This is a genomic window from Microbispora sp. NBRC 16548 (assembly GCF_030268985.1).
Taxonomy (GTDB): Bacteria; Actinomycetota; Actinomycetes; order Streptosporangiales; family Streptosporangiaceae; genus Microbispora; species Microbispora catharanthi.
The window spans coordinates 167,605-223,127 of record NZ_BSSF01000004.1 but is presented as its reverse complement, the minus strand read 5'-3'; the positions used below and the strand labels follow the sequence as shown (position 1 = coordinate 223,127).

Annotated in this window: 54 protein-coding genes and 1 pseudogene (1 of these 55 running past the window's edge); 34 read left to right on the top strand and 21 right to left on the bottom strand. The window is 72.1% G+C overall.

Annotated features, from left to right (window positions below):
• The 3 genes from QSK36_RS12220 to QSK36_RS12210 form a co-directional block, all read left to right on the top strand.
• Positions 1–1,037, top strand: the 3' portion of a protein-coding gene (locus tag QSK36_RS12220) for a sensor histidine kinase (protein ID WP_285782465.1). It extends 238 nt beyond the left edge of the window; the window shows 1,037 of its 1,275 coding nt (coding positions 239–1,275); its start codon lies beyond the left edge, outside the window; the stop codon is at positions 1,035–1,037.
• A complete protein-coding gene (locus QSK36_RS12215) occupies positions 1,025–1,684 on the top strand; it encodes a response regulator transcription factor (protein WP_139573813.1) in 660 nt (219 codons plus the stop codon). The genes QSK36_RS12220 and QSK36_RS12215 overlap by 13 nt, the downstream gene beginning before the upstream one ends.
• A gap of 171 nt (positions 1,685–1,855) precedes the next feature.
• Positions 1,856–3,388: an MDR family MFS transporter gene (locus tag QSK36_RS12210; RefSeq protein WP_285782464.1), complete on the top strand. Its 1,533-nt coding sequence runs from the start codon at positions 1,856–1,858 to the stop codon at positions 3,386–3,388.
• Positions 3,389–3,402: 14 nt separating this feature from the next.
• On the opposite strand, the gene QSK36_RS12205 is transcribed toward QSK36_RS12210, so the two are convergent.
• Positions 3,403–5,205, bottom strand: a complete 1,803-nt coding sequence (locus QSK36_RS12205; protein ID WP_285782463.1) for a zinc-binding dehydrogenase — start codon at positions 5,203–5,205, stop codon at positions 3,403–3,405.
• A gap of 93 nt (positions 5,206–5,298) precedes the next feature.
• Here QSK36_RS12205 and QSK36_RS12200 point away from each other — a divergent pair, with 93 nt between their 5' ends.
• Positions 5,299–6,297, top strand: coding sequence for an AraC family transcriptional regulator (locus tag QSK36_RS12200; RefSeq protein ID WP_183537798.1), 999 nt, complete (start codon positions 5,299–5,301; stop codon positions 6,295–6,297).
• Between the two features lie 21 nt (positions 6,298–6,318).
• On the opposite strand, the gene QSK36_RS12195 is transcribed toward QSK36_RS12200, so the two are convergent.
• From QSK36_RS12195 to QSK36_RS12175, 5 genes are all read right to left on the bottom strand, one after another.
• Positions 6,319–7,827 carry an SPFH domain-containing protein gene (locus tag QSK36_RS12195; RefSeq protein ID WP_139573811.1) on the bottom strand — a complete coding sequence of 503 codons (1,509 nt, stop codon included), beginning with the start codon at positions 7,825–7,827 and terminating at the stop codon, positions 6,319–6,321.
• Between the two features lie 41 nt (positions 7,828–7,868).
• On the bottom strand, positions 7,869–8,069 hold the full coding sequence (locus QSK36_RS12190; RefSeq protein ID WP_285782462.1) for an NfeD C-terminal domain-containing protein: 201 nt from the start codon (positions 8,067–8,069) through the stop codon (positions 7,869–7,871).
• A 187-nt stretch (positions 8,070–8,256) separates the two neighbouring features.
• Complete coding sequence (locus QSK36_RS12185) at positions 8,257–9,300, bottom strand: acyltransferase family protein (protein WP_285782461.1); 1,044 nt, start codon at positions 9,298–9,300, stop codon at positions 8,257–8,259.
• Between the two features lie 178 nt (positions 9,301–9,478).
• Complete coding sequence (locus tag QSK36_RS12180; RefSeq protein WP_285782460.1) at positions 9,479–10,258, bottom strand: SDR family NAD(P)-dependent oxidoreductase; 780 nt, start codon at positions 10,256–10,258, stop codon at positions 9,479–9,481.
• 160 nt (positions 10,259–10,418) lie between these two features.
• Positions 10,419–11,231 carry an SDR family NAD(P)-dependent oxidoreductase gene (locus QSK36_RS12175; protein WP_285782459.1) on the bottom strand — a complete coding sequence of 271 codons (813 nt, stop codon included), beginning with the start codon at positions 11,229–11,231 and terminating at the stop codon, positions 10,419–10,421.
• A gap of 186 nt (positions 11,232–11,417) precedes the next feature.
• Here QSK36_RS12175 and QSK36_RS12170 point away from each other — a divergent pair, with 186 nt between their 5' ends.
• The 4 genes from QSK36_RS12170 to QSK36_RS12155 are packed head-to-tail and all read left to right on the top strand — an operon-like array spanning position 11,418 to position 15,393.
• Positions 11,418–14,054: a nitrate- and nitrite sensing domain-containing protein gene (locus QSK36_RS12170; protein ID WP_285782458.1), complete on the top strand. Its 2,637-nt coding sequence runs from the start codon at positions 11,418–11,420 to the stop codon at positions 14,052–14,054.
• On the top strand, positions 14,051–14,458 hold the full coding sequence (locus QSK36_RS12165) for a roadblock/LC7 domain-containing protein (RefSeq protein ID WP_030507694.1): 408 nt from the start codon (positions 14,051–14,053) through the stop codon (positions 14,456–14,458). The genes QSK36_RS12170 and QSK36_RS12165 overlap by 4 nt, the downstream gene beginning before the upstream one ends.
• A gap of 13 nt (positions 14,459–14,471) precedes the next feature.
• Complete coding sequence (locus tag QSK36_RS12160) at positions 14,472–14,837, top strand: DUF742 domain-containing protein (protein WP_183537804.1); 366 nt, start codon at positions 14,472–14,474, stop codon at positions 14,835–14,837.
• A complete protein-coding gene (locus QSK36_RS12155; protein WP_183537805.1) occupies positions 14,818–15,393 on the top strand; it encodes a GTP-binding protein in 576 nt (191 codons plus the stop codon). The genes QSK36_RS12160 and QSK36_RS12155 overlap by 20 nt, the downstream gene beginning before the upstream one ends.
• Positions 15,394–15,504: 111 nt before the next feature.
• Here QSK36_RS12155 and QSK36_RS12150 read toward each other — a convergent pair whose 3' ends face one another.
• The 4 genes from QSK36_RS12150 to xylA all read right to left on the bottom strand — a co-directional run bounded on the left by QSK36_RS12150 (position 15,505) and on the right by xylA (position 19,292).
• The gene (locus tag QSK36_RS12150) at positions 15,505–15,717 is read right to left on the bottom strand and encodes a DUF4287 domain-containing protein (RefSeq protein WP_183537806.1); all 213 of its coding nucleotides are present in this window, start codon (positions 15,715–15,717) and stop codon (positions 15,505–15,507) included.
• Between the two features lie 227 nt (positions 15,718–15,944).
• On the bottom strand, positions 15,945–16,598 hold the full coding sequence (locus QSK36_RS12145) for a DUF998 domain-containing protein (RefSeq protein ID WP_285782457.1): 654 nt from the start codon (positions 16,596–16,598) through the stop codon (positions 15,945–15,947).
• Positions 16,599–16,747: 149 nt separating this feature from the next.
• The gene (gene xylB / locus QSK36_RS12140) at positions 16,748–18,118 is read right to left on the bottom strand and encodes a xylulokinase (protein WP_285782456.1); all 1,371 of its coding nucleotides are present in this window, start codon (positions 18,116–18,118) and stop codon (positions 16,748–16,750) included.
• A 28-nt stretch (positions 18,119–18,146) separates the two neighbouring features.
• The gene (gene xylA / locus QSK36_RS12135; RefSeq protein WP_183537809.1) at positions 18,147–19,292 is read right to left on the bottom strand and encodes a xylose isomerase; all 1,146 of its coding nucleotides are present in this window, start codon (positions 19,290–19,292) and stop codon (positions 18,147–18,149) included.
• A 201-nt stretch (positions 19,293–19,493) separates the two neighbouring features.
• On the opposite strand from xylA, the gene QSK36_RS12130 reads away from it, so the two are divergent.
• Both QSK36_RS12130 and QSK36_RS12125 read left to right on the top strand, forming a co-directional pair.
• On the top strand, positions 19,494–20,846 hold the full coding sequence (locus QSK36_RS12130; protein WP_285782455.1) for an ROK family transcriptional regulator: 1,353 nt from the start codon (positions 19,494–19,496) through the stop codon (positions 20,844–20,846).
• A gap of 166 nt (positions 20,847–21,012) precedes the next feature.
• Positions 21,013–21,426 (top strand): hypothetical protein, encoded by a 414-nt coding sequence (locus tag QSK36_RS12125; protein WP_183537811.1) that lies wholly within the window; start codon positions 21,013–21,015, stop codon positions 21,424–21,426.
• Positions 21,427–21,529: 103 nt separating this feature from the next.
• Here the strand turns inward: QSK36_RS12125 and QSK36_RS12120 are convergent, their stop codons facing one another.
• Positions 21,530–21,742 carry a hypothetical protein gene (locus QSK36_RS12120; RefSeq protein ID WP_142561926.1) on the bottom strand — a complete coding sequence of 71 codons (213 nt, stop codon included), beginning with the start codon at positions 21,740–21,742 and terminating at the stop codon, positions 21,530–21,532.
• A 197-nt stretch (positions 21,743–21,939) separates the two neighbouring features.
• On the opposite strand from QSK36_RS12120, the gene QSK36_RS12115 reads away from it, so the two are divergent.
• The 4 genes from QSK36_RS12115 (at position 21,940) to QSK36_RS12100 (ending at position 28,872) form a co-directional block, all read left to right on the top strand.
• A complete protein-coding gene (locus tag QSK36_RS12115) occupies positions 21,940–22,443 on the top strand; it encodes a VOC family protein (RefSeq protein ID WP_182897961.1) in 504 nt (167 codons plus the stop codon).
• A gap of 163 nt (positions 22,444–22,606) precedes the next feature.
• Positions 22,607–23,464 (top strand): SAM-dependent methyltransferase, encoded by an 858-nt coding sequence (locus tag QSK36_RS12110; protein WP_285782454.1) that lies wholly within the window; start codon positions 22,607–22,609, stop codon positions 23,462–23,464.
• Positions 23,465–23,664: 200 nt separating this feature from the next.
• A complete protein-coding gene (locus QSK36_RS12105) occupies positions 23,665–24,015 on the top strand; it encodes an STAS domain-containing protein (protein WP_183537813.1) in 351 nt (116 codons plus the stop codon).
• 456 nt (positions 24,016–24,471) lie between these two features.
• Entirely contained in the window at positions 24,472–28,872 is a 4,401-nt protein-coding gene (locus QSK36_RS12100; protein ID WP_183537814.1) for an HAD-IC family P-type ATPase, read from the top strand.
• A 39-nt stretch (positions 28,873–28,911) separates the two neighbouring features.
• On the opposite strand, the gene QSK36_RS12095 is transcribed toward QSK36_RS12100, so the two are convergent.
• Entirely contained in the window at positions 28,912–31,011 is a 2,100-nt protein-coding gene (locus tag QSK36_RS12095) for an MMPL family transporter (protein WP_285782453.1), read from the bottom strand.
• Between the two features lie 86 nt (positions 31,012–31,097).
• Here QSK36_RS12095 and QSK36_RS12090 point away from each other — a divergent pair, with 86 nt between their 5' ends.
• Positions 31,098–31,574 carry a MarR family winged helix-turn-helix transcriptional regulator gene (locus tag QSK36_RS12090; protein ID WP_220505094.1) on the top strand — a complete coding sequence of 159 codons (477 nt, stop codon included), beginning with the start codon at positions 31,098–31,100 and terminating at the stop codon, positions 31,572–31,574.
• A gap of 149 nt (positions 31,575–31,723) precedes the next feature.
• Here QSK36_RS12090 and QSK36_RS12085 read toward each other — a convergent pair whose 3' ends face one another.
• Both QSK36_RS12085 and QSK36_RS12080 read right to left on the bottom strand, forming a co-directional pair.
• Positions 31,724–32,257, bottom strand: coding sequence for a hypothetical protein (locus tag QSK36_RS12085; RefSeq protein WP_285782452.1), 534 nt, complete (start codon positions 32,255–32,257; stop codon positions 31,724–31,726).
• A gap of 127 nt (positions 32,258–32,384) precedes the next feature.
• Complete coding sequence (locus tag QSK36_RS12080; RefSeq protein ID WP_221263844.1) at positions 32,385–33,815, bottom strand: aldehyde dehydrogenase family protein; 1,431 nt, start codon at positions 33,813–33,815, stop codon at positions 32,385–32,387.
• Positions 33,816–33,914: 99 nt separating this feature from the next.
• On the opposite strand from QSK36_RS12080, the gene QSK36_RS12075 reads away from it, so the two are divergent.
• Positions 33,915–34,508: a hypothetical protein gene (locus QSK36_RS12075; RefSeq protein WP_285782451.1), complete on the top strand. Its 594-nt coding sequence runs from the start codon at positions 33,915–33,917 to the stop codon at positions 34,506–34,508.
• A gap of 60 nt (positions 34,509–34,568) precedes the next feature.
• Here the strand turns inward: QSK36_RS12075 and QSK36_RS12070 are convergent, their stop codons facing one another.
• Positions 34,569–35,177, bottom strand: coding sequence for a cupin domain-containing protein (locus QSK36_RS12070; RefSeq protein WP_285782726.1), 609 nt, complete (start codon positions 35,175–35,177; stop codon positions 34,569–34,571).
• A 205-nt stretch (positions 35,178–35,382) separates the two neighbouring features.
• Here QSK36_RS12070 and QSK36_RS12065 point away from each other — a divergent pair, with 205 nt between their 5' ends.
• Positions 35,383–36,471, top strand: a complete 1,089-nt coding sequence (locus QSK36_RS12065; RefSeq protein WP_285782450.1) for a L,D-transpeptidase — start codon at positions 35,383–35,385, stop codon at positions 36,469–36,471.
• Between the two features lie 84 nt (positions 36,472–36,555).
• Here QSK36_RS12065 and QSK36_RS12060 read toward each other — a convergent pair whose 3' ends face one another.
• On the bottom strand, positions 36,556–37,044 hold the full coding sequence (locus QSK36_RS12060) for a DUF5946 family protein (protein WP_285782449.1): 489 nt from the start codon (positions 37,042–37,044) through the stop codon (positions 36,556–36,558).
• 129 nt (positions 37,045–37,173) lie between these two features.
• Here QSK36_RS12060 and QSK36_RS12055 point away from each other — a divergent pair, with 129 nt between their 5' ends.
• The 6 genes from QSK36_RS12055 to QSK36_RS12030 all read left to right on the top strand — a co-directional run bounded on the left by QSK36_RS12055 (position 37,174) and on the right by QSK36_RS12030 (position 41,528).
• Entirely contained in the window at positions 37,174–37,665 is a 492-nt protein-coding gene (locus QSK36_RS12055; RefSeq protein ID WP_285782448.1) for an SRPBCC domain-containing protein, read from the top strand.
• 96 nt (positions 37,666–37,761) lie between these two features.
• Entirely contained in the window at positions 37,762–38,385 is a 624-nt protein-coding gene (locus tag QSK36_RS12050; RefSeq protein WP_259404823.1) for an RNA polymerase sigma factor, read from the top strand.
• Positions 38,378–39,769: a CU044_5270 family protein gene (locus QSK36_RS12045; RefSeq protein ID WP_285782447.1), complete on the top strand. Its 1,392-nt coding sequence runs from the start codon at positions 38,378–38,380 to the stop codon at positions 39,767–39,769. The genes QSK36_RS12050 and QSK36_RS12045 overlap by 8 nt, the downstream gene beginning before the upstream one ends.
• Positions 39,770–39,944: 175 nt before the next feature.
• On the top strand, positions 39,945–40,070 hold the full coding sequence (locus QSK36_RS12040) for a hypothetical protein (RefSeq protein ID WP_285782446.1): 126 nt from the start codon (positions 39,945–39,947) through the stop codon (positions 40,068–40,070).
• 113 nt (positions 40,071–40,183) lie between these two features.
• Positions 40,184–41,023: a CDP-alcohol phosphatidyltransferase family protein gene (locus QSK36_RS12035; RefSeq protein WP_352240133.1), complete on the top strand. Its 840-nt coding sequence runs from the start codon at positions 40,184–40,186 to the stop codon at positions 41,021–41,023.
• A gap of 58 nt (positions 41,024–41,081) precedes the next feature.
• Positions 41,082–41,528 (top strand): hypothetical protein, encoded by a 447-nt coding sequence (locus QSK36_RS12030; protein WP_183537823.1) that lies wholly within the window; start codon positions 41,082–41,084, stop codon positions 41,526–41,528.
• Between the two features lie 54 nt (positions 41,529–41,582).
• Here QSK36_RS12030 and QSK36_RS12025 read toward each other — a convergent pair whose 3' ends face one another.
• Entirely contained in the window at positions 41,583–41,924 is a 342-nt protein-coding gene (locus tag QSK36_RS12025; RefSeq protein ID WP_183537824.1) for a winged helix-turn-helix transcriptional regulator, read from the bottom strand.
• A 97-nt stretch (positions 41,925–42,021) separates the two neighbouring features.
• On the opposite strand from QSK36_RS12025, the gene QSK36_RS12020 reads away from it, so the two are divergent.
• The 8 genes and pseudogenes from QSK36_RS12020 (at position 42,022) to QSK36_RS11980 (ending at position 48,728) form a co-directional block, all read left to right on the top strand.
• Positions 42,022–42,900, top strand: a complete 879-nt coding sequence (locus QSK36_RS12020) for an NAD(P)-dependent oxidoreductase (protein ID WP_285782444.1) — start codon at positions 42,022–42,024, stop codon at positions 42,898–42,900.
• Positions 42,901–42,992: 92 nt separating this feature from the next.
• Positions 42,993–43,481, top strand: coding sequence for a DnaJ family domain-containing protein (locus QSK36_RS12015; RefSeq protein ID WP_183537826.1), 489 nt, complete (start codon positions 42,993–42,995; stop codon positions 43,479–43,481).
• Positions 43,482–43,610: 129 nt separating this feature from the next.
• Positions 43,611–44,477, top strand: a pseudogene (locus QSK36_RS43460) (serine hydrolase domain-containing protein); the annotation flags it as partial.
• A gap of 22 nt (positions 44,478–44,499) precedes the next feature.
• Positions 44,500–45,096 (top strand): hypothetical protein, encoded by a 597-nt coding sequence (locus tag QSK36_RS12000; RefSeq protein WP_285782441.1) that lies wholly within the window; start codon positions 44,500–44,502, stop codon positions 45,094–45,096.
• Between the two features lie 29 nt (positions 45,097–45,125).
• Positions 45,126–45,800, top strand: a complete 675-nt coding sequence (locus tag QSK36_RS11995; protein WP_183537828.1) for a response regulator — start codon at positions 45,126–45,128, stop codon at positions 45,798–45,800.
• Positions 45,801–45,804: 4 nt separating this feature from the next.
• Positions 45,805–47,478: a sensor histidine kinase gene (locus QSK36_RS11990; RefSeq protein WP_285782440.1), complete on the top strand. Its 1,674-nt coding sequence runs from the start codon at positions 45,805–45,807 to the stop codon at positions 47,476–47,478.
• Between the two features lie 166 nt (positions 47,479–47,644).
• On the top strand, positions 47,645–48,298 hold the full coding sequence (locus tag QSK36_RS11985; protein WP_285782439.1) for a DUF6461 domain-containing protein: 654 nt from the start codon (positions 47,645–47,647) through the stop codon (positions 48,296–48,298).
• 34 nt (positions 48,299–48,332) lie between these two features.
• Positions 48,333–48,728 (top strand): ACT domain-containing protein, encoded by a 396-nt coding sequence (locus QSK36_RS11980; RefSeq protein ID WP_285782438.1) that lies wholly within the window; start codon positions 48,333–48,335, stop codon positions 48,726–48,728.
• Positions 48,729–48,793: 65 nt separating this feature from the next.
• Here the strand turns inward: QSK36_RS11980 and QSK36_RS11975 are convergent, their stop codons facing one another.
• Together QSK36_RS11975 and QSK36_RS11970 are read right to left on the bottom strand one after the other, a co-directional pair.
• Entirely contained in the window at positions 48,794–50,272 is a 1,479-nt protein-coding gene (locus tag QSK36_RS11975) for a pectinesterase family protein (protein WP_285782437.1), read from the bottom strand.
• Positions 50,273–50,589: 317 nt separating this feature from the next.
• Positions 50,590–51,075: a DUF2000 domain-containing protein gene (locus QSK36_RS11970; RefSeq protein WP_285782436.1), complete on the bottom strand. Its 486-nt coding sequence runs from the start codon at positions 51,073–51,075 to the stop codon at positions 50,590–50,592.
• Positions 51,076–51,185: 110 nt separating this feature from the next.
• On the opposite strand from QSK36_RS11970, the gene QSK36_RS11965 reads away from it, so the two are divergent.
• Complete coding sequence (locus tag QSK36_RS11965; RefSeq protein ID WP_139573774.1) at positions 51,186–51,638, top strand: Lrp/AsnC family transcriptional regulator; 453 nt, start codon at positions 51,186–51,188, stop codon at positions 51,636–51,638.
• 240 nt (positions 51,639–51,878) lie between these two features.
• Complete coding sequence (locus tag QSK36_RS11960; protein ID WP_285782435.1) at positions 51,879–52,616, top strand: helix-turn-helix domain-containing protein; 738 nt, start codon at positions 51,879–51,881, stop codon at positions 52,614–52,616.
• A gap of 18 nt (positions 52,617–52,634) precedes the next feature.
• Here the strand turns inward: QSK36_RS11960 and QSK36_RS11955 are convergent, their stop codons facing one another.
• Together QSK36_RS11955 and QSK36_RS11950 are read right to left on the bottom strand one after the other, a co-directional pair.
• On the bottom strand, positions 52,635–53,138 hold the full coding sequence (locus QSK36_RS11955) for a nucleotidyltransferase domain-containing protein (RefSeq protein WP_221263845.1): 504 nt from the start codon (positions 53,136–53,138) through the stop codon (positions 52,635–52,637).
• A gap of 74 nt (positions 53,139–53,212) precedes the next feature.
• Complete coding sequence (locus tag QSK36_RS11950; RefSeq protein ID WP_285782434.1) at positions 53,213–54,247, bottom strand: zinc-dependent alcohol dehydrogenase family protein; 1,035 nt, start codon at positions 54,245–54,247, stop codon at positions 53,213–53,215.
• A 171-nt stretch (positions 54,248–54,418) separates the two neighbouring features.
• On the opposite strand from QSK36_RS11950, the gene trpD reads away from it, so the two are divergent.
• Positions 54,419–55,471, top strand: a complete 1,053-nt coding sequence (gene trpD / locus QSK36_RS11945; protein ID WP_285782433.1) for an anthranilate phosphoribosyltransferase — start codon at positions 54,419–54,421, stop codon at positions 55,469–55,471.
• Positions 55,472–55,523 lie beyond the last annotated feature (52 nt).

The window sequence follows — 55,523 nt, the reverse complement described above, 5'->3', positions numbered from 1 at the left end:
GGGAGCGCGGCCGGTTGTCCCGCTGGGGGCCGGAGATCGTCGGTCTGGGGCCCGCGCCGGCCGGCGTACGCGCCGCTCTCGCCGATCCGGCCCTCCGGCGGGAGCTGTACTGGCTCCTCGTGCACAGCACGCTGGGCCTGTTCCTCGGCCTGGCGGCGGTGACCCTGGTGGTGGACGCCGTGCAGGACATCACGTACCCGCTGTGGTGGCGGGCGCTGCCCGTGGAGGACCCCGCCCCGACCCTGGTGTTCTGGGACGTGCACGACGACGCCGACGCCTGGGCGGTCGCGCTCCTCGGCGTGGGGCTGGCCGTCTGCTTCCTGGTCCTCGGGACGGGAATGGCCCGGTTGCAGGCGTGGCCGGGACGCCGGCTCCTGGCGCCCACCGCGGACATGGACCTGTCCCTGCGCGTCGCACAGTTGTCGGCCACCCGCGCGGCGGCGCTGGACGCCCACGCCGCGGAGTTGCGGCGGATCGAACGCTCACTGCACGACGGGGCGCAGAACCGGCTGGTCGCCGTCACCGTGCTGCTCGGCGCGGCCCGCCGCGCGCTGACCCAGAACCGGCCGGGCGCGGAGGACATGCTCGAACGCGCCCAGGAGACCGCCGAGCAGGCACTGGCCGAGCTCCGGACGGTCGTCCGCAGCATCCTGCCGCCCGTGCTGGCCGACCGGGGGCTCGCCGACGCGCTCGCCGGGCTCGCGGCGAACTGCGGGGTGCCCTGCCGGGTCGACGTCGACGCGCTCGGCAGGTGCGCCGCCTCCATCGAGGCCACCGCCTACTTCGTGAGCGCCGAGGCGCTCACCAACATCTCCAGGCACAGCCGGGCCAGGAACGCCACGGTGACCGTACGGCGTGAGGGCGGCCTGTTGTCCCTGCGGATCGAGGATGACGGCGTCGGCGGCGCGGACGAACGGCACGGCTCCGGGCTCACCGGCATGCGTAGCCGGATCGAGGCGCACGACGGGCGTCTCACCCTGACCAGCCCACCTGGTGGGCCGACCACTCTCGACGTGGAGTTGCCGTGCGGATCGTGATAGCCGAGGACGACCCGCTGCTGCGTGAAGGGGTCGCGCTGCTGCTGCGCGCGGAGTCCCTGGACGTGGTGGCCACGACCGACTCCCCGGACACCTTCCTGACGGCCGTCGACGCCCATCGGCCCGATGTGGCCATCGTCGACGTCCGGATGCCTCCGACCCACACCACCGAGGGCATCGCCGCGGCCGTGGAGGCCAGGCGCCGTCAGCCCGGTCTGGCGGTGCTCGTGCTGTCCGCCTACGTCGAGCAGGCGTTCGCCACCGAGCTGCTCGCCGCCGGAACCGATCGGCTCGGATATCTGCTCAAGGAGAGAGTCGGCCGCGTCGGCGAGTTCCTCGACGCCCTGCACCGGGTGGCCGCCGGAGGAACGGCCATCGACCCCGAGGTCGTCGCACAGCTGCTCACCCGCACCCGCTCCGACAGCGGGCTGGAGCGGCTGACCGCCCGGGAACGCGACGTGCTCGCCCTGATGGCCGAGGGGCTGGGCAACACCGCCGTCTCCGAGCGGCTGTTCATCAGCGAAGGCGCCGTGCACAAGCACATCCGCAGCATCTTCGCCAAACTCGACCTGGCGCCGACCGACCGGGCGGACCGGAGGGTCACGGCCGTCCTGCGCTACCTGGAGGAGACCCAGCGCCGCGGCTGACGCCGTGGAAGACGGGCGGTCGCGGAGTTCGCCCACCGGTCCGTGATCCTGCCTCCCCACGGCAGGAAAGGAATGCCGGGCGGTTTGCGACGGTTGCCCTGTTCCGGGACCCTCCCGCCTTCGGGCGGGCGGGTCCCGCGTACGTGCATGCCGGACAGGGGAGCCTCTCACGTGACCACGAAGTCGACCACGACGACGGCATCGAAAGGCATCGGGCTACGGTCGGAGCGCGGTCCCGTGCTCGCCGCCATCATGCTCTGCACCGCTCTGGTGGCGCTGGACAGCACGATCATCGCCACCGCGGTGCCGTCCGTCGTCACCGACCTCGGCGGGTTCTCCCAGTTTCCCTGGCTGTTCTCGATCTACCTGCTCACGCAGGCCGTGACCGTGCCCATCTACGGCAAGCTCGCCGACGTGTTCGGGCGCAAGCCGGTGATGTTCTTCGGCATCGGGGCGTTCCTGCTCGGGTCGGTGCTGTGCGGGGTGGCCTGGAGCATGCCCGCGCTGATCGCCTTCCGCGCGATCCAGGGCATCGGGGCCGGGGCGGTGCAGCCGATCAGCATGACGATGGCCGGCGACCTGTACACGGTCGAGGAGCGGGCCCGCGTCCAGGGCTACCTCGCCAGCGTGTGGGGCATCTCCGCGGTGGTCGGCCCGACGCTCGGCGGCGTGTTCTCCGAGTACGTCTCCTGGCGCTGGATCTTCTTCATCAACCTGCCGCTCGGCGCGGTGGCCGCCTGGATGCTGGCCCGGCGCTTCAAGGAGCAGGTGCAGCGGGGCTCCCACCGGATCGACTACACGGGCGCCGTGCTGCTCACCGGCGGCTCGTCGCTGCTCATCCTCGGCCTCCTGGAGGGCGGCGTCGCCTGGGACTGGAACTCGGCGCCCAGCCTGCTGATCTTCGCGGCGGGCCTCCTTCTGATCGCCGCCTTCGTGCTCGTGGAGCGCCGCGCGGCCGAGCCGGTGCTGCCTCTGTGGGTGTTCCGCCGCCGCACGCTGACCGGCGGCAACCTGACCTCCCTCGGCATCGGCGCCCTCACTATCGGGCTCACCTCGTACGTCCCGACGTACGCGCAGGGCGTGCTGGGCACCGGCGCTTTGGTGGCGGGCTTCGCCCTGGCCGCGCTCACCGTCGGCTGGCCCCTCGCCGCGACGTTCTCCGGCCGTTTCTACATGCGCATCGGGTTCCGCGACACCGCGCTGATCGGCATCGTCGTGGTGGTGGCCGGCACCGTGCTGAGCGCGCTGCTCGGGCAGAACGCGATGATCTGGCAGGTCGCGGCCGCCTGTTTCGTCGTCGGCGTCGGCCTCGGGCTGTCGGCCAGCCCCACGATGGTCGCCGTGCAGTCGGTCGTCGGCTGGGAACGCCGCGGCGTGGTCACCGCGACCAACATGTTCTGCCGCTCGATCGGCAGCACCGTCGGTGCCGCGGTGCTCGGCGCCATCTCCAACGCGACGCTGTCGGACCGCTTCGCCCACCCGCCCGCCGACGTCGCGGGACGGCTGCCGGACAGCCTCGACGCCACCAGCCTGGTGCTGAAGGCCCAGGGCGCGGCGGCCCATTCGGCCACCGCGTCCTTCGTCCGGGGCGCGCTGTACGACGCGGTCCACCACATCTTCGTCGCGCTCGTCGTCGTGGCCGTGCTCAGCGTCGCCGCGCTGCTGCTCATGCCCCGCCGTACGACCGAGCTGACCTTCGACTGACCACCCGCTGTGGATCAGAGCACGATGACGATCTTGCCCCGGGTTCGGCCGGCTTCGGCCATCCGGTGTACGGCCGCCAGGTCCGCCAGTGGACGTCGCTCGGCGACGTCCACGACGATCTCCTCCGCGTCCACCAGGGCGGCCATCTCGGCCAGTTGGCCGACGTCGTTGCGGGTGACGAACCGCGTGGCGGTGACGCGCGAGCCCGGGGGCGGCTGCACCGGCGCGGTGATCGAGACGAGGTGGCCGCCTGGGCGTACCAGCCGGGCCAGGTCCGCCCCGGCGCCGGGCGCGAACGGGACGAGGTTGAGCAGCACGTCAAGGTCCCCGGGCAGCGGATCCGTCCGGTAGTCCACCACCTCGTCGGCTCCGCAGGCCCGGACCGCTGCGGCGCTGGACGCGTTCCCGGCTGTGGCGATCACCGTCGCTCCCGCCCTTCTGGCGAACTGCACGGCGAACATCCCCACCCCGCCGCCCGCACCGTTGACCAGCACGCGCCGCCCGGGAGCGATCCGGCCGTGCTCGTACACCGTCTGCCACGCCGTCAGCCCTGCCACGGGGATCGCGGCGGCGTCGGCGAGCGGGACGGCCCTCGGCGCCGGGGCCAGCAGCCGCGCGGGCGCGACGGCGTACTCCGCCGCCGCACCGCCCTCCAGCAGGCCCATGACCCTGTCCCCCGGGCGCGGCCAGGACACCCCGGCTCCGGTCTCCACAACAGTGCCGGAGACGTCCCACCCAAGCGTGTACGGCAGCGGCAGGTCTGCCATCTCCGGCACCACCGTCCGCAACAGCCCCGAGCGCAGCCCAACCTCGGACGGGTTGAACGAGGTGCCCGCCACCTTGATCAGCACCTCGCCCCGGCCCGGGGCGGGGATCGGGATCTCCTCCTGGCGGATCACGGACGCGTCGCCGTACTCGTGAACGCGGGCGGCCCGCATCGTGGCGCGGAAACGGTGCGCATGCTGGTCCGCCCAGCTGCGGAAGTCGCGCGCGCCGGCGCGGGGCGTCACCGGCCGCGGACGGCCCACCAGCTCGGCCCGCGCCCGCAGTATCGCGTCCGCGATCTCCGGCGGCAGTCCTCCGGCGATCATTCGCTTCCGTCCCTCGGAGGGCGGCAGTTCCTCCCAGCGGATCGGGCGGCCGATGGCCTCGCCGATGACACGTGCCTGCTCGGCCTGGGTCAGCGTCTCCGGCCCGGTCAGCTCGTGCGCGACCCCGGCGGGGCTGCGGCCCGTGAGCGCGAGGGCGGCGACCTCGGCGATGTCCCGCTCGTGGATCAGCGGCATGGCCGCACCGCCATAGGGTTCGCTGACCACGCCGTCCGCACGGAACCGGGCGTCGGCGGCCCAGCGCAGCGTGCCGGCCGCGAAGGCGTGGGGGCGGAGGAACACCCATTCCCGGCCGGTGCGCCTGATCAGTTCCTCGGCCTCGCGCTCGCCGGGGCGGCGGGCGGCAGAGGACAGGTACACAATGCGGCGGGCGTGCCGGGCCACCACGTCGAGGACCGCGGCGAGCCCGTCCGCGGTGCCGAACGGCCAGACCAGGAACGCGGCCGTGATCCCCTCGACGGTGTCGGCGAACGAGCCGGGTTCGGTGAGGTCGCCGCGTACAGGCTCGACGCCCGGGGGCAGCACGGCGGCGACCGGGTCACGAACCAGCGCCAGCACCTCGGGAGGGGCGTCGGCGCGGGTGTCGGGGGCGTGGTGGGGAGCCTCGGCGACCGCCCGGGAACGGCCGCGCGGCGGGGCCGTCAGCTCGGCCACGACCGCGCGCCCGACGGTCCCGGTGGCCCCCGTGACCAGGATCTTGTGTGTCATGCGTGCCACCGTAGGGTGGCCTATCCAGGACGCCCAATGTCATGAAGTCCGGATTTAATACGCGATCGTCTGATCCGCCGTAGGGTGATCGGCATGGACGTGCTCAGCGATGTCATCGCCGTCATGCGCACCGGGCGGCCGAACGCGGCACGCGTCCAGTGGCGCGGCGCCTGGGGACAGCGGTTCCCGGCGGTACCGGGGGCGGCGGGTTTCCAGGTGATCCTGCGGGGCTCGTGCTGGCTCATCCCGCAGGAGGACGACGCCGGCGCCGCGCCGGTCCCGCTGTCCGCCGGAGACGTCGTCTTCTTCTCGCAGGGTCACCCGTACGGCCTGGCCGACTCGCCCGCCACACCCCTCGCCGTCACCGCCTGCGACCCGGCGGCCGAGGACCTGGCGTTGTTCGTGAGCGACTCGGTGGGACCGGACACTCCGGACGTCGGCGAGGCGACCACGGTGACCTTGTGCGGCGGATACCGCCTCGACCCTCGGCGTGCGCACCCGCTGCTGCACGACCTGCCCGGCCTCATCCATATCCCGACTCGCGCCACCTCGACGACCGGAGACGGAACGGAGGCCGCCGCGGACGCGAAGGCCGAACTGGGTGCGGTCGTCGCCATCCTCGGCCGTGAGATCGCCGATCCCCGCCAGGGCACGGACGCCGTCGTCCCCGCGCTGCTGGACATGCTCCTGCTCTACATCCTGCGGGCCTGGTTCGACGCGCAACTCGCCCGGGGCGCGGCCACCGGTTGGGCGGCCGCGCTGGCCGATCCGGCGGTCAGCACGGCCCTGCACGCCGTTCACCAGGACCCGGCCCGGCCGTGGACGGTCGAGTCTCTGGGCCGGGAGGCCGGCATGTCCCGTGCCGCCTTCGCCGCCCGCTTCACCGCCTTGGTCGGCCAACCGCCGCTGGCGTACCTGACCTGGTGGCGCATGACCACGGCGGCGCGACTGCTGCGAGATTCCGACGCCGGGCTGGCCGAGATCGCCGCCCGTGTCGGCTACAGCTCGGAGTACGCCTTCGGCGCCGCCTTCAAACGCGTCTACGGCACCGCCCCCGGCCGCTACCGCCGGCGCTCGTCCCCGTCGGGATGACGGGGACGAACGCGCGGGCCGTCAGGAGGCGGCGTCGATGGCGTTCTTCGTGGGGGGCTCGGCGCCGTTGACGCTCGCGCCGTCCTTGGCCGCCGCGGGGGTGCCGCCGGCCAGCAGGGAGCGGGCCAGGCCGAGGCCGGTGCCGCCCAGCGTGAGCGCCTTCGCCAGCATCTCCTCGATGCCCTGGGCGCCGTTGAGCACCACCATGTGGTCGACGTTGCCGAACGCCTTGGAGCCGGCCTCCACGATCTGCGGCCAGTTCTCGGCGAGCTGCTGGGCGATGACGGCCTCCTGGTTCTCCCGCAGCGCCTCGGAACGGGCCCTGATCGCCTCGGCCTCGGCCAGACCCTTGGCCTTGGCCGCCTCAGCCTCGGCCAGACCCTTGGCCTTGGCCGCCTCGGCCTCCGCGAGACCCCGCGCCTTGGCGGCCTCCGCCTCGCCCAGACCCGTCGCCTTGGTCGCCGCCGCGGCGGCCTCGCCGCGCACCCGCACCGACTCGGCGTCGGCCGCGGCCGCCTGCTTGACCTGGGACGCCTGAGCGGTGGCGCGCAGCTCGGTCTCCCTGGCCTCCGCCTCGGCCTGGGCGATGCGCGCGTCACGCTCGGCCTGGGACAGCGTGACGGTCTCATACGCCTTGGCGTCGGCGGGCTTGCGAACCTGCGACTGCAGCCGCTGCTCGGCGAGCTGGGCCTCCAGCTCCGCGGCCCTGGTCTCCTGGACGACGACCTCCTGGCGCGCGGTGGCCTCCGACAGCGGGCCGGCCTGCCGGGCCTTGGCCGCCGCCTGGTCCACCTCCGCCTGGTAGCCGGCCTGCTGGATCTGCGACTCGCGGATGGCGGAGGCCTTCTTGGCGGCCGCGACCTGCTCGGCCTCGGTGGCCTCCTGGTCGCGCTGCGCCTCGGCGATGCGGGCCGCCGCGGCGATCTTCGCGGCGTGCGGCTTGCCCAGGTTCGTGATGTAGCCGGTCTCGTCCTCGATCTCCTGGATCTGCAGCGAGTCGACCACCAGGCCGAGCTTGCTCATCTCGTCGGCCGCGGAGCTGCGAGTCTCACTGGTGAGCCGCTCGCGGTTGAGGATGAGGTCCTCGACGGTCAGGTTGCCGATGATCGAGCGCAGGTGGCCGGTGAACAGCTCGTGGATGGCGCCGTTCATCGAGTCCTGCTGGTCGAGGAAGCGCCGGGCGGCGTTCGCGATGCTGGTGAAGTCGTCGCCCACCTTGTAGATGATCACGCCGCGCACCTGGACCGGGATGCCCTGCTGGGTCACGCAGTTGACCTGCAGGTTCGTGGCCCGGCTGTCGAGCCGCAGCCGCCGGGCGGTCTGGAAGCCGGGCAGCACGGCGGTGCCCTTGCCGGTCACGATCTTGAAGCCGAGGCTGTCGGCCAGCTCGTTCTTCGTGTGGGCGCCGAGACCCGAGATGATCAGCGCCTCGTTGGGCTCGGCCACCCTCCAGATGGCCTTGAACAGGAGGATGAGGACGATGACGGCGACGACGGCCACACCGACCACGACCAGGATCTCCGGTGACATGGGAGCCTCCGCGTAGTGGGGGGAAGGGAGGAGGGAGCGAGTCAGACGACCGCGCGAGCGACGTAGACGGTGCGCGGGGGCGAATACTCAACGACGACGACGATGGACCCCACCAGGATCTCCTCGTCCGGAATGCTCGGATAGGCGTAGAACGCCTCGACACCCCCGCGGATGGGCACCATCACCTCGCCGACAAGGCCCGGGCCGATCCTGCCCGTGACCCTGCCCTGTCTGCCGACCACCCGCGTCACCCCGTCGTTTTCACCGCTCCTGGCTGCACCGCGAATGCGCAGGTTACCCCGTATAACCCTGCCGTGACAGAGCCGTCTTCCGTACCCAGCCCCGTCGACCGCGCGATTCGCCCTACTCTGCACCATCACTGTTCAGAACGGTGGGATCACGCGCGAAGTTCCGGTCACGTCGTTCCGGTCACGTCGCGGCGGGCTCCTTCTTCGCGGGCCGGCGGAGTCTGGTGAAGGCCCAGGAGACGTCGGGCTCCACCGCCCACCGGAACGCCCGGCGCACCGGGGACGTGCAGAGCAGGGCCGCGAGGACGGCTCCGAGGACCACCATGGCGGTCACGCCGAGCGGGTTGACGAGGACGTCGTGGAAGCGCTCGGCGACCTTCACGGCGAACCCGTGCAGCAGGTAGGCGTACATCGTGGCGGCGCCCAGCCCGGTGAACCAGGTGCGGCGGCTCGGAGTGATCGCGAGGAAAGCCGCCACCAGCAGGGCGCCGGCCGCCAGCATGGCGAGCCGGATCAGCGTGCCGGTCAGGTCGTCCACGCCGATCTGGTGGTTGGAGTGGCGCCAGCGGATCCACTCCGTCGGCACGATCGTGTGCACGGCGAACGCCGCGGCGAGCGCCGCCGCCAGGACGGCCCCGCCCGCGATCCTCGCCCGGCGCCCGCGCAGGCGGTCGAGGTGCTCGGGCGTGAGCATGAGGCCGAGCACGTAGAACGGCAGCAGGCCGAACGTGCGGTTCATCGACAACTCGTCCGGCAGGGCGCTGGTGCCCGACAGCAGGCACAGCCCGACGGCGATCACCAGGGGATGGCGCAACTGCTGCCAGACCGGCGTGGACAGCCGCCACAGGAACAGCGACATCAGGAACCAGGTCAGGTAGTACGGGTCGAGCAGGCTGATTTCGAGCTTGCCGTACAGGAAGAAGCGGGGCAGCGAATAGGCCACCTCGAAGATGACGTACGGCACCGCCAGACCACTGATGAGCTTGCGCGCCTTACCCGGAGAAAACGTGAAATTACGGGACAAATAGCCACTGACGACGATGAAGAGCGGCATGTGGAAGAGGTAGACGAAGAAGTAGAGCGCATGTGCCGCGGGGACGTCCCGCAGGTCCTCGACGAGATGCCCGGAAACGACGAGCACGATGGCCAGGAACTTGGCGTTGTCCAGCAGCGGGTCGCGGGCGGCGGCCCTGCCGGACGGGCGGGCGGGAGCGGTCACGGTCATGCGGCCGGACCCTAGTCAGCCGTCCGTGAGCACCGGCGCAACCGCGGGCGAACAGTGCCCGAACTCTTCCCGCCCCCCCGCCCTGCCGTCGCCGTCTGTCCCGCGGCGTACCCGGGCGACCGCCGATGCCCCCGCGCCCCGTTCGCCCACGCCTTTCCGGCCGTGGAGGCCGGGCGGATCAGACGGTCCGATAGCGCGTGGCGAGCTCGGGGCTCTGGCCTCCGAAGGCGGCGAGTTCGGCCCGGAAGACCGCGTCCAGGAGTCCGGCGTCCTCGACGCCCGGGGCGCAGACGGTCTCGCCCAGCTCCAGGCCGCGCAGGCCGGCCGTGACGACGTCGTCGGCGCTCATGCGGGGCACGGCGCTCAGGTCGAGGCCCTGGCGCTCATGGAACTCCGTGGCCACCACACCGGGGCACAGCACCTGCACGGTGACTCCGGTGCCTTCGAGCTCCGCGCTCAGGGTCTGGGACATCGCGACGAGGTGGGCCAGGGTTCCGGCGTAGACGGCCCTGCGGGGCATCTGGGAGTGCAGCGCGGGGCCGCTGAAGGCGATCATCCCGGCCACGTTGACGATCGTGCCCTCGCCTCGCTCCCGCATGCCCGCGACGGCGGCCCGAGTGAGCATCGTCGGGGCGACGACCTTCACGTGCACGAGTTCCCGGGCCTTGCCGGCGGGGAGCTCGGCGAGCGGCATGTAGTGGGACACACCGGCGTTGTTCACGAGCATGGTCAGCGGCTCGGCCGCGCAGATCTCGGCGACCGTGTCGATGCCCTCGTCGGTCGACAGGTCGGCGGCCACGGTCCGCACCCCGACCTCGGGGTGCGAGGCCGCGAACTCCTCCAGGCGCTCCTTCCGCCGGCCCACGATCACCAGGTCGTGACCGCCGGCGGCCAGGCGCTCGGCGAAGGCCCTGCCGATTCCCGAGGTGGCGCCGGTGACGAGTGCGAGCGTGCTCATCGCTGCTGTTCCCTTTCCTCGCCCGGCCTCGGCGGCCGGAGCGCGGCTCTCATCGAGCCGGGTCGTGTTCCGCATCCGTGACTCCAGGGTGCGGAAGCGACCGGGTGAGCAGCCAGACGACCCGTCTTCCTGGGACTGGTGATACCAGGCCGGCGCTCCTTCAGGCGGACAGACCGGTGGCGGTGAGGCTCGCGTCCCACAGGGCGGCGGCGAGGGCGGGGTCCGACATCCTCTCCGGCACCTGCACGGGAGCGTTCTTGACGAAATACCGGCCCGGGTGATCGACGCCGTCCGGGTGGGTGGCGAGGTGGACGATGCGCTCGGCCCCGGCCTCCGGCGGCTCGCCCATGCCGGGGAGGAGCCACACCAGCTTCATGAAGAACGTGCCCTCGGCAAACGAGGTCTTGAGCACCCCGGGATGGAGGCACGTGGCGGCCAGGCCGCGCTCGGCGAGCGACACGGTGAACAGCGCGTTGGCCTGCTTGGAGTCGCCGTACTGCAGCCAGCCGTTCCAGCGCCGCCGCTCCCTGGACAGGTCGGCGGGGTCGAGGCGGCCCGTCTTCCCGGCGCGGGACGAGGTGGTGACGACCCGGGCGGACGACGCCGTGAGCCGGTCGAGGAGCAGGTTCGTCAGCAGGAACGGCGCCAGGTGGTTGACCTGCATCATCGACTCGTTGCCGTCCACGGTGGTCCGGCGGTCGGGCGTCATCACGCCGGCGTTGTTGATCAGCACGTCGATGCGCTCGTACCGCGCCAGCAACTCCGCCGCCAGCCGGCGCACCTGATCGAGGGAGGAGAAGTCGGCGAGGAGCGTGTCCGGACGGCTGCCACCGGCCTGCTCCGCACGGTCCGCGACCGCGCGCAGCTTCTCCGGGGTACGTCCGACGAGCACGATTTGGTGACCTCGCCGGGCGAGATCAAGGGCAGAAGCTGCACCGATTCCGGCACCAGCCCCAGTGATCACTGTAATCATCAGTTCCTCCCACTGCGCCAGAACTGTATCGGTGCTAGCCTTCTGTGCGATCTTCCGGAGGTGCATTTCCCCATAAATGCGTCGCGAGCCTCCAGCAATGCAGGAGTGGCTATGGGTTCAAGAAACCGGTCGATTCGGTTCAAGATCTTCTTGTTGCTGCTCCTACCACTGCTCATGTTGAGCGCTATGTGGGGGTTTGCCCTAAAACTCACGGTCGGAGACGGTCTCGTCCTCCTGCGTTCCAAGACGCTGTACGACACCATCGGAGTGGCCTCCACCGACCTGGGCACCCAGATCCAGGTCGAACGCGCGCTGACCGCCGGCGTCCTCAGCAGCGGGCAGACGACGTCCGCCGGGCTCACCGCCCAGCAGGCCAAGACCACCGCGGCCGCGGACAAGTTCAAGAAGGCCGCCGACGACGAGGCGACCCGCGACGTCATGAGCGACGAACTCGTGGCGCCCCTGGAGTCCCTGCTGTCCTCCCTCGAACGCCTGCCCTCGATCCGGGAGGGCGTCTCGCTCGCCAGGTCCGACAGGCTGACCGCGATCACCGCGTACAACGCGATCATGGACGACCTGTTCGCGCTCTACGAGCGGCTCGTCTCGGTGCCCGACCTGGCCACCTTCCAGCAGGCCAGCGCCATGCAGGGGATGGGCAACGCGCACGAGATGATCACTCGTGAGGACGCCCTCGTGCGCGGGGCGCTCGCCAGCGGCACGATGACGGCCGACGAGCAGAACGCCTTCAGCGAGTGGGTCGCCACCCGGCGGTTCCTGTACGGCAAGAACCGGCCCGTCCTCAGCGGTGAGATGCGGGCGCCGTACGAGCAGGTGCTCACCTCGCCGCTGTTCGACCGGTTCACCGCCCTGGAGAACCAGATCGTCAACCAGGTGCGCTCCGGCGGCCCGCTCCCCGCGGACGCCGAGAAGTGGTCGCCGACCATCGACCAGCTGATCCTCCGGCTCGACTCGGCCCGGGTGAAGGCCTCGGACGCGCTGAGCGTCTCCGCCACATCGGTCGCCACCGGGATCATGCTCCGCATCCTGGTCGCCGGCGGGCTCGGCCTCGTGGTGATCATCGCCACGATCGTCTTCTCCGTCCGGTTCGGCCGCCGTCTCGCCCGCGACCTCGCCGGCCTGCGCGACGCCGCGCTCGAACTCGCCGACGTACGGCTGCCGCAGGTGGTCGAGAAGCTACGGCGGGGCGAGGACGTAAACGTCGAGGCCGAGGCGCCCCCGATCAAGGCGACGGGCTCCAACGAGGTCGAGGACGTCGCGCACGCGTTCAGCTCCGTCCAGCGCACGGCCGTGGAGGCCGCCGTCGGCCAGGCCGCCCTCCGCCGCGGCGTCAGCCAGGTCTTCCTCAACCTGGCCCGCCGCAAGCAGACCCTGCTGCACCGCCAGCTCACGCTGCTCGACACGATGCAGCGCCGCGCCGAGGACCCGGAGGGCCTGGAGGACCTCTTCCGGCTCGACCACCTGACCACCCGCATGCGCCGCCACGCGGAGAGCCTGATCATCCTGTCCGGCTCCGCGCCCGGACGCTCGTGGCGCAAGCCGGTGCCGCTCATCGACGTGGTCCGCGCGGCGATCTCCGAGGTCGAGGACTACACCCGCGTCTCGATGGCCCCGATGCCGAACGCCGCCATCGTCGGCGCGACCGTGGCCGACGTGGTGCACCTGATCGCCGAGCTGCTGGAGAACGCCACGGTCTTCTCGCCTCCGCAGACGAAGGTGGCGGTGCGCGGGGAGGTCGTCGCCAACGGGCTCGCGGTAGAGATCGAGGACCGCGGTCTCGGCCTGACGCCCGAGGAGTACGACGAGATCAACGCGCGGCTGGCCGACCCGCCGGAGTTCGACCTGGCGGACAGCGACAGGCTCGGGCTCTTCGTCGTCGGCCAGCTCGCCGCCCGGCACGAGATCGGGGTTGTCCTGCGGGGCTCGCCGTACGGCGGGACGACCGCGATCGTGCTCATCCCCCGGACCCTGATGATGGAGGAAGGCTCGCCCGCGGCGCTCGCGGGCCCGGCTCCCCGCGGCGCCCACGCGAAGCCCGCGCTGGCCGCCGGCGGCAACGACACCGACATCTCACTCAGCGACACGCTCCAGGCCGATCTCGGACTGGGCGGCCCCGCCCCCGCCGGTGAGCTCCGGGAGGTCCGCACGCTCGCCGGGGAGCTCGCGAGGGACGTGCCCGGCGACGTTCCGGGCGGCGTCCCGGAGGGCGTTCCCGGGGAGTTCCCCTGGGAGACGGAGGACCAGGAGGAGCGTACGGGCGCGTCAGAGCCGTCCCCGTTCTTCACGCCGGCCGCCCAGCGGACCGAGGCCGTGCCCTCCGCCGCGCGCGACGACCTCTCCTCGCGGTCCCTCGGCTCCGGCTTCGAGAACCCGCGCCCGTCCGCCGCACCCTCCGCTTCCCCGTCCGCCGCACCCTCCGCTTCGCCGTCCCTTGCGCCGCCCGTGCCGCCGTCCTCCGAGCCGGCGACCGCCACCGCGGGGGTGTCGCCGAACGGCCTGGCGCAGCGGACGAGCAAACAGCGGGCCAGGGGCCCGGTCGCGAACGGAACCCACGCCGGCCTGCCGCGCAGGGTTCGCCAGGCCAACATCGCCCCGCAGCTTCGCGCCCAGTCCCAGGAGACGGCGCCGCAGACGCCGCCGCTGTCCGCCCCGACCGTGGAGGAGCGGTCGCCGGAGGAGGCCAGGGCGATGTTCAGCGCCTTCCAGCGCGGCGCGCTGCGGGGCCGGGAGGACTCCGATCAGCCGGGTGGGGCCGCACCCGGCGACCACGTACACAACATGCATGGCGAGAAGGGTGACGAATGACCGGCAAAGCGACGTCGACCGGCGAACTGAACTGGCTGCTCGACGATCTCATCAGCAGGGTCGCCGCCGTCCGCCAGGCGGTGATCCTCTCCACCGACGGCCTCGTCGTTGGGGCCTCCCAGGGGCTGAGCCGAGAGGACGCGGAGCACCTGTCCGCGGTCGCGGCCGGGTTCCAGAGCCTGGCGCGGGGCGCGGGGCGGCACTTCGGCGGGGGCGAGGTCAGGCAGACCATCGTGGAGATGGAGGCCGCGTTCCTGTTCGTCACGGCCGCCGGCCAGGGCACCTGCCTCGCCGTCCTGGCCGCCTCCGACGCCGATGTCGGGCACATCGCGTACGAGATGGCGATGCTGGTCAAGCGGGTGGGCCAGCACATCTCCACCAACCCGCGGCGGATCTCCCCATGAGATGGGCGGCCACATGACGGGACCCCAGTGGATGGACGAGGAGGCCGGGCCGTTGGTCCGGCCCTACGCGCTGACGGGGGGCCGGGCGCGGCACTCCGGGGCCAAGCTCGACCTGATCACCATGGTGACGACCACGGGCTCACCGAGGGACGTCCCTGGCATTGGCCCCGAGCAGCGGCGGATCCTCGAGATCGCGCGCCGCGGCGCGTCGGTGGCGGACATCGCGTCCGACATCGACCTGCCGCTGGGCGTGGTCCGCGTCCTGATCGGGGATCTGCACGACCTCGGGCTCGTCGGCGTACGGGCTCCGGGCAAGGTGGCGCCGCTGCCAAGCGAGCGCATTCTCAAGGAAGTGATCAATGGCCTTCGCGCCCTCTGAGGAGCCGGTCGCCCTCAAGATATTGGTGGCCGGCGGCTTCGGCGTCGGCAAGACCACGCTGGTCGGCGCGATCAGCGAGATTCGCCCCCTGCGCACCGAGGAGGTGCTGTCCGATCGCAGCGTCGGCGTCGATGACACCGACGGCGTGGAAGGCAAGACGACCACGACGGTGGCCATGGACTTCGGCCGCATCACCATCAGGGAAGGGCTCGTGGTCTACCTGTTCGGCACCCCCGGACAGGAGCGCTTCTGGTTCATGTGGGACGAGCTGTCCTACGGCGCGCTCGGGGCCGTCGTGCTGGCCGACACCCGCAGGCTGACCGACTGCTTTCCGTCGATCGACTACTTCGAGCAGCGCGGCACGCCGTTCATCGTCGCGGTCAACTGCTTCGAGGGCGCCGACCGGCACGAGCCCGACGACGTGCGGATCGCCCTCGACCTCGACCCGGAGGTCCCCGTCCTGCTCTGCGACGTACGGCGCCGCGCCTCGGCCAAGGTCGTGCTCGTCACGCTCGTGGAGCACGCGCTCAAGATGCTGACGGCCGCCCAGCGCTGACCGGCCCAGCGCTGACCGGCTTGGTTCTGATCGGCTTGTTCTGATCGGTGCAGTTCTGATCGACCGATGTGGCCGGGGCCCGGCTCGGCCCCGGCCACGCGGATGCGTCCGCTACTTGACGCCGTCCTCGGCCAGAGTGTGCGCGACGAGGGCGTTCGCGTGACCGTGTCCCAGCCCGTACTCCGCCTTGAGCCAGGAGACGAGTTCCATGTGCTTGGTCAGCGGCGAGCGGCGGATGAGCTCCTTCCACTCGGCGATCGGCCGGCCGTACTTCTTCTCGATGGAGGGGAAGTAGCTGGCGGGGCCCTTTGCGGCTTCGGTCATATGGTGTCCCGTTCATCCTCGTTCGTTGTCAGTTGTCGCGGGCGACAGTGTGCCTCACAGGAGCACGGAAGGCATACGTCGTCCCCGTGCCCGACGCCGCGAGCGTGGCCGCCTGCCCCCTCGAACTCGGGCGGCCCGGCGGCCGATGACGCACACCCGGGCCGTGCGGCGCCCCCGCGCCCGCACGATCCTGAGTGCCGCCCCGTCCGGCCGGCGGTGAACATGGCTCAGCGGTGGACCAGGAAGTCGCGCGCGGTGCGCCGGCCGCCGATCCGCTCCCTGAGCGACGGCCCCCACGTGAGCTGCGCGAGCCGCACGGCGAGCACTCCGAGGACGGCCACCTCCGCGGTCAGCAGCAGCCGTTCCACCAGGCCGATCATGACGCCGTGGCCGGGCAGCGCGACGTACGTGATGGCCGCCAGGCCGAGACCGGAGGCGAGCGTCAGCCACTCCAGCGGCCGGGCGGTGGCCTTCCACCGCTCGTCCTGTCCCAGGCGGCCCACCAACTGGATGGCGGCGGCGGGCACGCTCACGAAGGCCGCCGCCGACAGGACACCGTGCAGCTCCCCCTGCCAAACCGCGCCCGACGGGACCACGGCCGCGCCGATGAGCGAGACGCTCCAGAGGCCGATCAGGCGGGCGGGCCAGCCGTGCACCGGCGCGTCGAGCGCGCGCATCCCGGCCAGCAGCGCGAGCGAGGCCAGGCCGAGGACGGCCATGGCCGTCTCGATGGCGCCGCCCCCGTCGCGGGCGGCGTACTGGCTGATCGTCATGGAGACGGGGTCCAGGGAGGAATCCCCGCTCACCTGCGCCGCCACCACGGTGACGACCGCGAGCAGGATGCCGCCACCGGCGAGCAGGGGATAGAACCTCTTGACCATATGGTGAGGATCCCGCGTACAGCCCGTTCCTAACATCCGGGACAACGCGTAGATCCCCCCGAGAAGGGGTCAGGGTCGTCTCAGGGTGGGGCCCAGACTTTCCGGGCGCGGTCCTTCGGGGACGCGGCCCGCGGGCCCCACCCGGGACGTCACTCCTGCGCGGCCTCGTGGTAGCGCTCGCGCAGGCCGGGGGTGGGATCGGCCTCGTAGCGCTCGGTGGCGCCCGTGTCCCACAGCGGCGGTTCCGGCTCCCCCGACAGCAGCCAGGCGGCCTGCTTGGCCGCGCCGTCCGCGACGTACTCCCCGGGGGTGGGCACGAGCACCGGGCGCCCGAAGACGGTCGGCGCGATGCGGCGCACCGCCTCCGAGCGCGCGCCGCCGCCGATGAGCAGCACCCGCTGCGGCTCGACCCCGAGAGCGTCCAGCGCGTCGGCGAGGCCGCAGAGCATGCCCTCGACCGCGGCCCTGGCCAGGTGCTCAGGGGTGGACGTGGCGAGCCTGAGGCCGTGCAGCGACCCCGTGGCGTCGGGACGGTTCGGGGTGCGCTCCCCCTCCAGGTAGGGCACCAGCACCAGCCCGTCCGCGCCCGCCGGCGCCCGCAGGGCGAGGTCGCTCAGCCCCTGGGGGCCGACCCCGAGCATCCGGGCGGCGGCGTCGAGCACCCGTGCCGCGTTCAGCGTGGCGACCAGCGGCAGGTAGCACCCGGTGGCGTCGGCGAAGCCGGCGACCGCCCCGGAGGGGTCGGCGGACGGCGCCTCGGAGACGGCGAACGCCGTACCCGAGGTGCCGATGGACACCACCACGTCGCCGGGCCGCATGCCGACGCCGAGCGACGCCGCCATGTTGTCGCCGGTGCCGGGGGCGAGCAGCGCGCCGCCCTGCTCGGCCGTTCCCGCCTGCTCGGCCGGGCCGAGGACGCGGGGCAGGCCCGGCACCCGGCCCATGGCCAGTTCGAGCAGGTCCGTCCGGTAGTCACCGGTGGCGGGCGACCAGTAACCGGTGCCGGAGGCGTCGCCCCGGTCGGTCGTGATCACATCGGGCCGGCCGGCGAGCCGCCAGGTGAGCCAGTCGTGCGGCAGGCACACCGAGCGCGTACGGCGGGCGTTGTCCGGCTCGTTGCGGGCGAGCCAGCGGAGCTTGGTCACCGTGAAGGAGGCCACCGGGACGCTCCCGACGGCCTCGGCCCACGCCTTCGGGCCGCCCAGCTCGGCGACCAGGTCGGCCGCCGCCCCGGCCGAGCGGGTGTCGTTCCACAGCAGGGCGGGCCGGACCACCTCGCCGTCCTCGTCGAGGCAGACCATGCCGTGCTGCTGGGCCGCCACGCTCACCGCCGCGACGTCCGCCAGCCCTCCGGCCTGCTCGATCGCGCTCTGCAGCGCGGTCCACCAGTGCTCGGGATGGACCTCGGTGCCGTCGGGGTGGGAGGCGCGGCCCTCACGCACGAGGGCCCCGCTCTCCGCGTCCCGGATGACGACCTTGCAGCTCTGGGTCGACGAGTCGACCCCCGCGACCAGCGTCACAGTCGTCCCTTCGCTCTCGTCGTACCGGTCAGCCGCGCACGCCGAGGAGGTGCTCCAGCGCGAGCTGGTTGAGCCGGGTGAAGTGGAAGCCGCGGGCGGCCACCTCGTCCACGTCGATCGACTCGGCCAGCACGTCGTCGTAGGTCTCGCCCTCGGCCAGGGTCGGCTGGGCCAGCTCGGTGAGCTTGCTGGCGGCCAGCGCCTCCTGCACCTCGGGGTCGGCGCGGAAGGCCTTCGACTTCTCCTTGAGGATGAGGTAGGTCCGCATGTTGGCGGCCGCCGACTCCCAGACGTCGTCCTTGTCCTCGGTGCGCAGCGGCTTGTAGTCGAAGTGGCGCGGGCCGTCGTAGCCGCCGTTCTCCAGCAGGTCGACGAGGAAGAACGCGCTCTTCACGTCGCCGTGGCCGAAGACGAGGTCCTGGTCGTACTTCGGGCCGTGCTGGCCGTTGAGGTCGAGGTGGAACAGCTTGCCGTGCCACAGCGCCTGGGCGATGCCGTGCACGAAGTTCATCCCGGCCATCTGCTCGTGGCCGACCTCGGGGTTGAGGCCCACCATCTCCGGGTGCTCCAGCGAGTTGATGAAGGCCAGGGCGTGGCCGATCGTCGGCAGCAGGATGTCGCCGCGCGGCTCGTTCGGCTTGGGCTCGACGGCGAACCGGATGTCGTAGCCCTTGTCGATCACGTACTGGCACAGGAGGTCGAAGCCCTCCTTGTAGCGGTCGAGCGCGACCCGCACGTCCTTGGCGGCGTCGGACTCGGCGCCCTCACGGCCGCCCCAGCACACGTACGTCTTGGCCCCGAGCTCGGCGGCGAGGTCGATGTTGCGGATGACCTTGCGCAGGGCGTACCGCCGGACGTCGCGGTCGTTGCTGGTGAAACCGCCGTCCTTGAAGATCGGGTGGGTGAACAGGTTGGTCGTGGCCATCGGCACCTTCATGCCGGTCTCGCTGAGCGCCTTCTTGAAGCTCTCGATGGCCTTGGTGCGGTCCTGCTCCACCGCGAGGAGGTCGTCGTCGTGGAAGGTCACACCGTACGCGCCGAGCTCAGCCAGGCGGTGAACGCTCTCGACCGGGTCCAGCGGGGCCCGGGTGGCGTCGCCGAACGGGTCGCGCGCCTGCCAGCCGACGGTCCACAGCCCGAACGTGAAACGGTCCTCGGGAGTGGGGGTGTACATGAATCGCCTCCGAATTAGTCTACGTTGTGGACTAAATATCCGACGTGATGAGGCGCAGGGTCAAGAGGGCGTGTCCGTATTCTCAACGCCCGGCAGTGGAGGATGTGATGACGCAGCCCGTACGGAGTGACGCGGCTGGCGCGTGGAGGTGCGGATGACGCGGGCCGTTCGGCGTGAGGCGGGACTCGCGCGGAGGGTGCGATGACGCAGGCCCTGCGGCATGACGCGATGCGCGCGCGGAACCTGGCGCTCGTCCTCGGCGCGGTCGGCGCCCGGGGATCGGTGACCCGGGCCGCCCTCGCCGAGATGACCGGCCTGACCAAGACGACCGTGTCCAAGCTCGTCGGCGACCTCATCGAGGGCGGGCTCGTCGTGGAGACCGGCGCGGTCCGGGACGGCGAGCGCGGCAGGCCGGGGGTCGAGATCCGGATCAGCGGGCAGCGCGTCGCCGCCCTCGGGCTGGAGATCAACGTCGACTACCTCGCGGTGTGCGTGGTCGACCTCGCCCGGACGGTGCGGCTGCGCCGTACACAGGCTGTGGACAATCGGGCCGCGCCTCCTGTGGATGTGATCGCGCGACTTGGGGATTTGGCCTCCGCGGTTGTGGACGAAGCTGTGGAGAAGGGCCTGCGGGTGGTCGGCGGCGTGCTGGCCGTGCCCGGCCCTGTCGACATGATCAGCGGGGTCGTCCACAACGCGCCGAACCTCGGCTGGCGCGACGTGCCACTGGCGTCGCTTCTGCGGTTCCCCTTCCCCGTACGTGTGGAGAACGAGGCCAACCTGGCCGCGCTCGGCGAGCTGTGGTTCGGGTCGGGGCTGCCCGACTTCCTGCACGTGTCGGGGGAGATCGGCATCGGTGCGGGCCTCGTGGTCCGCGGCCGGCTCTTCCGGGGCGCGCGCGGCTTCGCCGGGGAGCTCGGGCACGTCGTCGTCTCCCCCGCCGGACCGCCGTGCCGCTGCGGCGGGCGGGGCTGCCTCGAACAGTACGCCGGCCAGGACGCCCTCCTGACCGCCGCCCGCGCCGCCACCTCGGTCCGCGCCGCCACCTCGGTCCGCCCCGCCGCCGATACGCCCCCGGCCGGAGCGTCCAGGAACGTGCCAGCCGGGATTCCGCACGAGGACGCGGCCGAATCGGCCGGAGCGGCACACGAGGGGCCGGCCGAAGCGGCCGGAGCCGCGCGCGAAACGCCCCCACCCGAGATGCTCCTGCCCGCGCAGCAGGGCGTGTCGTGGATGCTGTCCCGGCTCCGGGAGGGCGACGAGAACGCGCGCGCCGCCTGTGAGCGGGCGGCCTGGGCGCTCGGCGTGGCCCTGTCGTCGGCGGTCAACCTCGTCGATCCCGACGCGATCGTCCTTGGCGGGATCTACGCGCCGCTCTTCCCCTGGATCGGCCACATGGTCGCCGACACTCTGAAGGCCCGCCTCGGTCAGATGCGCGGCGCCGTGCCGCCCGTTGTCGTGTCACGGCTCGGTGCCGAGGCGGCCGCCCTCGGCGCGGCCGGCCAGGTGATCGAGCAGGTCATGGCCGACCCCGCCGCCCTCCTGCACACCTGACGCGACGCGAGCGCCCCGGCCGGGCGCCAAGAACCCGTAAGGACCTGCGCCGATCTTGTCCAGCTCAGGTCACGGCCCTGCTCCGGCGGGGTATGAGGCCGCCGTTCCACAGAACCGGGCGGGCGACGCTCACCGTCGGTCGTCCAGCAGGAAGGCGTATACCGGTATGTCCCGCTACTGGACGCGGCCCCCCATCGACACCGTGGTCCTCGCGGCCCGGCGGCTGGCCCTGGCCGCACTCGTGATCCCGGCGACGGGGATCTGCGCCGCGCAGCCGGCGACGGCGCGTGTCACCCCGCCGCCCGTACGAGAGGGGCTCGCGGCCTTCCGTGTCCACGGGCCCGGTGGAAGCGGAGGTCAGGTGATCAGAGGAGGGCGAGCGAGCGGCAGCCAGAGCAGGTCAGGCGAGGGCAGGTTCAATCAGAGCCTCAACGGGGCCGTCTCCCCCACCTTCGTCATGGGACAGTCGCAGCAACCGATCACCAAGACCCGCTCGCTCTACCTGCAGGCCGCCTTCTGCGGATCACAGCCCACCACCTGCGCCATGGGACAGAACATGCCGATCCACTGGAGGAACTGACACTTCCGCCGTCCGCGCCCCACCGTTTCGGCGGGGACCCGCTCCGGGTTCCACCGCGTGCGTCCCGAGAGGCTGGGACGGTCACGCTCAGGCGCTCAGCGGCTCACAGGCCGGAGGGGTCGCGGCCGAGGCTGATCTCCTCGGCTATGCGCCGCAGTTCGTCGGCGGCCAGCCGGGGCGTGCCGGGCAGGCCGGCGGTCAGCGCCGAGATCACCTGGTGGTAGGGCGCGCCGGCATGACGGACCGCGACCTCGTGCACCGCCCGGAACAGGACCAGGTTGTCCTCGTGCTCACGCGTCGCCCTGTCCACGATCATGACGTCCCCCTCTGCCGACCCCGTCGCCGGCACCCCTCGCCGGACCGCCCACTTCCGGCGTCGTGCGGTGCGCCGGTGGGCGGCTGCCGCCACCCCTGGCGGCTGCCCGGTGGCCACGGTACGACCTGCCACCGACAGTTTCCGGGAAACCCACCGAGGTACAATTACTTGAGAGTTCAAGTTTTCAGGAGGGCGCCATGCCGGTCCAGCGACTCAACCACGCCGTGCTGTACGTGCGGGACGTCTCCCGCAGTGTGGCCTTCTACCAGGAGGCCCTCGGGTTCCGCGTCGTGCAGGCGTTCCCCGGGGCGGCGTTCCTGCAGGCCGAGGGCTCCTCGAACGACCACGACCTCGGGCTGTTCCAGATCGGGGCGCAGGCGGGGCCGTCGTCCGCCGGGCGCGCGACGGTCGGCCTCTACCACCTCGCCTGGGAGGTCGACACGCTCGCCGAGCTGCACCGGATCGCGACCAGGCTGACGGAGATGAACGCCCTGATCGGCGCGTCCGATCACTCCACCACCAAGGCCCTCTACGCGAAGGATCCCGATGGGCTGGAGTTCGAGGTCTCCTGGCTGGTGCCCGCCGATCTGCTCACCGACGAGATCCTCGACGGGCGCGCCCAGATCAAGCCGCTCGACCTCGCGAAGGAACTGGAGCGGTACGGCGCGCAGACGCGCGGCGGGGTCGGCGTCAGCGTCTGATCCGGCGCTCGTGGGCGGCCTCTTCCTGCGGCCGCCCACCGCGGCCGGTCTTATCCGTTGACCGACCTGTTCGTGCCACTTATCGCAAACATCCTTCATACGGCGCCCGGCGGCCTTACCATGATCATGATCTGAACCGGTGCAGCGAGGGACAGGACGGGTCATGGCCGACAACGACCAGCACGCGGGCGACGCCCCGGCCGAGCACGACCGGGAGAACACCAGGATCGACACGAGCAAGCCGAGCATCGCCCGTGTCTACGACTTCTTCCTCGGCGGCAAGGACAACTTCGCCATCGACCGGCAGGTGGGCGAGGCGACGCTGCGGATCGCGCCGGACGCCCCCGCGGCGGGCCGGGCGAACCGCGCCTTCCTCCGGCGCGTCGTCCGCCACCTGGCGGCCGAGGCGGGCATCCGGCAGTTCCTCGACATCGGCTCGGGCCTGCCCACGCAGGGCAACGTGCACGAGGTGGCCCAGGAGGTCGCTCCGGGGGCTCGCGTCGTCTACGTCGACAACGACCCCATCGTGCTCGTGCACGGCCGGGCGCTGCTCGCCACCAACGGGAGCACCACGGTCGTCGAGGCCGACATCCGCGACCCGGAGTCGATCCTGACGCACCCCCGGATCCGCGCGCTCATCGACTTCGACCAGCCGGTGGCCCTGCTGCTGTTCGCGATCCTGCATCACGTCAACGACCACGAGGACCCTCAGGGGATCGCCGCACGCTTCCGCGAGGCCCTGCCCTCCGGCAGCTATCTGGCGCTGTCCCACTTCCACAACCCGGGGCCGGGCATGCCCGAGGTGTCGGCGCAGGCGACCTCGGCCGAGAAGCTGTTCAACGAGAACCTGGGCACGGGCCGGTGGCGCACCCGCGACGAGATCCTGGCCTTCTTCGGCGACATGCCGCTCCTCGAACCCGGCCTGGTGCCGCTCGCCGAATGGCGGCCGGAGCCCGACGGGTTCGTCGAGCGCGGCATCACCTACCACACCTTCGTCGGCGGCGTGGCGCGCAAACCCTGAAATGTTCTTCCTGCGATAAACGTGAGTTGCGTCACTGCGCAACCGTACGGCCGGGAGCGCGTCGTCGCAGGCAGCGGGTCATGCGACGACGGAGCTGCGATCGGCCGTACGGCCACCAGGATGGCCGTTCGGTTGACATCGGTGAGCAGCGACGGTGATGCTCGGAGGTGGCTGCCCCTCTACAGGAAGGCGGCACCGACATGATGACCGTCAATGGGTCGTTCGAATCGGCTCTGAACAAGAAGACCTTGCTCTACCTCGACAAGCAACTGGTCGTACGCACCTCAGGGAACGGCTCCGTACGACTGATCGGGCAGATCGACCTCACCAACGGCGACGCCATCGCCGACACCTTGCACAGGGAGTGGACGAGGCCGGGGACAGGATCCGTGGACGTCGCCGAGCTCCAGTTCATCGACCTCTACGGCCTGCGCGCCCTGGCCCTGCTGTCCGACATCCCCCTGGGCCGGCCGATCCGGCTGCACAACGTCAAGCCCGGCCTGCACAAGCTGCTCACCCTGCTCGACTGGCCCGCCTTCACCATCGGGTGACTTCGCGGCCCGGCGCGGACCCCCCACCGCGCCGATCGCGGGCGGCGCCTTTCTCGCACCCCCGCGTCTCTCACACCCCCCTGCGTCTCTTGCACCCCCCTGTGTCTCTCGCACTCCGGCGTTTCTCGCATTCCCGCGTTTCTCGTGCTCCGGATGGAGGAAAGGTATCCGAGGACGGTCGTACGACCGTTCTGACCAGCTCCTGAGTCTTCGTACGGGTTCAGGCGAAATCCATCCGTGAGTTCCCCCCGACTCTCGCGAGGAGGGGTGATGAGTTGTTTCTGGGCACTCCGGCAGCCCGCCGCCGAAGGCGGCCATCCGCCGACGTGGCGCAGCCACCGCCGCGCGTTCGCGCCGCGGTGACGAGGCGACCTGGCCCGACCGGCTGATCCGCCGGTGCGGCCGCCCGCTCCGCCCCGGACCCGGCGTCCGGGCTCCCGTCTGCTGGAGAGCCGAATGTTCCTGAATCAGGTGCTCACGACGTCCGCGGCCCTGCTGCGGGGCGTGCTGCCCGAGCCGTTCCGCGAACTGCTTCCATGCCCTCGCGAGGTGCACGTCTGCCCCGGCGGGCTGCGCATCAACCTGCACGGGATCGGCCGGCCCGGCTCCGAAGCGGCGGCCGACCAGCTGGAAGAGCGGCTGGAGACCGTCCCCGGGGTCGAGCGCGCCGAGGTCAACGGCCGCATCGCCGTCGTCTTCGTCGCCTGCGACCCGGACCTGGTCGACCAGGACAAGCTGCTGGCCGTCGCCGCGGAGCTCGACGAGCAGGAGGAGCACGCCCACGAAAGCCCCGTCCACCTCGTGGAGGAGCACCTTCGGGCGACCGTGCGGCTGACGGCCGGCGTCACCGGAATCGGGCTGATCTTCCTGGGCAAGGCGATCCGGGCCCCTCGGCTCCCGGCGGTCGTGCCCGCGTTCCTGCAACTGGCCAACGCCACGCCCGCGATCCGCGAGCAGCTCGACCACCGGCTGGGACGCCGTCCCACCGACGCCCTGTTCACCACCGCCAACCTCGTCACGCAGACCCTCACGCTCCGCCCCACCGCGCTGTTCGTGCAGGCCGTCGCGAACGTGGGCCGCTACATCGAGACCAGGGCCAGCCGGTACGCCTGGGAGGGACTGGAGGAGCGGCTGGCCACGCGTCCGGGGGCCTACCACCACATCAGGGCCGAGGCCCGGCAGCGCCCGACCCACCTGCCGCACGGGCCGATCGAGCGCTACGCCGACGTGGTCGCCCCGATCAGCGCCGCCGCGTACGCCGTGACCCGGGTGCTCACGCGGGGCGAACGGGCCGCGTCCGTCCTCATCTCCGCCACCCCCCGGGTCGCCGACCTCGGCCGGGAGGCGTTCGCGGGCGCGATCAGCCGCGCGCTCGGCAGGCACGACACGGTCGTCTTCGACGCCGGCTGCCTGCGCAAGATGGACCGTGTCGACACCGTCGTCCTGCACGCCGACGCGCTGACGACCGGCTCGTGGACGATCGACCGGGTCGAGCCGCTGCGTGAGGGGGAGGACACCGACGAGCTGTACTCCCGGCTCTACTCCCTCATCGACTTCTCCGACCCCGGCCACACCAGGACCGTGGAGGGCTGGTCGGTCCGCCCGCTGCCGGACCCCGATCCCCTGCTCTCGGACGCCGGCCTCTGGCGGTCACGCGGGCTGCGTGCGGTGGAGGTGTCCAGGGACGGCGCCCGGGTCGCCGTCGCCGGTCTCGCCCCGGAGATCGACGCCCTGGCCGTACCCCTCGTCGGCGCGGCCAAGGCGGCCGGCACGGTCCTGCTCGCGGGCGGCGACGAGGGCCTGGCGCAGCGCCTCGCGATCGGCCGGACGCTGCCCGGAGGCCCCGAGCTCGCCGAGCACGTGCACGACCTGCAGGCGGCGGGCCACTGCGTGGTCGTCGTGTCCAGGGGTGCCTGTCACTCGCTCGCCCAGGCCGACATCGGCCTCGGGGTGGTCGATCCCGCGGCTGCCGAGCCCGGACGCGTGGTGCCGTGGGACGCCGACATCGCCGGCGAGCTGCACGGCGTCCACCTGTTCCTGCGCTGCCTGCCCCGGGCGCGCCGCAACAGCGGGAACGGCGTGAAGCTCGGCGCGGCGGGCGCGTGCGTCGGCACCCTGCTGGCCGTCGCGGGCCCGGCCGGCACCGCCCTGCGCCGGGCGCAGCTCGCCAGCGCCGCCGTGTCGCTCGCCGCCATCGTGCTGGGCGAGTGGGACGGGCAGAACGCCGGCCGCATCCCCACCCCGGCCCGCGCCGACACCACCCCGTGGCACGCCATGTCCGCGCGTGAGGTGCTCTCCCGGCTCCGTTCCTCCTCGGAGGGCATCGCCGAGCAGGAGGCGGGCAGGCGCCGCGCGGAGGCCGCGCCCGAGGAGGTGGAGGGGCCGCACTCGCTGGCCCGGGCCACGGTGGAGGAGCTGGCCAACCCGCTCACGCCCGCCCTCGCGACCGGCGCGGGCATCTCGGCCCTCGTCGGCTCGGCCCTCGACGCCGTGCTGATCAGCGGCGTCATGGTCATCAACGCCTTCCTCGGCGGCGTGCAGCGGTTCAAGGCCGACAGGGCGCTGCACCGCCTGACCGAGTCCACCGAGGTCCTCGTACGGCTGCGCCGCCCCGAGGGCGTCGTCGAGACGACGAAGGACGAGCTCGCGCCCGGCGACGTCATCGAGCTGCGCGCCGGGGACGCCGTGCCCGCGGACGCCCGCGTCATCAAGGCCGTGGGGCTGGAGGTGGACGAGTCCACGCTCACCGGCGAGTCCCAGCTCGTCGCCAAGACGGCCGCGCCGACCGTGGCGGCGGCCATCGCCGACCGCAGCTCGATGGTCTACCAGGGAACGTCGATCGCGGCGGGCAGCGGCCGGGCGGTGGTCGTCGCGACGGGCGACATGACCGAGTCGGGGCGCAGCGCGAGGCTCGCGGGCGAGCCGAGCCCGCCGACCGGCGTCGAGCTGCGCCTGCGGGAGCTGAGCAGCCGCATCCTGCCGCTGTCGATCGCCTCGGGTGTCGTGCTGCTCCTCACCGACCTCCTGCGCGGACGGCCGCTGGCCGCGGCGCTCACGCCCGCCGTCAGCCTGACGGTCGCCGCCGTGCCCGAGGGGCTCCCGTTCGTCGCCACCGTGGCGGAGCTGGCCGCCGCGCGGCGGCTGTCCAGGCGCGCCGCCCTGGTGCGCAACCCGTCCACCATCGAGGCGCTGGGCCGGGTCAACGTGCTGTGCTTCGACAAGACGGGCACGCTGACCGAGGGCCGCATCAGCCTGCGGCACCTGTCGGACGGGCGGGCGGGCCGTCCGGTCGAGGAGGCGGACACCGGGCTGCGGCGTGTCCTCGCCGCGGCCGTCCGGGCCAGCCCCAAGTCCGGCGGGGGGCGGGTGATCGCCCATCCGACCGACCGCGCCGTGCTGGACGGCGCGCACCGGCTCGACGTCACACCTCAGGAAGGGTTCGAGAGCTGGGAGCGCGTGGACGAGATGCCGTTCGAGCCGGGCCGGGGCTACCACGCCGTGCTCGGCCGCACCGAGCACGGGCACCTGCTCAGCGTGAAGGGCGCCCCCGAGATCGTGCTCACCCACTGCACCACCGTGCACCGCGACACCGGCCCGGTCGCCTGCGACGAGACCGTGCGCATGGAGCTGGAGCGCGAGGTGGAGCGGCTGGCCCGGCAGGGCTACCGCGTGCTCGCCGTCGCGCAGCGGCCCGCCTCCGACCGGCGCGACCTCGACGAGTCGCGCATCGAGGAGCTGTGCTTCCTCGGCTTCCTCGGCCTGGCCGACCCGGTCAGGTCGACGGCCGCGGAGAGCGTCAGGCGCCTCACGCGGGCCGGGGTGCGGATCGTCATGGTCACCGGCGACCATCCCAGCACCGCCGAGGCGATCGCGGTCGAACTCGACGCGCTGAACGGCCAGCGCGTCATGACCGGCCCCGAGCTGGACGAGCTCGACGACGAGACGCTGACCAAGGTGCTGCCCGACGTGGCGGTCTTCGCCCGCACCACGCCCGCGCACAAGGCCAGGATCGTCACGTGCCTGCGCCGCGCGGGTGAGGTCGTCGCCGTCACCGGCGACGGCGCCAACGACGCGCCCGCCATCCGCACCGCCGACGTCGGGATCGCCCTGGGGTCCCGCGCGACGCCCGCCGCGCGGGCCGCCGCCGACCTCGTCGTCACCGACGACCGCATCGAGACGATCGTGGACGCCATCGTCGAGGGCAGGGCGATGTGGACCTCGGTGCGCGACTCGCTGAGCATCCTTCTCGGCGGCAACATCGGCGAGATCGCGTTCACCGTGGGGACCAACCTGCTGGCCGGCGGGAGCGCGCTCAACGCCCGGCAGCTCCTGCTGGTCAACCTCCTCACCGACATGGTGCCGGCCATGGCGGTCGCCGTGCGGCCGCCCGCCTCGACCGATCCGGACAAGCTGCTCGCCGAGGGCCCGGAGGCGTCGCTGGGCGCGTCGCTGACCCGCGACATCTATCTGCGCGCGGCGGTCACGACGGCGGCGGCGACGGCCGCGTGGATCCTGGGACGCATGACCGGCACCCGCGTGCGCGCGAACACCGTCGGTCTGGTGGCGCTCGTGTCCGCGCAGCTCCTGCAGACGCTCGCGGGCGGCGGCCGGGACAGGATCGTCGTGCTCGCGGCGCTGTCGTCGCTGGCCGTCCTGTGGCTCATCGTCACGGTGCCGGGAGTCAGCGCCGTCTTCGGATGCCGGCCGCTCGGCCCGGCGGGCTGGGTCATCGGGCTGGGCAGCGCGGCCGCCGCCACGCTGGTGGGGATGCTCGTGCAGCGCCCGGTCAGGGAGGCGACGACCCGCGCCGAGGCCGAACGCCGCAGGACCACGGCCCACCTGCCCGTCCCGGCCTGACCGCGCCGGCCGCTGCCCGCCGGTGGGCCCGTACGGCGGTCAGGGGCGGGCCGCCTCCGCCGGCCGTATGGACGTGCGCGTGGGCCGTGCGCCTGCGGCGGGGTGGCCGGGCCACCAGAAGCGGTCGCCCAGCAACGTGACCAGCGCGGGGACGAGCACGCTGCGCACGAGGACCGTGTCGAGCAGCACGCCGAACCCGACGATCACCCCGATCTGGGTGAGCGTGATCAGCGGCAGCACGCCGAGCACGGAGAACACGGCGGCGAGCAGGACCCCGGCGCTCGTGATGACTCCGCCCGTCACCGCGAGGGCGGTGACCACCCCCTCGCGGGTGCCCTGTTCCGCCGCCTCCTCCCTGGCCCGGGTGGCGAGGAAGATGTTGTAGTCGATCCCGAGCGCCACGAGGAACAGGAAACTCAGCAGCGGGACGTCGAGGTCGAGCGCGGGGAAGCCGAACAGGTGCCGGAAGGCGAACCAGCCCGCGCCGAAGCTCGCCCCGAAGCTGGCGATCACGGTCACCACCAGTGTCACCGCCGCGACCACCGAGCGGAGCAGGACAAGGAGGACGAGGAGCACCACTCCCAGCACAAGCGGCATGATCAGTCTCTGGTCGTGTGTGGCGGCGTCGCGTTCGTCCAGGTCGGCGGCCGCCTGCCCGCCGACGACGGCCTGCGCTCCGGGCACCGCGTGCACCGCCGCGCGCAGCGCACGGACCGCCGAGAACGCGGCCTCTGTGCCCGGCTCCGCCCGCAGCACCACGTCGGCCCGGGCGTACTCGGCGGTGCGGTCGCCGGGCGTGACCCGCACGACCCCCGGCACGCCCGAGGCGGCGGCCTCGACCTGTCCGGCCGCGGAGGCACGGGAGATCAGGACGAGCGGCTGCGCGCTTCCGGCCGGGAAGGCGCGGCTGAGCGTCTCCTGCCCCGCGATGGCCTCCACCTTCTCCCGGAACTGCTCCGTCTGCGACAGGCCGACCCGCAACCCGGCGGCACCCAGGGCCAGCACGGCGAGCACCGCCACGCTCACCACGGTCATCAGCGCGGGCCGCCGCGACACCGCGCCGCCCACGCGCGCCCACACGCCGCCGCGGGCCGGATCCGGTTGCCCCTTCTGCGGAGCGAACGGCCAGAACAGCCCCCGGCCGAACAGCACGAGCGCGGCGGGAAGGACAAGCAGGGCGTAGCAGACGGCGGTCACGATGCCGATCGCCCCGGCCATGCCGATGCCGCGCACCGTCGGCGAGTCCGCGAGGGCCAGCGTCACGAGGGCGAGCGTGACCGTCGCCGAACTGGCCAGGACCGCGGGGGCCGCTGAGCGGACGGCCCGCGCCATGGCCCAGTGCCGGTCGTCTTGGAGGCGAAGCTGCTCCCGATAGCGGGCGATGAGCAGCAACGCGTAGTTGGTCCCCGCGCCGAACACCAGCACGGAGGTGATGCCGAGGGTCGAGTCGTCCACGGTCAGCCCGACCGTGCGGGTGAGTATGGCGACGATCTTGGCCGCGACCTGGTCGGCGACACCGATGACGCTGAGGGGAACCAGCCACAGCCACGGGCTGCGGTAGGTGACCAGCAGCAGGAGCGCGACGACCGACGCGGTGACCGCCAGCAGGGTGAAGTTCGCGCCGTCGAACACCCCGGCAAGGTCGACCTTGAACCCGGCCGGGCCGGTGACCTGCGCCCGCGCCCCCGCGGGCAGACCGGCCGCGGCCTCCGCACGGATCTTCCGTACGTCGTCCGTGAGATCCGCGAGCGGCAGCGAGCCGGGCAGCGGCACGCTCAGCAGCGCCACGTCGCCTTTTTCCGCGTAGACGGGCGGCGGCACCCTCCCGCCCGCCGCAAGGACGGTCAGCCGCCGCGCGTCCGCGTCGATCGACGCCCGGTCCTGCGACGACAGCCCGCCTTCACGGCTGTAGACGACCAGGGCCGGCGCGAGCTGGCCGCTCGGCAGCCGCTGTTGCAACCGGGCCACCGTGGCCGACTCCGCGCCCTTGGGCAGCGCGGCGGCGGGGTCGCTGTTCACCTTCGACGCGCCCCCGAACGCCAGGGCCAGGCCGGAGACGACGATCGCCAGGACGACCGCGAGCCACTTGCCGCGGGGGCCCGAAAACGCCGCCGATCCACTAAGCTCTGCTCGCCTCATCCGCCATCTCTTTCCATGGTGGAATATTTCTACCGTGGAAAGACTAGGTGGGCCGGGGATGGTTCGCAACGCGGGAGGTGGTGCGTGTGGCCGAGGAGACCGTGGATCCCTTCGAGCTGATGAACCTGATGCGGCGCCTCAACGTCGAGGTCGACCGGTTCGCCGAGCAGTTCGCGGTCGGCCACGGACTGCACCGCACGGACCTCGACGCGCTCACCGTGATCATGGACGCCTCGCGCGAGGGGCGACCGCTCACCCCCGGAGCTCTGGGCGCGGCGCTCAATCTGAGCGCGCCCGCCACCAGCGCGTTGATCAACCGGCTCGAGCAGGCCGGCCATCTCACCCGGCACCGGAGCACCGGCGACCGGCGCAAGGTGGAGCTCGCCATGCACGAGCAGGCGGCGGCCCTCGCGAGCCGGTTCTTCGCGCCGCTCGGGCGGCGGATGTCGGCCGCGCTCGAAGATTTCACCCCAGAGGAGCGCCGGGTCATCGGACGCTTCCTCGGACGGGGCATCGAGGCCGTCGTCGCGGCCAGGCAGGAGACGGCCGACGACGACGCGTGACGGCGGAGCGGCCTCAGTGGATCACGGCCGACCGGGAGAGCGCGCTCACCACGGGGGCGTCTTACCTGGCCCACAGACGCTTCCTGGGACATCACCACGAGAGTCCGAGCACCGAGAAGGCAGGCCACATCGTGCCGAGCGGCGGTCGGTCAGCGGTGGCGGCGCAGGCCCTTGCCGCCGTGGCGGTGCTTCTTCCCCTCTCCCCGGACTGCGCGGTGCTGCCGCGCCGTGTGGTCGTGGGACTTGTGCGTGCGCGGGGTGTGGGCGTGCGGAGTGTGGGCGCGCGGCTTGTCCGTCACCTGGAACTTCTGGAACCCGAAGTCGGGCAGCGTGATCGGCTTGGAGGGGTCGTCCGAGATCGGGACGATGAACACGTCTTTCCGCACGCCGTCCTTGCTCTTCGTGTGATAGACGGCCTGCTTCGGCTCGCCGGCCTGCCCCATGAGGGGAGCGGGACCTGCGGCGACGGGCATGGCCACGGGCACGGCCGCGGGCGCGTACCCCGGGCCGTTGTCAGGGCCGGAAGGGCCGTAGTAGGGGTTGTAGACCGCCGTGTCGGGCGGCGCCGCGATCGGCGCCGTGCCGCCCGTGGAAGGGCCCGCGGGCGGCGCGGGGTCCGCGGACGCGACCGGTCCGGCGATCAGGGTCGCGGCGAGGGCGGCGGCGGCCGAGCAGATGATCATGAGTCTCCCCCGAGGTCACGGATCGTACGAGGAAGACGGTAGGCAGCACGCCGCCGCCGATCGCGCGCCCTGTGCTCAGTGTCGGGTCAAAGCTCAGAATCTCTTGGCAGCGGGCCGCCCGACCGACTCACGGAAGCGGGCTCAGGTGGACGACCTTGGTGTGGGTCATCTCGTCGAGCAGCTCCGGGCCGTACCCGAAACCGTGCCCGCTCGCCCGGAGCGGCTGGGCCGCGCCGCCGGGCGCTCCGCCGAAGACCGCGTTGATCTTCACCGTGCCCACCGGCAGCTCGCGCCAGGCCCGCTGGGCGTTGGCCATCGACGGGGTGAGGACGGTGGCCGCCAGGCCATACCTCGACTCGCGGGCCAGCTCAAGCGCCTCGTCGAACGACTCGACCACCCGCACCGCCGCGACCGGCCCGAACGTCTCCTCGCGCATGACGTCCATGTTCTCCGTGCAGTCGGCCAGGACGGTCGGCGGGTAGAAAGCCCCCGGCCCCTCGGGCACGTATCCGCCGGTCAGCAGTCGTGCCCCCGCCTCGATCGCGCCGCGTACGTGCCGGTCCACGACGTCGCGCTGGGCCCGGTCGACGAGCGGCCCGAGCGCCGTCTCCTCGTCCGTGCCGGGCCCCATGCGCAGTTCCTCGGCCCGCTGCGCGAGCGCGGCGAGGAACTCCTCGGCGACGTCGCGGTGGACGTAGACGCGCTCGGCGGAGGTGCAGATCTGCCCGGCGTTGGCGAAGCAGCCGGTCGCCGCCTGTCCCGCGGCCCACTTCACGTCCACGCCCGTGTCCACGATCAGCGGGTCCTTGCCGCCGTTCTCCAGCAGGGTCTTGGCGCCGGTGCGCGCGGCCACGGCGGCGATGGCCCGGCCCGCGGCGGTCGAGCCGACGTGCGCGACGAGGTCGACGCCCGGGTGCGCGGCCAGGGCCTCGCCCGGGTGGCGGTCGCCCGGCACCATGGTCAGCACTCCCGGCGGCAGCTCCGCCGCCATCAGCTCGGCGAGCAGCGCCCCGGTGTGCGGCGTGCGCTCCGACGGCTTGTGCACGACCGTGTTGCCGGTCACCACGGCCGCGCCGACGAGCCCGCAGGCGATGGCCACCGGGTCGTTCCACGGCGTGATCACCGCGACCACGCCGCGCGGCTCGTGGACCATCAGGTCGGTGGCGTCCCAGCCGCCCTGCAGGCTCCGTCCCCGGTGCAGCGGCCCCAGCTCGGCGTACTGCCGGAGCGTGCCGATCCCCGCCGCCACGCCGCCGCGGCTGTCGCCGATCGGCTTGCCCATCTCCCTGGTCACCAGCTCGGCCAGCTCGTCCGCACGGGCCCCGATCCGGTCGGCCATCCGGTGCAGGCACGCGGCCCGCTCGGCGGGAGCCGTACGGGCCCAGCCGGGCTGGGCGCGGCGGGCCGAGTCGACCGCCCGCTCCACGTCCTCGGCGCACCCGGCCGGGAAGTCGCCCACCGGCTCCCCGGTCGCCGGGTCGGCGACCGTACGGTCCCGCTCGCTCGCGCTCGCCGCCCACGCGCCGTCGGTCAGCACCCAGCGATCCCTGTCCCGCACCCGGTTCTCCTCCCGTTACTCACACAGCCGTGGTCGCTCTACCCGTGCTCGCTACCCCCCGGCACGTACGGTTATCACCCGGCTTCCTACACTTCCCGTATGCGACGGCTGAGCAGCACAGTGGTCGTGGTGGCCGGGGAGCGGGCCGCCGAGGTGATCTCCGGGCTCGACGGTCTGCACAACGTGCGGGCGATCACCCGGGGCGAGCGGACCCCCGCCGAGATGACCGACGTGGTCACGCGAGCGAGCGCGACGTACGTGCTGCACGACGCCGATCCCCTGGCCGAGGTCGGCGAGGCGTGGACCGGCTTCTTCGACGGGACGACGCCGGTGGGCGGCCTGGAGGTCGCCGTCGAGGCGGCGGTCGGCGCGCTGCGCGCCGAGCGGCTGGTGCTGCCCGACTACTACATCGTCCTCGACCCCGACGGCCTGACGCCCACCCGGCGGCACTGGTGGCTCGGCGTGCTCGCCGGGGCCGCGCCGACCCGGGTGGTGCCGAGCCCCGCCTCGGCCGGCGCCGTCAAGGAGACGCTGCGCGGGCTGTCCGCGGGCCGCTGGTGGCCCGCCGACGTGGAGGGGTGGCTGCGCGGGCTGTCCGCGGGCCGCTGGTGGCCCGCCGACGTGGAGGGGTGGCTGCGCGGCCTGCCCCGCCAGGTGCCCGACCGGGTCGGCCTCCCCGGCGCCACCGCCTGACCGGCGGCCCAGGGGCGCGCCGGGCCGCCGGGCCGATCGCCGGGCCGATCGCGGGGCCGCTCAGAGGGCCGTGAAGTCGGCGAAGTCGAAGCCGGGTGACACCACGCAGCTCACCAGCACGCCCTCGGCCCCCGCCGGACGGGCCGCCTGCCAGGTGCCCGCCGGCACCACCGCCTGCGGGACCTGTCCGTTCTCCACATCCGGGCCCAGGACGACGACGTCCTCCCGGCCGGGTCGCTCGCCCGCGCCGCCGAGCACGAGCGTCAGCGGCCCGCCCCGATGCCACAGCCACACCTCGTCGGACCGCACGGCGTGCCAGACCGACTCCTCGCCCGGCTCGAGCAGGAAGTAGATGCCCGTCGCCGTCGCCCGCACGCCGCCGTAGCCGGGAGGCTCGACGGAGGCCGCCGCCCGCCACGTCTCGCGATACCACCCGCCCTCGGGGTGGGGCAGCAGGCCGAGAGCCTCGGCGACCGGGGGGCGCGCCTGGATCGCCACGAACGCCCCGGAGACGTCCCGGCGCAGGAAGCGGAGGGGGGCGCCCGGGTCGTCGTCGTCCGCCGCCACGACGGGATCCGTGCCGGGGAAGGCCGCGGCGGCGATCCGCAGCGCCTCCTCGTCGTCGCGGGCGGACAGCCCGGGGCCGCCGGGATAGGCGTCCAGCGTCATCAGCAGCACGCGGCCGATCGTACGGCAGGGCGGCGCGGCGGGGCCGCGGGCCTGGCGGGGCCGCCTCGACGGGAACGCATGCGCCGACGGCGCCGTCCAAACCGGCGTTACTTGATCGTTACGGAATCGGCCGCACAAAACAGCGGTTTCGCACGTTCCAAGTCAGTGCAATTCCCTGTGAAACACCCCCAATGAGGAGTAGACCGTGAATACCCTCCGGCGGGCGGCCCACGTCACACTCACCGTCGCCGCCATCGCCGTCGCTACGGCCTGCTCGGCGGGAGGCACAACCACTCCCGCCGCATCAGTCACTGGTGCGGCCGGTACGGCCACTCAGGCTCCGGCCACTCAGGCCCCGGACGCCAAGGCGGCGGCACTCGCCCCGCGCGCGGTGTCCCAGACGGCACGCAAGGCAGGAAAGCCGAAGCTCGGCATCGCCGACATCACGCCCATGGGCGAGAAGGTCGAGCGCGTCGGCGTCGGTTTCCCGATCATCGTCACCTTCGACCGCGCGGTGCGCGACAGGGCGGCCGCGGAAGCGGTGCTGCAGGTCCAGGCGGAAAAGCCCGCCGAGGGCGCCTGGCGCTGGGTCTCCGACCGCAAGGTCGTCTACCGCACCAAGACCTACTGGAAGCCGCACCAGAAGGTCCTGTTCACCGCCAGGCTGAGCCAGATCCCCGGCAACGAGGCCGCCAAGGACGTCTCGCGCCGCTTCGCCGTCGGCACCGCCAACATCTCGGTGGTCGACACCAGGAAGCACGTGATGAAGGTGCGCCGCGACGGGAAGCTCACCAAGACCATCCCGATCAGCGCGGGCCGCGGCGGCCTGCCGCGGGGCGGCGTCGACGTCTACCTCACGACCACCGGCGTGCACCTCGCGATGGGCAAGAAGCGGGTCGAGACGATGACCTCGTCCTGGCTCGGCGTCACCGACCCCAAGGACCCGCTCTACTACAAGCTGGAGATTCCCTGGGCGGTCCGGATCTCCGACAGCGGCGAGTACGTCCACCAGAGCGCGGGCGACTACCAGTTCCTGGGCAAGTCGAACCAGAGCCACGGCTGCGTGCGCGCCACACCCGCGGGCGCCAAGTGGTTCTACGGCATCAGCCAGCGCGGCGACGTCATCGAGGTCACCGGCACCAAGCGCAAGCTCGACTGGCGCAACGGCTGGAGCTACTGGCAGCTGAACTGGAACCAGTGGAAGCGCGGCAGCGCGCTGCCCGCCGGCTCGGCGTCGGCCTCGGCATCGCCCTCGGCCTCTCCGTCCGCCGACCAGGACGCCCTGCAGGGATAGACCCTCCGCTCCCCACGGCGCTCCCACCCCCGGTCCGTACGGCCAGGGCGGGGGCGCCGCCTGCTTTCCGGCGCCTTTCGAGCGTCAGGTCGTGAGGGTTCTCCAGGACTCCACGGTCGCCTCCGCGATGCTCTCCACGCGGCGGCCGTACGCCGGATATCCGTCGGAAACGAGGCTGCCGTCCTTGAACGGCAACCCACAGAAGCCGGCGCGGAAGGGCCCGGGGGATCCGCCCCGCGGGAGCGGCGCATACTCCGCGAGCGGGGCCATGTCGTAGCCCGACCGCACCCCGTGCCTGTTCCGCGCCACCTGATGCGCCGCCACGCGGAGCAGCGTGTCGAGGCCCTTGTCCAGGTAGAGCTGCAGCATGCGGAACTGACCGTCGAGGTATCTGTCGTGGGCCCTGGCGGGGTGCTGCAGGAGATACGCGCAGACCACGGGTGTGTGCCACCTGTACATCTCAGGATCGGCCTGCTCTTCGGCCAGGATCGCGTGGTAGTAGTCCACGCACTCGCCCAGCGGGCCGGCGGGCGCGCCGCACTCGCACCGACCCGTACCGGAGCTGTCCGTCATGCCCCGACCCTAGGCAGCCGGCGACAGCCGTGTCGACGGCATTTCACGCCACTCGGAGAGCACTGCTCTTGACATGCCTACGGAGAAAAGAGAGCATTGCTCTCGTTAAAGAGCACTACTCTCTCGGAGATGACCGTGTCGCTGCTCTATTCGGGTCCGTCCCTGGCCGTCCTGCACGACGAGTACGCCGCACGGGGACGCGTCGACCCCGACGCCCAGCTGACCTCCTCGTCCCGGCTGGTCGTGGACGTGCCCGTGGACCGGGTCTGGGCGGTCATGGCCGACCTGCGGACGTGGCCGTCGTGGGCCTCCAGCATCCGGATCCTCGAACTCGGCGACGTACGCCCCGGCGCGTCCTTCCGGTGGCGCCTGAACGGCGTGCCCCTGCGGTCGCGGTTCGCGGTGGTCGACCCGCAGCGGGAACTCACCTGGACGGGCACCTTCCTCGGCCGCTACCGGGCGGTGGACCGGCACGTCCTGGAACCGCTGGAGGGCGGGCGCACCAGGATCACCGTGGAAGAGTCGCTCGCCGGTCCGCTGCTGCCGCTCTTCTACCGGGAGTCCATGCTCCGGGCCAACCACGAGCGGTGGCTCGCGGATCTCGCCCGCGCCGCCGCCTGAGCCGTCCCGCCCCGTCGCCGGTCCGGGGAGCGGGGGAGTGAGCCTCCTGGAAAGACCGGCGTGAAAGCGATCGGGCCCTGCGGCGGAGTAGAGGTGATGACCCACAGAAGGGACGCCTCGCGAATGCCCGCTCCCCCGGAAGCTCCGGCGGATCTCGACGACGCCGTGCTCATCGAGCGGTCGTGGCATCGGCCGGAGCTGTTCGCTGCGCTTTACGAGCGCTATTTCGGTGAGATCCACCGTTATGCGGCGGCGCGGCTCGGCACGCAGGTCGCCGACGACCTCGCCGCCGAGACCTTCCTCGTCGCGTTCCGCAAGCGCGACGGCTTCGACCCCGCCCGCGGTTCCGTACGGCCCTGGTTGTACGGCATCGCCACAAACCTCGTCGCCCAGCACCGCAGGAGCGAGAGCCGGAGGCTGGAGGCGTTCCAGCGGGCGCCGGTGGACCGCGGAGCGGTGTCCGGCCACGAGGACCGGGTGGCGGCACGGGTCACCGCCGCGAGCGCACAGGGGCCGCTGGCAGCGGGGATCGCCGGGCTGTCCGACGGCGACCGCGACGTCCTGCTCCTGGTGGCGATCGCCGGACTGAGCCATGAGGAGATCTCCCAGACCCTCGGCATCCCCGCAGGCACCGTCGGTTCACGGCTCAGCCGGGTGCGCCGGAAGCTTCGCGGGGCTCTGGGAGGCGTCAACCCCCTGATCGGAGGCACCGATGGATGACCTGACCCGCCGGACGGGCTCCCCCCGGACCTCCGAACCCGACGAACTGGCCGCGGTCCGCGACCTCCTCGCCGAGCCCGCACCCACCGCCGCGGCCTTCGACGCGGGCCGCGCCCGGCTGATGGCGGCGCTGGCCTTCGCCGCCCAGGACGGTCCGTACGCGCTGAACGGCGACCCGCACCGGGACGGAGCGGGTCCCTGGCCGGAGAACGGCCCGTCGGAGCAGGAGCCGGCACGCTTCGGGAGGGGCCGGCGACAGTCCCGGGCGAGGGGCGTGCGCCGCTCCCCCGAGACCCGCTCCACCGAGACCCGCTCCACCGAGACTCGCTTCCCCAGGCACCGCTTCACCGGGCGGCGGGTCACCGTGGGAGCACTGCTGGCGGGGGCGGCCGCGGTGACCGCCCTGATCGTCACCACGGCCGTCGCACCTGAAGGCCGGGTGGTGCTCACTCCCACCAGTGGGGCATCGACGGGAACGCCGGCCGCCGAAACCATGGGCGGTGCGGCGAAGGCCCGCCAGATCCTGCTCGCCGCCGCCTCCGCCACGGCCAGGACGTCCGACGAGCCCGGCGCCTACTGGCGCACGAAGACGACCTACATCCAGCGGTTTCTCTCGCCCGACCGTCGCTACCTCCTCCAGAGGGGAGTGTCCGGGGAGATGTGGCTCGCCCCCGACCCCGCCCGGCCGAGCTGGAGGATCAGGCGGCCCCTCGGTGTGAAGCCGGCGACCCCCGAGGACGAGGCGGCCTGGCGCGACGCAGGTTCTCCCCGCGAATGGCGCTATCCGCACGACGTCGAGGGCCTCGGCGACCTCGACCCGGGAGACGAGGTCCGTGCCGCGCCGGAGGAGCCCATTGGGTCACGGCTTGCCGGTGGGTGGATCGGCTCGCCCGGTCTCCTGGCCAAGCAGCGGCTCACCTGGGCCGAGCTGGACCGCGTTCCCAGCGGCACGGAGAAGCTCAGGGACTACCTGAAGGCACGGATCAGCCGGCAGACGAAGAAGTACCCCGAGCTCGACTCGCAGCGGGAGATGGACAGCCGGCTGCAGGGAGCCTGCATGGAGATCCTCATGGGGCTGCCCGTCTCTCCCGAGGTGCGGGCGTCGGCGTACCGGATCCTGGCCGAGCTGCCCGGCATCACCGCCGTAGGAGAGGTCACCGACGCACTGGGCCGTACCGGCCAGGGCCTCACCTACCGGGCGGGCGAGGAGGGCACCGACGTCACGATGGTGGTCGACCCCGGCAGCGGGCTGTTCCTGTCGACGGAGACCCGCAGCGCGGGCCTGGATGCCGGTGGCCGGACGGTGACCGTCGGCACCTTCGTCGCGTACGACGACAGCAGCTGGACCGACGAGGAGCCCGAGCTGCCGGCGCGGCACGACTGACCCGCCCCCGACCCGCAGACGAAACGTAGATATACCGAAAAAGCCGAAATTCGGCTCTTCGGATAATTCCACCCGCCCAGAGGGGCTGTGGAAAAAGTCGACGGGCGATGCCGGGCGATGCTTTGATGAGCAGTAGCGAAACAAACGCCAGTCAAAGGGCAAAAACATGCTTAAGATGCTTCTCCAGCAAATGGTGGCACTGCTCGACGCCGACGACGACCTGCACCTGGGCGACGACGCACACGCCCTCGACCTGAATGACGACGCGGACGAAACGGAAGATCTGGACGACGACTTCTGACGTTTCCCCTGAAATCCCCCCACAATCTAGAAAGCCCCCAAATGACGTTCACGCTTCATGACGTACGCTCTCGGACATATAAGGCGCGCGACGCCTGGTGGACCGTTTTCCTGGTGGATCCCCTGGCGGGCCGGCTGGTGGTGACGACCGCCAACCGCACGTCCATCACCCCCAACCAGATCACCTGGGGCGCTTTCGTGCTCGGCCTCAGCTCGGCCTGGTGCTTCCTCCAGGCCGAGCGGCCGTGGCTGGTCGCCGGGGCCGCCGTCTACCACGTGAGCTTCGTCCTCGACTGCATGGACGGGAAGATCGCGCGACTCAAGGGAACGGGGACGGTCCTCGGCGGCTGGCTCGACTACGTGTTCGACCGGATCCGGGTGCTGGCCTGCACCGCCGCGCTCATGTGGGGGCAGTACCGCGCGACCGGGCAGGAGGTCTACCTGCTCCTCGGCATCGCCGTGGTGTTCCTCGACATGCTGCGCTACGTCGACGCCCTGCAGATCGCGAAGGTCCGGCGCCAGATGCGCCGCACACTGCGGCACGCCTACGAACAGTCGGTGTCCGGCGATCCGGCCGTGCTGCCGGCGTCCCTGTTACGCGAGGACCTCGACACCGACCCCGACGAGATCAGGGTCCGCCTGACGCACGCCGTGGACCTGCAGCAGGAGTTCCGCAGCCGCTTCTCCTGGTACCCCGGCATGCGCGAGTGGCTGCGCGAGCACCGGATCCGCACACACCTGGTCAGCGGAATCGAGTTCCAGATGGCGGTGTTCATCGTCGGCCCGCTGCTCGGCGCGGTCATCCCGGTCACGATCGGCGCGGCCGCCCTGCTGCTCCTCTTCGAGGCCCTCATCATGTACAAGCTCCTGCTGTCGTCGCGTGATCTGAACCGCGCGCTGGCCGCGATCCGCCCGTCCGCCGAAACGTCCGCCTCCGGGACGCCCGCCGGTTGAGCGTCCTCACCGCTGACCGCACGGATAGAGGTGCCGCCGCGAGGGGTAGCGGTGGGACATGACCGAACGTGAGGAACCCGCCGGCCTGCCCGATCCCGGCCACCGCCGCCCGGAGGGGCTGGACGACGTCACCGTCGACGCGCTGGGCAGGCTCAGCAAGGCGCTGGAGACGATCCACCGGGTCAGAGGCCACCTGTACTCCTTCCACCAGCTCACCGGGACGGCGGACTTCGAGCTGGACAACGCCGTACGGCTGCTGCGGCAGGCCGGGCACGACAAGTGGGCCGACCGGATCGAACGCGAGCTGATCGGCCGCAACGTCATCCAGGGCCGCTGGACCTTCCAGATCGTCGAGGAGTACGACGACGGCTACTACGCGACCTTCCAAGAGCTGGAACGCCAGGCCCGCAACGAACTGGCCGGAGGGCGCCGCCACATCTACGAGGCCGAGCTGAAGCAGCAGCGGCGCACGCCCGGGCAGCCCGGCCACGAGACCACACCCTGAGACCCGGATTCCCGTCCGGCAGTCCACGCACGTCCACCGTGGACACCCCACTGGTCAGTGATCGTCGCGCCCGCCGAGGAGGTGCACCCGTCCCCACACGCCGAGCGGCGCCAGCGCCTCGTTCAGCGTGACGCCGAGCGAGGTCAGCGAGTATTCGACGTGCGGCGGCACCTCGTCGTACACCTCGCGGTGCACGATGCCGTCGGCCTCCATCTCGCGCAGGTGCGAGGCGAGCACCTTCTCGGTCACGCCCGGGAGCATCCTGCGCAGCTCCCCGAAACGGCATGGGCGTTCGTTCAGCGCCCAGAGGATCGAGCTCTTCCACTTGCCGCCGATCACCTCCATCGCCGCGTCGATCCCGCATTCGGCCGCTCCCGGACGCCGCGCGGTCCGCATGGTCCATCCCCTCCCGGCTGCTCGCTCACCCCGGGGTAAGCACCCACTTCAAAGTGCGTACTTGATCCTCTCGGGGCTCGTGACCAGCCTAATCGGCATGACCCACAACACTGAGAAGTCTCCGCTGTCCCTTCTCGGGCTGGGCGCGATGGGCGGAGCACTCGCCCGCGCCTGGCTCGCCGCCGGGCATCCGCTGACCGTCTGGAACCGCACCGCCGGCCGGGCCGAGGCCCTCGCCCGCGAGGGAGCGCATGTCGCCACGACCGCCGCCGAGGCCGTGGCCGCGAGCGACCTGGTGGTCGTCTGCCTGCTGGACCACGCCTCGGTGGACGACGCCCTCGCCGTCGCCGACCTGTCCGGCAAGGACCTGGTCGACCTCACCACCGGCACTCCGGAGGAGGCCCGCGCCCGCGCCCGGTGGGCCGAGGAGCGCGGCGCCCGGTTCCTCGACGGCGGCGTCATGGCGGTCCCGCCCATGATCGGGGTGCCGGGCTCCGGGGCGTACGTCTTCTACAGCGGCTCCCGGGCGGTGTTCGAGGCCCACGCGGGCACGCTGGCCGTACCCGCCGCCACCGTCTACACCGGCGAGGACCCCGGGCTCGCCGCCCTCCACGACGTGGCGCTGCTGAGCGCGATGACGGGCATGTTCGCGGGGGTGGCGCACGCCTTCGCGCTCGTCCGGGAGGAGATCCCCCCGAAGGACTTCGCCGACCTCGTCGTGGGCTGGCTGAGGGCGATGATCCCGTACGCGTACGGGATGGCCGAGCATCTGGACAGCGGCGACTACACGAAGAACGTCACGTCCAACCTCGCGATGATGGTGCGGGGCAACGCGACCCTGCTGCGTACGGCCGAGGAGCAGAAGGTCAGCCCCGAACTGCTCACGCCCTTCACGACCCTCATGGAGCGGCGGCTCGCGGACGGCCACGCCGACGAGGGCACCACGGGGGTGATCGACCTGCTGCGGGTGCCCTGATCCGTCTCCTGGCCCGTCCCCTGGCCCTGGCCGCCCGCGCGGGAAAGTTATCCTCACAGGAGGATGCCGACCACGTCGAGCGAGGTGAGGCCGTGACCGAACGCAAGCCCCTCGGAGTGAGTTTCGAGTCGTGGATCGACCGGCAGATCCGCGAGGCCACCGAGCGTGGTGAGTTCGACGACCTGCCGGGCGCCGGCAAGCCCATCCCCGGCCAGGGCAAGCCGCACGACGAGATGTGGTGGATCAAGCAGAAGATGCGCGCGGAGAATCTGTCGTTCCCGCTGCCGGGGACGCTGGCGCTGCGCAAGGAGGCCGAGGAGGCAAGGGCGGAGGCGCTCGGCGCGCGCACCGAGGCCGAGGCGCGCAGGATCATCGAGGAGATGAACGCCAAGATCCGCGACAGCTACCGCAAGCCCCTGTCCGGTCCGCCCGTCGTGCAGCCGCTCATCGACGTGGACGAGGTCGCCGCCGAGTGGCGGGCCCTTCATCCGGTCGCCGAGAAGAAGCCCGCTCCTCCGAAAGACCCGAAAGACTCGATGGGTTCGAAGCGCTCCTTCCTCCGGTGGTTCGGCCGCCGCTGACCCGCCCGGTCCACGACCTGACGAAAGTCAGGTGAGGACCTCCCGATCGCCCGCTGTGCCGCCCCTCCGGCCGCTCGTACCGTACGTGACCTGCGAACGGAAAGAGCTCGGAGGGGAAACACGGTGCGCATGCGCGAAGTCGCCGCGACCGCCGGTCTGGCCGGTGTGCTGCTGCTCACGACGGGAGCGACGGCGGTGGACGCCGCGACGCGGGCGGCACCCCAGGACGGACGGCCCGGCCTGACCGCGGAGTCCGTCGACCGCTACGTACGCGACTACATCCGGCGCACGGACCTGCCCGGTGCCGTCGTGACGGTCGTCAAGGGCGACCGGGTCGTGTACGCCGCCGGGCACGGTCACACGGCCGGCGGCGAGGCGATCACCGCGGACACCCCCATGCCGCTCGCCTCGCTGTCGAAGTCGTTCACCGCCCTGGCGGTGCTGCGCCTCGCCGACGAGGGCAGGATCGACCTCGACGCGCCGGTTCGGCGATATCTGCCCGAGTTCACCATGGCCGACGCCCGGGCTGAGAAGATCACCGTGCGGCAGCTTCTCCAGCAGACCTCGGGCATGAGCGACCGGACCTTCCCCGAGCTGACGCTCCCCGCGCCGGACGACCTCAAAAGCGCCGTCGCGATGCTCAGGACCGCGCCGCTCGCCGCGGCGCCGGGCACCAGGATGATCTATCACAACCCCAACTACGCGGTCGCGGCGCGGCTGGCCGAGGTGGTGTCGGGGACGCCGTTCGCCGACTTCATGGCCGCCACGGTGTTCACGCCGCTCGGCATGACGTCCACCCGGACGGTGGACACCACGGAGGAACTGCCCGGCGCGGGCGCCGGATACATCCGCGCGTACGGCCGGCTGATCGAGCGCGCGCACCCGAAGTGGTTCGTCAACGGCTCCTACGGGGTCGTCAGCACCGCCGACGACCTGGCCAAATGGCTGATCACCCAGAACGGCCGCGGCGACGCCCCTCCCCCGGGACCTCGTCGAAGCCACCCAGACGCCGTCCGGCGTGGGCGGCAGCACGTACGGCATGGGGTGGTCGGCCGAGCGGACGGCCGGAGGGGCGCCGATGCTGCGGCACACCGGCTGGCTGCTCACGCACAACTCTGCGCAGACCCTCCTGCCCGGGGGCGAGTGGGGCATCGCGGTCGTCACCGACACCGGGATGATCTCCGGCGACGACGCGCTGATCATCAGCGACGGCCTGGTCGACCTGATCGAGGGACGGCCCGACGCGGGCGCGGTGCCCTTCACCACGAAGGCGGACCCCTGGCTGGGTGGCCTTTCGCTGCTCAACCTGGCCCTCGGCGTGACCGGAGTGCTGCGCTCCCGCCGCTGGGCCGGTCGCCGCGCACACCGGCGCGCCTGGCGGGTGATCGCACGGCTGGTCCCCTACGCGCTGCCGGTCGCGTTCTACCTGGGGCTGGCCGAGCTGGCCGGGGTGCTGCTGAACCGGGTGGGCACGCTGGACCAGCTCACCTACGTCTGGCTCGCGCTGTACGTCTGGGCCGCCACCGGCGCGCTGGCCGCCGTCGCCGTCGTGGCCGCCCGTCTCGTCCACGCCGTACGCCTCCGGCGGCGGGCCGTTGGTAACGTCCACGCATGAGGAGTAGGGGGGATTTTGGGCAGAATGCGATGATCCGCGTCCTGCTGGCGGACGACGAGGCGCTGATCCGCGCCGGCATCGCGAGCATCCTGGCCACGGCCGGCGACATCGAGGTCGTCGCCGAGGCGGCCGACGGGCACGAGGCCGTCGACCTCGCCCTGCGGCACCATCCCGCCATCTGCCTGCTCGACATCCGGATGCCGCGGCTCGACGGGCTCAAGGCCGCCGCCGAACTGCGCCGGGTCCTCCCCGAGGTCGCCGTCGTGATGCTCACGACGTTCAACGAGGACGACTATGTGACGAGCGCGCTCGGTTCCGGCGCGTCGGGTTTCCTCCTCAAGTCGGGCGACCCACGCGAACTGATCGCGGGGGTCCGCGCCGTCGCCGCGGGTGGCGCCTATCTGTCCCCCGCCGTCACGCGGCGGGTCATCACCCGCCTCCGGGCACGCCCGCTCGGCACGGAGGCCGCCGCCCGCGCCCTCGTGGACGAGCTCGGCGACCGCGAGCGAGAGGTGCTCGCGCTGGTCGGAGCCGCCATGTCCAACGCCGAGATCGCCCGGCGCCTGCATCTCGTCGAGGGCACGGTCAAGGGGTACGTCAGCCAGATCCTCACCCGTCTCGGCCTCCGCAACCGCGTCCAGGCCGCGATCCTCGCGTACGAGGCGGGTCTCGTGGCCGATGCTCCGCTCGACCGGAGGGCGTGAAGTGGTGCGGCCGTCCCGTCTGCTCGACCTCGGGCTGTGGCTGGCGGTGTGCGCGCCGCCCGTCGCGCTGGCCGTCGATGACGGCGACGCCCGGCAGGTGGCGGCGGCGGCCGTGGCCGTGCCGCTGTTCGGGGTCGCGACGGCAATGAGCCGGAGGTGGCCGCTGGCGGCGCTCGCCGTACCGGTGGCGGTGAGCCTGGCTCTGGACGTGCAGATGTTCGGCCCCCTGTCCTGGACGTGGGCTGCGCTGGTGGTCTTCGGCTACCTGGCCGGGCACCGGATGGCGTCCGCCCGGCCGGCGCTGTGGTTCTTCGCGGCCGTCGCCCTCGCCGGCCTGCCGCTGTCCGCGCTCGTCCTGCGCGACCTGTGGGGCTGGCCCACGCAGCTCATCACACTGCTGCTCGCGGTGGTGGTGCCCTGGCTGCTCGGCCGCTGGCGCCGCCAGCACACCGAACTGGTCCGCACGGGCTGGCTGCTCGCCGACCGGCTGGAGCGCGAGCAGCGGGCCGTCGCCGACCGTGCCCGCCTGCGGGAGAGGGCGCGCATCGCGGGCGACATGCACGACTCGCTCGGCCACGACCTGACGCTCCTCGCGGTGCGCGCCGGCGCCCTGGAGCTCGATCCCGGCCTGGACTCGCGGCAGCAGACGGCCGTACGCGAGCTGCGTGAGGCCGCCGCGGCCGCGACCGAGCGGCTGCGCGAGATCATCGGCGTGCTGCGTGCGGACGACGACGAGGACGTCGCCGTGCCGCCACGTGAGGAGAGCGTCGAGACGCTCGTCGAGCGCGCCCGCGACTCCGGTGTGCCGATCGTCGTCGAGCACCCGGACGACCACCCGGACGACCACCCGGACGACCACCCGGACGACCACCCGGACGACCACCCGGACGACCACCCGGACGACCACCCGGACGACCACCCGGACGACCACCGGGGCGACCACCGGGGCGACATCGACGGACTGCCCCCGATGACCGCGCTCGCCGTGCGCCGCGTGCTTCAGGAGGCCCTGACGAACGCCGCCAAACACGCTCCCGGCGCGACCGTACGCGTCCGGCTCGCGTCCGACGACGGCGTCGTCACGCTCCGCGTGGTCAACGACCCCGCCCCGGCGGCGGCCCCACCGGGCGTGGCCTCGGGCGGTTCCGGGCTCGTCGGGCTGGCGGAACGGGTGCGCCTGGCGGGCGGCGTCCTGCGGGCCGGCCCGGCTCCCGGCGGGGGTTTCGAGGTCGCCGCCGAACTGCCCGTCACCGGCGTCCGGGCGGCTCACGAGCAGGTGCGGACAGCGGCCGGCCCCGGCACGCCCGGGACCACGGCGACCCGGGAGCTGCACCTCGCCCAGCGGCGGGTGCGGCGGCGCCTGGCGCAGGCGGTCGGGATTCCCGCGGCCGTGCTGACCGGGATCTTCGCACTCCTGGTCCCGTTGAGCTTCGTCAGCTCGTCGTTCTCCGTCCTCGACCCGGCGACGTACGAGGGGCTGAAGGTGGGCGAACCACGCGACGACGCGCGGTCCCGGCTGCCCGCGTTCACCAGGGACGGCCCGCCGGACGGCACTCCGGCTCCACCACGCGGCCAGGACTGCGTCTACTACACCATGAAGACCGACCCCGACCGCGCCTACCGCCTGTGCTTCGCCCGCGACCGGCTCGTCTCGAAGGCCGTCGTGCCCACCCCGTGACGACGCGGGTTTCAGCAAGATCCAAGCCGGTTCCAGGAGCGCGCCGCGATCCTCTTGACATCGGCGGCGTCCCGCTGCCGGAGGACAGGAACGCGGCGAACGGCCATGGCCCCGATTTTGTCGGCGGCGGCTGCCACGATGTCGCGAAACGACCAAGGGAGCCCAGGTGCCCGATCGTCTCGCCCCCTTCCGGTGGCTGACGGCCCCGGCGACGGACAACGTGCGCAACCCGCTGGGCGACATCTTCACCGTGTCGTTCTTCCACGGGGTGGAGCCCGCCGATGTCGCGGCCCGTTTCGAGCCCGCCGGAGCGGCGGTCCGCTCGATGAGCTTCGGCGAACTCGACGACGAGGTCGCGGAGTTCATCGAGGAGACCGACGGCGGCGACGGCGGCGGATACGTCGGCATCACCCGGATCGGCGAATGGAGCATGGCGATCGAACCGTGTGGCTGGCACACCACGCTGGGCGAGAACCTGGCGCGCCTCGCGCAGGGATGCGAGGCGGTGGCCGTCGGACGCCACGACTACGCCGAGCACAGCTTCCTGTACGCCGTGGACGGCGAGATCCTCACCGCCTTCACACCGCACGCGTCGGTCAACCGCTGGGGCAGCGACCCGGATCGGCTGAAGGAGCCGATGCGCAGGGTCGGGCTGCCGTTGACCGCCACGACCGGCAAGGCGGCCTGGGACACCCGGTGGGACGACGCGCTCCCCAAGGCGTTCGCGCTCGCCGCCAGGATCACCGGGGTGACCCTCGCCCCGGACTCCTTCGACGGGCCGCTGCTGGTCACCTCCATCACCGAGTGGTCCCAGGTCTAGGCGTCTTGTCGGAGGGCTCTGCTACACACGTGTCATGACCTCACCCGCCGCCCAGCAGCTCGGCATCGTGCCGTCCGTGTTCGCCGTCCAGCACCTGCCGCAGGCCACGTTCCCCGAAGACGACGACTGGATCGCGCTCGTCCGCGCCCCGGAGGGCCTCACCGTGATCCGCGAGGCCTGGCCGACGGGGTCCGGCGACCGGTGGATCGGCCTGTACGGCGGGGGCACGGGACACGAACTGGACGTCCCGGGCATGCTGGCGGCGATCCTGAACCCCTTGGCCGAGGCGGCCATTTCGGTGTTCGTCGCCTCGACGTTCCACGCCGACCTGGTCCTCGTGCCCGAGCCGAGGATCAAGCAGGCGATCACGGTCCTGGAGGAGGCGGGACACCGGGTGGACACCCGCCACCTCCGCGCACCCGACTCGTAGCGCTCGACGTCGTCGGTCATCCGGGTGTCCCGGACGGCATGCGAATCGGATGTCTCAGCCGGGACTCACCCGATCGGGTTCCAGCCGTCGGATCCGGCCAGGTACTTCTGCGGCGTGTAGTTGGACGCCTGGGAGTCGCTCATCTGCGGGCGGTTGGAATTCACCGTGGCGCCCGCGCCGGTGTTCTTGTACTCGAAGAAGCGGGCGTTCTTCCAGGAGTTGCCGGACATGTCGGTCCAGGGCTGGGAGGTCTTGATGGTCGAGCTGAGCGACGACTCCCGGTAGAGCACCTGGGCGTTGGGGCCCCAGGGCCTCCCCAGCTGGGTGGTGTTTCCGGCCGCGCCGGTGATGCGGGACCGGTAGACGAGGAAGCCGTAGGTCTTGGCGGCGTCGGTCCTGGCGGCGGTGATGGGGGCGCCGCTGCTGCGCTTTTCGTAGATGTCGCAGTCGTTCAGAACCGCGGTGCCGCCGCCGAAGATGAAGTCGACGGTGCCCTCGATATAGGAGCTCTTGACGTAGGTGCGGGCGGAGTCGTTGATCAGGAAAGTGTCCTGGTCGCCGAGCAGGCGGACGTTCGACAGGACCGCCCGGTCGGCGTTGAGGTTCAGCGCGACGGCCTGCTGGTTGACGGTGGTGCCGTCCTCCACGTAGTCGTTGGAGATCGTCAGGTTGGTGAGGGCGGAGTCGTGGCCGTTCACGAACGCGGTGGCGCTGTTGAAGGTGCCGCCGTTCCCCCCGGCATAGTGGTTGTCGACGATCACGACGTCCCCGGGCGACGAGCCCAGACCCTGCAGTGTGATGTACGGCTTGTTCGCCGGGATCGTGACGATCTCCCGGTACGTGCCCGGCTTGATCGTGATCACCTTTCGGCTGGCGTTGCCCGAGGCCACCGCGTCGATCGCCGCCTGCACGCTCCGGTACGTGCCGGTCCCGTCGGCGGCCACCGTGGGCTTCCCGCTGGTGGGTGAGGGCGACGGCGACGGTGAGGGTGACGGCGAGGGCGACGGCGAGGGCGAGGGCGACGGCGAGGGCGAAGGCGAGGGCGAGCGCGTTGGTGAGGGCGAGGCCGAGGGCGAGAGTGTGGGGGTGGGTGACGGTGTGGGTGAGGAGGTGGGTGAGGAGGTGGTGGTGGAGCCGGTGCAGGTGACGCCGTTCAGGGTGAACGAGGCGGGCGTGGGGTTGGACCCCGACCAGCTGCCGTTGAAGCCGATGGACAGTGACGCGCCGGTGGCGATGGCGGCGTTGTAGTCCACGTTGGTGGCCGTGACGTTCTGCCCGCTTTGGTTGAAGGTGGCCGACCATCCGGTGTCCACCTTCTGGCCGCTGTCGGGGAAGGTGAACCCGAGGGTCCAGCCGTTGATCGCGTTGCCGAGGTTCTGGATCGTGATGGCGGCGGTGAAGCCGCCCGGCCAGTCGTTGGTGGTGTAGGTCACGGCGCATCCGGTCGCGGCCTGTGCCGTTGCGGTGGTGGTGACGCCGGCCAGGGCGGCGGCTCCGGCGAGGACGCCGATCAGTCCGGCGCCTGTTCTGGTTCTGCTGTTCAAACCCGAGCTCCTTGCAGGTCGTGCAGGGCCCCTGACCGAGGAATGATTCCTGGCCCCACAAGGGTTTCATGCACCTGAACTACGTTCATCTACAGGAACATCGGGCATCAAGTTACGAGCCCATCGATCGCCGGTCAACGACGCGCCTCGGCGGCTTTCCGCGTACGACGGCTCTCACTTGCACAGGGACCACCAGAAACGACGGACGGGATGCGGGACCGGCTGAAACTTTCAGGGAAAATATCGAAAGGTTAGGACGCACCACGGCGTCCGCCGACGGCTTTCGCCTCGAGTCGGCACCGTCCCGGCATGCCGGGTCACGGCATCAGGGGCAGCTTTCCCACGATCTTGTCCACCCGGTTGCGCGGCCCGACCACGCCGACCGCGTAGTACTCGACGTCGTCGGCCGCGGTCTCCTTCATCGTGGCGAGGTAGTCGGCGTAGACCCGCGTCCACTGGGCCGCGGCGGGCATGTCCGCCACGAAGCACCCGGCGGACGACGCGGCCTTGGCACGGATGACGCGCAGCGTGGCGGCGTCCGCGGCCAGCACCGAGCAGCCCGCCCACGGCAGGCCGGGGTGGGCGCCGCCGTCGGCGTCCACCGCGTCGTCGCCGAGGAGCCCGGTCACCGTCGCCGAGGTCGCCGCGGCCACGCAGACGGCGGCGTTCACGGCACGGCCCGCGGGAAGGTCGCGGTCGACCACGATCACCCACTTCAGGCGGGCCGCCCGGGTCGGGAGGGCCGGGTCGATCTCCTCGGGAGCGAACCCGACACGCGAGGTCGTCTGTTCATCGGCCATCATTCGGTCCTCCTGTGCATACGTTCGGACGTACGCGGTTGATGCTAGGCACCGGTACGATTGAGCTGCAAGGAATCCGTATTTATATCGGAAGCAAGGGCGTGCGGGCGGGCATGGACGAACTTGATAAGGCGATCCTGGCGGAACTGCAGTCGGATGCACGGAAGACCAACCGTGACGTCGCCGCCTCGGTCGGGGTCTCGCCGACCACGGCACTCGACCGCACGCGGGCGCTCCGTCAGCGCGGCGTCATCCGGGGAGCGATCCTCGACGTCGACCTGGCGGAGATCGGGCGCCCGGTGCAGGCCCTCATCGCCATCCGCGTGCGTCCCCCCTCGCGGCGCAACATCGAGGGCTTCCGCAACTGGGTCAGCGCGCTCCCCGACACCCTGGGCGTCTATGTGACGACCGGCACGGAGGACTTCATCGTGCACGTGGCGGTGCCGGACAACGCCAGCCTGTACGCGTTCGTGATCGACAAGCTCACCGAACGGCCCGAAGTCGCCGACGTCCGCACGTCGATCGTCTACGAGCACATCCGCAACACCCGGATCAGCCCCGTGTGAGAGCGGCATCGGCCCACCCTTCGGACACCTCGCCGGCGCACGTGCCGCAGGCGCTCCCCAGCCTCGGCGCCTACCGGAGGGCAGGGCTCTTCGAGATCGTCCTGCCCGGCCCGGCGGGAGCGTTCCGACCCGGGCACGCACGGATGACCGGCGGCACGCGCTCGGCGGGTGCCGCCTGCTCATCGCTCTGTCGTCAGGGGGACGTACCATGCTCGGGTAAACGGCCTGGGCAGGGCCCGCATGACCATGTTCCGCGAGTCAGGGGGGAGCCACCGGATGGGCCTGCACATCGAGAGTAGATCGTCCGAGTCGCCCTACATCGAGCGGGTGTGGCGTAGCAGCAGCCGTGACGTGGAACAGATGACGGCGGTCGCGACGGCCCATTGGGACCTGGTCTTCTGGAAGCACCGCGGCCAGGTCAGCGCCTCCGTCCAGGGGCCGGAGACGAGGGCGAGCCAGGCCCCCGTTCCCGGGGAGGCCACGTTCTTCGGGATCAGCTTCTCCCTCGGCACCGCGATGCCCCATCTTCCCCTCGGCCGCCTCGTGGACGGGTCCGCGGAGATTCCCGACACGACGCACAGGTCCTTCTGGCTGAAGGGTTCCACCTGGCACCTGCCCGACTGGGACAACGCCGAGGCGTTCGTGCAGCGGCTGGTGCGCGAGGGGGTCGTGGAGCGCGACCCGCTCGTCGCCGCGGTGCTCCGCGGCGCGCCGCCGGACGTGTCCGAACGCACCGTGCAACGGCGCTTCCAGGCGGCGACCGGGCTCACCCGCGGCGCCGTCCGGCAGATCGACCGCGCCAGGCGGGCGGCGATCCTGATCCAGGAGGGCGTGCCGGTTCACGACGTGATCCATCGGCTCGGATACTTCGACCAACCGCACCTGGCACGGTCCTTGAGCCGTTACATCGGGCGGACCGCCACGCAGCTGGGCGATCGGAAGCCGGCGCAGCCGCTGTCGCTCCTGTACGCGACCTGACCGCTCGCCTCGGCATATTCAGAAGTGCGTGGTGACGCCGAACGCCGCGCGCAGGCTCGCCATGTCGTGCAGGTCGCGGTCGCGGGGATCGTAGCCCTGGTGGAAGGCGACCTGCTGACCGACGGACAGGCAGCGCACCCGCACGCCCTCGATCGTGCCCGTGACGAAGGCCGCGGCCGGGTAGTGGAGCGCCGCGCCGCGGTCGTCCAGGTGCTGCACGGCCGAGCCGTCCTCGGCGACGTGCAGCGGATGGAGATCGAGCTCGTGCCCATGGCCGTCGGTCATGACGAACCTGGCCGGCCGCCCGGGCACCGCGCCGGGCCGCTCGGCGTACCCGGACGACTCCAGCTCGCCGATCACCAGTCGCTCCTGTTCGGCCCGGTGGAGCAGGTCGAGGTCATGATGCTCCCGGGTGACGCGTCCGACCAGGACGTCGATCCCCCAGCCGCCGGCGACCCAGACCTCGCATCCAGCGGCCTCCAGCGCGTTCAGCACCCGCAGCATCTCGCCGATCGGCAGCACCGGTCCCGCTCCCCTCAACCCGATCTTCGAGCCACGCTACCCCCCGCGGAACCGGGGACGGCACGGGGGACGGGTCAGGGCGTGATGAGCACCTTCAGCGCCTGACGGGCGGCCATGGCACGGTAGCCGTCGGGCACCTCCTCCAGATTCACGGTGCGGTCGAACACGCGACCCGGCTCGATCATGCCGTCGAGCACGTCGGGCAGGAGTTCCTCGATGTAGGCGCGGGCCGGTGCGACACCGCCGGTCAGGGTGATGTTCCTCATGAACTCCCGGGACCCCATCGACACCTTCTCGTACTGCGGGGCGCCGACCCGGCCGACCACGCCGCCGTCGCGGACCACTCCGAAGGCGGTGTTCATGGCCTGCTCCAGCCCGACGCACTCCAGCACCGCGTGGGTGCCGTCGCCGCCGGTCAGTTCCCTGACCCTCTCGACGCCCTCCTCACCGCGTTCGGCGACCACGTCGGTGGCGCCGAACTCTCGGCCGAGGTCGGTGCGGTCCTTGTGCCGCCCCATCAGGATGATCCGCTCGGCGCCCAGGCGCCTGGCCGACAGCACCGCCGACAGGCCGACCGCGCCGTCGCCGATAACGGTCACCGTCGTACGCGCGTTCACGCCGGCCTTGACCGCACAGTGGTAGCCGGTGGGGAACACGTCGGACAGGGTGAGCAGCGACGGCAGGAGAGCCGAGTCCTCGCTTACCGGCAGCCGCACCAGCGTGCCCTGCGCCTGCGGCACGCGCACGGCCTCGCCCTGGCCGCCGTCGACACCGTTCCTGGCCCACATCCCGCCATGCCGGCACGACGTCTGCAGGCCCTCCGAGCAGAAGTCGCAGGTGTTGTCGGACCAGACGAACGGCGCGACCACCACGTCGCCCCGGTTCAGCCCGCGCACCTCGGAGCCGGTCTCCTCCACTACGCCGAGGAACTCGTGGCCGATGCGGTCGCCGTGCTCTGTGGCGGCCCGCGACCGGTAGGGCCACAGGTCGCTGCCGCAGATACAGGAGCGCAGCACCCGCACCACGGCGTCCGTGGGCTGCTCGATCACCGGGTCGGGCACGTTCTCCACCCGCACGTCGCCGGCGCCGTAAATCAAGGTCGCTCGCATGACAGCCTTCCGTTTCTCGCGTTCGTGTCACCGCTACCCGGAAACGGCCGGCGCTCGCCCGGATCCATGAAGTTCGCCCAGGTCACAGGTTTGTGCCAAGGACTCACGACGCCGGTCACTACGCTGGGAGCGAGCACGCCCGACCGCCGTGCCCATGTCGAGAGGACCTTGATGACCGAGCCGTCCCGATCCTGGCCCCGCCTGCTCGCGACGCTCCTGCGGGGGCACGATCTCGACGCGGACGACACCCGATGGGCCATGCGGCAGGTCATGGACGACGCGGCCGATCCCGCCCAGCTCGCCGGGTTCCTGGTCGCCCTGCGGGCCAAGGGTGAGAGCACCGCGGAACTCCGGGGCATGCTCGACGCCCTCATGGAACGGGTCGTACCCCTGCCCGTCGACGGCGCGGAGGTCGTCGACATCGTCGGCACCGGCGGCGACGGCGCCCACACCGTGAACGTGAGCACCATGGCGGCGATCGTCGTGGCCGCCGCCGGCGCCCCGGTCGTCAAGCACGGCGGCCGCTCGGCGTCCAGCAAGGCCGGTGCCGCCGACGTCCTGGAAGCCCTGGGCCTGCCGCTCGATCTCACGCCCGACGACATCGCCCGGTGCGTGCGCGACGTCGGCATCGGCTTCACCTTCGCCCCGCGCTTCCACCAGGGGCTGCGTTACGCCGGTCCGGTGCGCAAGGCGCTCGGCGTCCCCACCGCCGTCAACTATCTGGCGCCGCTGACCAACCCCGCCAGTCCCCGTGCCGCCCTGGTCGGCTGCTCCAACCCCGCCCTCGCCCCGGTCCTGGCGAACGTCCTCGCGGAACGGGGCGCGAGCGCCCTGGTCGTGTGCGGGCAGGACGGCCTCGACGAGATCACCACCGCCGCACCCACGAGCGTCTGGATCGCCGAGAGCGGCGGCGTCCGGCAGGAGACGCTGGACGCCGCCGACTTCGGACTGGCCCGCAGCGCGCAGGACGCGCTCCGGGGCGGTGACGCGACCTACAACGCCTCGGTCGTCCACCGGGTCCTGGCCGGTGAAGCGGGCGCCGCACGTGACGCCGTCCTCGCCAACGCGGCCGGTGCCCTCGCCGCTCATCGCGGCTTCGGCGGGGGCCTGCGTGACGCCTTCGCGACCTGCCTGGAGGACGCGCGCCGCGCCGTCGACAGCGGTGCCGCCGCCACCACCCTCGAGAGCTGGCTGAAGCTCGCGTCGTCCCTGGCCGGCCGGTAGCGCCGACGCCGCCGCCACTGGTCAAGCACTCTCATTGTCGGCCTCACCGACA

Excerpts from the sequence above, each read along its gene's own strand:
- QSK36_RS12105 (WP_183537813.1), top strand. The coding sequence starts at position 23,665 with ATGATGACCGTCAATGGGTCGTTCGAATCGGCTCTGAACAAGAAGACC.
- QSK36_RS12120 (WP_142561926.1), bottom strand. The coding sequence starts at position 21,742 with ATGATCGTGGACAGGGCGACGCGTGAGCACGAGGACAACCTGGTCCTG.
- QSK36_RS12100 (WP_183537814.1), top strand. The coding sequence starts at position 24,472 with ATGTTCCTGAATCAGGTGCTCACGACGTCCGCGGCCCTGCTGCGGGGC.
- QSK36_RS12020 (WP_285782444.1), top strand. The coding sequence starts at position 42,022 with ATGACCCACAACACTGAGAAGTCTCCGCTGTCCCTTCTCGGGCTGGGC.
- QSK36_RS12155 (WP_183537805.1), top strand. The coding sequence starts at position 14,818 with ATGGCCTTCGCGCCCTCTGAGGAGCCGGTCGCCCTCAAGATATTGGTG.
- QSK36_RS12200 (WP_183537798.1), top strand. The coding sequence starts at position 5,299 with ATGGACGTGCTCAGCGATGTCATCGCCGTCATGCGCACCGGGCGGCCG.
- QSK36_RS12205 (WP_285782463.1), bottom strand. The coding sequence starts at position 5,205 with ATGACACACAAGATCCTGGTCACGGGGGCCACCGGGACCGTCGGGCGC.
- QSK36_RS11970 (WP_285782436.1), bottom strand. The coding sequence starts at position 51,075 with ATGATGGCCGATGAACAGACGACCTCGCGTGTCGGGTTCGCTCCCGAG.
- QSK36_RS12075 (WP_285782451.1), top strand. The coding sequence starts at position 33,915 with ATGCGACGGCTGAGCAGCACAGTGGTCGTGGTGGCCGGGGAGCGGGCC.
- trpD (WP_285782433.1), top strand. The coding sequence starts at position 54,419 with ATGACCGAGCCGTCCCGATCCTGGCCCCGCCTGCTCGCGACGCTCCTG.
- QSK36_RS12030 (WP_183537823.1), top strand. The coding sequence starts at position 41,082 with ATGACCGAACGTGAGGAACCCGCCGGCCTGCCCGATCCCGGCCACCGC.
- xylA (WP_183537809.1), bottom strand. The coding sequence starts at position 19,292 with ATGTACACCCCCACTCCCGAGGACCGTTTCACGTTCGGGCTGTGGACC.
- QSK36_RS12165 (WP_030507694.1), top strand. The coding sequence starts at position 14,051 with ATGACCGGCAAAGCGACGTCGACCGGCGAACTGAACTGGCTGCTCGAC.
- QSK36_RS11995 (WP_183537828.1), top strand. The coding sequence starts at position 45,126 with ATGATCCGCGTCCTGCTGGCGGACGACGAGGCGCTGATCCGCGCCGGC.
- QSK36_RS12195 (WP_139573811.1), bottom strand. The coding sequence starts at position 7,827 with ATGTCACCGGAGATCCTGGTCGTGGTCGGTGTGGCCGTCGTCGCCGTC.
- QSK36_RS12115 (WP_182897961.1), top strand. The coding sequence starts at position 21,940 with ATGCCGGTCCAGCGACTCAACCACGCCGTGCTGTACGTGCGGGACGTC.
- QSK36_RS12045 (WP_285782447.1), top strand. The coding sequence starts at position 38,378 with ATGGATGACCTGACCCGCCGGACGGGCTCCCCCCGGACCTCCGAACCC.
- QSK36_RS12170 (WP_285782458.1), top strand. The coding sequence starts at position 11,418 with ATGTGGGGGTTTGCCCTAAAACTCACGGTCGGAGACGGTCTCGTCCTC.
- QSK36_RS12185 (WP_285782461.1), bottom strand. The coding sequence starts at position 9,300 with ATGACCGTGACCGCTCCCGCCCGCCCGTCCGGCAGGGCCGCCGCCCGC.
- QSK36_RS12055 (WP_285782448.1), top strand. The coding sequence starts at position 37,174 with ATGACCGTGTCGCTGCTCTATTCGGGTCCGTCCCTGGCCGTCCTGCAC.
- QSK36_RS12180 (WP_285782460.1), bottom strand. The coding sequence starts at position 10,258 with ATGAGCACGCTCGCACTCGTCACCGGCGCCACCTCGGGAATCGGCAGG.
- QSK36_RS11950 (WP_285782434.1), bottom strand. The coding sequence starts at position 54,247 with ATGCGAGCGACCTTGATTTACGGCGCCGGCGACGTGCGGGTGGAGAAC.
- QSK36_RS12150 (WP_183537806.1), bottom strand. The coding sequence starts at position 15,717 with ATGACCGAAGCCGCAAAGGGCCCCGCCAGCTACTTCCCCTCCATCGAG.
- QSK36_RS12070 (WP_285782726.1), bottom strand. The coding sequence starts at position 35,177 with ATGACGCTGGACGCCTATCCCGGCGGCCCCGGGCTGTCCGCCCGCGAC.
- QSK36_RS12125 (WP_183537811.1), top strand. The coding sequence starts at position 21,013 with ATGTCCCGCTACTGGACGCGGCCCCCCATCGACACCGTGGTCCTCGCG.
- QSK36_RS11980 (WP_285782438.1), top strand. The coding sequence starts at position 48,333 with ATGACCTCACCCGCCGCCCAGCAGCTCGGCATCGTGCCGTCCGTGTTC.
- QSK36_RS12110 (WP_285782454.1), top strand. The coding sequence starts at position 22,607 with ATGGCCGACAACGACCAGCACGCGGGCGACGCCCCGGCCGAGCACGAC.
- QSK36_RS11960 (WP_285782435.1), top strand. The coding sequence starts at position 51,879 with ATGACCATGTTCCGCGAGTCAGGGGGGAGCCACCGGATGGGCCTGCAC.
- QSK36_RS12130 (WP_285782455.1), top strand. The coding sequence starts at position 19,494 with ATGACGCAGGCCCTGCGGCATGACGCGATGCGCGCGCGGAACCTGGCG.
- QSK36_RS12025 (WP_183537824.1), bottom strand. The coding sequence starts at position 41,924 with ATGCGGACCGCGCGGCGTCCGGGAGCGGCCGAATGCGGGATCGACGCG.
- QSK36_RS12175 (WP_285782459.1), bottom strand. The coding sequence starts at position 11,231 with ATGATTACAGTGATCACTGGGGCTGGTGCCGGAATCGGTGCAGCTTCT.
- QSK36_RS11965 (WP_139573774.1), top strand. The coding sequence starts at position 51,186 with ATGGACGAACTTGATAAGGCGATCCTGGCGGAACTGCAGTCGGATGCA.
- QSK36_RS12050 (WP_259404823.1), top strand. The coding sequence starts at position 37,762 with ATGACCCACAGAAGGGACGCCTCGCGAATGCCCGCTCCCCCGGAAGCT.
- QSK36_RS12040 (WP_285782446.1), top strand. The coding sequence starts at position 39,945 with ATGCTTCTCCAGCAAATGGTGGCACTGCTCGACGCCGACGACGACCTG.
- QSK36_RS12160 (WP_183537804.1), top strand. The coding sequence starts at position 14,472 with ATGACGGGACCCCAGTGGATGGACGAGGAGGCCGGGCCGTTGGTCCGG.
- QSK36_RS12060 (WP_285782449.1), bottom strand. The coding sequence starts at position 37,044 with ATGACGGACAGCTCCGGTACGGGTCGGTGCGAGTGCGGCGCGCCCGCC.
- QSK36_RS12145 (WP_285782457.1), bottom strand. The coding sequence starts at position 16,598 with ATGGTCAAGAGGTTCTATCCCCTGCTCGCCGGTGGCGGCATCCTGCTC.
- QSK36_RS12095 (WP_285782453.1), bottom strand. The coding sequence starts at position 31,011 with ATGAGGCGAGCAGAGCTTAGTGGATCGGCGGCGTTTTCGGGCCCCCGC.
- QSK36_RS12085 (WP_285782452.1), bottom strand. The coding sequence starts at position 32,257 with ATGATCATCTGCTCGGCCGCCGCCGCCCTCGCCGCGACCCTGATCGCC.